Below are 57671 nucleotides of genomic sequence, written 5' to 3' on the forward strand. Positions count from 1 at the left end.
GGCGACGGCCGTGGTGACCTGCGCGATGCTGCGGACCTGGTCGGTGAGGTTGCCCTCCCGCGCCCGGACGCGACGCCGGGACGGTCAGCCGGTGGCGCAGGCCGTTCCGTCGAGGCCGAAGCCCACCGGGGCGGCCAGGGAGCCGCTGTAGGAGGCGACGAACCCGATCTGCGTCGACGAGCCCGCCGGGATGACCCTGTTCCACGACCTGTTCGCGGCGGTGAGCCGCGAGCCGTCCTGGCTCCAGTCCGCCGACCAGCCCGAGGTGAGGCGTACGGCCGATGTCGGGTAGTCCATCGTCAGCGTCCAGCCGTCGATCGCGGTCGTACCGGTGTTGCGCACGGTGATCTGCGCGTGCAGCCCCGACCCCCAGGACGTCACGTCGTACGACACGGCGCACGACGGGCCGGGCGTCGGCGTCGGCGTCGGGCTCGGGGAGGGGAGCCCCTCCCTGGCCAGGGCCGACAGCGGGTCGGAGGGCGCGCTGAGGTTTCCGGCCGCGTCCCTGGCGACCACGACGTAGGTGTAGCGCTGCCCGGTGACCAGGCCGGACTCGGCGAAGTTCAGGAACTGGGGCGGGGTGATCGTGCCGACCTTGACGTAGCCCGACAGACCCTCGCGGTAGACGTCGTACGCCGTCACCGCCACGTTGTCGGTGGACGGCTGCCAGCAGAACGTGGCGCCCGGGTAGTCCTGCAGGCAGGCGTCCCGCAGCCCGGCCGGCTTGGAGGGGGGCACGCGGTCCCCCGGCAGCGGGGTCGGCGAGGCGGTGGGGGTCATCCCGACCGTCGCGGACACCGTGATCAGGGCCGAGGGCCGGCTGACGTTCCCGGACAGGTCCCTGGCCACGACGTACATCGTGTACGAGCGGTTCAGCTCACCCGAGAAGCCCCCGATCGTGCCGGTCGTGGTGGCGGCCAGGACGAAGCCGCCGACGTCCAGGCGGTACAGGTCGTAGCCGACGACCCCGTTCTCGTCCGTCGAGGCGTTCCAGCAGATGGAGGCGTAGCCGGTGGGGTTGCCGGGGGCCATCGGCACCGGGCAGGGCCGCGTCCCCTCCGGACGCGTCGGTGGCGTGGTGTCCGCCCCCGCCCGCGCCCCCGCCGGAACGGCCACGTGCGCGGCGTCCTTCACCGGGACGGCGGCCAGGGCCTCCCCCGCCGCCGGGCCGAACACCGGCACGGCGACGAGTAACGCCAGAACGAAGAGCCCGAGGGTGAGGAGGGCCGTTCCCACGGCCTGCCTGCCGAATCGCATGTTTCCCCTATCGAATCACGTTCACCTATGACCCCCCGCAGTGAGTGTGAATCATTCCCGACATTCCGTAAAGCGGCATTCCACGGGGCGAGAAGGCCAAAACCCGCACCGCCCGGCACCGGCCGGCCGCCTCCCCGGGGATTTCCCGCGTTTCCGGAATTCGCGGAATCGAAGAAGACCCCGGGGCCGGACCCGGAGAAGGGGCCCCGGGCTCACGAGAAGAAGGGCCGGACGACCCGTCGTCGTCCGGCCCGTGCCCTTCACGTCGCGAGAATCCGGCCCGTCACCTCCGCGCCGCGGGAAACGGCCCCGGCCGGGACTACAGGACCGGCAGGTAGCGGCCCAGCTCGAATTCGGTGACCTGGCGGCGGTAGTCGTTCCACTCGGCGCGCTTGTTGCGCAGGAAGTAGTCGAAGACGTGCTCGCCGAGGGTCTCGGCGACGAGCTCGCTGCGCTCCATGACCCCGATGGCCTCGTCCAGCGACTGGGGCAGCGGCTGGATGCCCAGCGCCCTGCGCTCGGCCGAGGTCAGCGCCCAGACGTCGTCCTCGGCGCCGGGGGGCATCTCGTACCCCTCCTCGATGCCCTTCAGCCCGGCCGCGAGGATCACGGCGAAGGCCAGGTAGGGGTTGCAGGCCGAGTCGAGCGAGCGGAACTCGATGCGGGTCGAGCCGCTCTTGTGCGGCTTGTACATCGGCACCCGGACCAGGGCCGAGCGGTTGTTGTGCCCCCAGGAGATGTAGCTCGGGGCCTCGCCCCCGGCCCCGGCGATCGCCTCGGCGCCGCCCCAGAGCCGCTTGTAGGAGTTGACCCACTGGTTGCAGACCGCGGTGATCTCGGCGGCGTGCGTGAGCAGGCCCCCGATGAAGGAGCGGCCGATCTTCGAGAGCTGGTAGTCGGCGCCGGGCTCGTAGAAGGCGTTGCGGTCGCCCTCGAACAGCGACATGTGGGTGTGCATGCCCGAGCCGGGGTGCTCGGTGAAGGGCTTGGGCATGAAGCTCGCCCAGATGCCCTGCTCCAGCGCGACCTCCTTCATGACCAGGCGGAAGGTCATGATGTTGTCGGCGGTGGTGAGCGCGTCGGCGTAGCGCAGGTCGATCTCCTGCTGGCCCGGGCCGCCCTCGTGGTGGCTGAACTCGACGGAGATGCCCATGGACTCCAGCATCATGATCGCGTTACGCCGGAAGTCGTGGCCGGAGCTGTGCGGGGTGTGGTCGAAGTAGCCGCCGCCGTCGATCGGCTCGGGCCGGCCGGTCCCCTCGGGCCGGTTCTTCAGCAGGAAGAACTCGATCTCGGGGTGGGTGTAGAAGCTGAAGCCCATCTCGGAGGCCTTGGCCAGGGTCCGCTTGAGCACCCAGCGCGGGTCGGCGTGCGAGGGCGAGCCGTCGGGCATGAGGATGTCGCAGAACATCCGGGCCGCCCCGGGCGTCTCGCTGCGCCAGGGAAGGATCTGGAAGGTCGACGGGTCCGGCTTGGCGAGCATGTCGGACTCGTAGACGCGGGCGAAGCCCTCGATCGCCGAGCCGTCGAAGCCGATGCCCTCGGCGAAGGCCCCCTCCAGCTCGGCCGGGGCGATGGCCACCGACTTCAGGAACCCGAGCACGTCGGTGAACCACAGCCGGATGAACCGGATGTCGCGCTCCTCGAGGGTGCGGAGAACGAACTCCTGCTGGCGGTCCAAGGCTTCTCCTTCATTGCCGACGTGCCACGACACGCCTGATGGTCTCTCAGTCTGCCCTCTCAGTGTTTCGCACACGTTACGAGGAAGAACGGTGAGATATGGCATCGGGCCCGTCGCGCCTCCGCCCGGTGGGCCCCGTCTCCTCCTACAGTGTGCGACCGGAACCGCTGGGAACTCGATCCGGGGGAACGATGACGAGCACCGAGATCCACAGATCACCGCGTACGACCGGCCGGGGAGGGGCGTCGGCCAGGCTGACCGAACGGCTCGCGGCACTGACGATGCCATGCCCCGTACACCCGTCGTCACACCTGGTGGAGGCGGCCACCACCGAGTGGGCGCGCGCCGTGGGCCTGGAGCCCGACCCCGCCGCCCCCTGGCTGGCCGCGCGGGCGTTCGCCCGTTGCGAGACGCGCGCGGTCACGCTCTTCGCCCGCTGGCTGACCCTGGCCGCGCGGCTGCGCGAGGACCCCGGGGCGATCGGCGGGGCGCTCGCCGTGGCCGGCGGCGCCGAGCCCGGTCCGGCGCCGCCGGAACGTGCGTTCACGGGCCTGTGGCGGTCGTGCGCGCCGGGGATGAGCGAGGCGTGGCGCGAGCGGTTCACCGGCGCCCTCGCCGCCCAGCGCGAGGCGCTGCTCGCGACCGGGGCGCCCACGGCCGAGGACTACCCCTCCACGGGCAGGGACGCCTTCGGCCGCTACCTGTTCGACCTGGTGGAGCCGTGCCGCGAGACGGAGGTGCCGGAGGCGGTGGCGCTGAGCCGGCAGTGGCGGGCCCTGGCCGAGGCGGGCGCCGACGTGGCCGCCTGGTGCCTGGACGTGGCCTCCGGACGCGGGTACGTGAGCGTCGCCGAGGCCCTCGTGGAACGTTCCACGATCGACGGGGAGGCGGCCGAGGAATGGGTGATCGACCGCCTGGCCGTCCGGATGGAGGAGCTGTGGGCCGCCGCCCGGGCCGTGCCGGCCCTCACCGAACGGTACGGCCTGGGCTTCGGCGTCTCCCGCGAGGTGACCGGGGTGGCATGCGCTTTCTTGACCGTTCCCAGGGCTTACCTGGAGTGGCTGATGCAAAAACCCCGCTATCGTCACTGCGGGTAGCGGAACGAGTCCTACGAGTGACATTGGAGTAAACGGTGAGCACCACGCTCCTCAACCGCAAGCTGGACCGTGCCTTCGCGCACGTGGACGCGGACGGCAGCGGATCGATCGGGCGCGACGACCTCCTGGGCCTGGGTGCCCGGATCCTCGTCGGTTTCGGCGAGTCGCCGACCTCTCCGGCGGGCAGCAGGCTCGCCGGAGGCATCGAGGAGATCTGGCGGACGCTGGCCGCGGAGATCGGCACCCGCGGTGACTCGATCTCTCCCGAGGAGTTCCGGGCCGGCATGACCTCCGCGTTCGTCGAGGGCGACCGGTTCGACGAGGTCTTCGAGCCCGCCGCGGCGGCGCTCGCCCGGCTCTGCGACACCGACGGCGACGGCGCCGTGGGGCCGGACGGGTTCTGGGTGATGATGGACGCGTTCGGCACCCCGCGCGAGGACGCGACGGCCGCCTTCACCCGCCTCGACGGCGACGGCGACGGCGCCCTGTCCGTACGGGAGCTCGTGGAGGCCACCCGGCAGTTCTACACGAGCGCCGATCCGGACGCGGCGGGCAACTGGCTGTTCGGTCCGCTGTAGTGGCCCGCACCCCGGCCTTCGGCCAGTCCCCGCCCTGTCCCCGGCCCCTTCCCACGCCCCCGCCCCGTCTCCCTGCCTCCCCCCACCCCGCGCCGCCGGCCCCCGCCGACCCCGCCGACCCCGCCGACCCCGCCGGGGCACTCCCGCGCCCCTCCCGCGGGGTGGCTGCGGACGCGCTGCTCCCCCTGGTGGAGCTGGTGCCCGCGATGTCGGCGCCCTGCCGGATGCACCCCTCGGTGGATCGCGTCGGAGCCGAGCTGGCCGCCTGGGCCCGCGACACGGGGCTGGAGACACCCCCGGGCGCCGGTTTCGAGCGGATGGCGGGGCGGGCGTTCGCCGCCTTCGACACCCGGGCGGCGCTGCTCTTCGCCAAGTGGCTGACCTGGCTGTTCCACTTCGACGACGAGTGGGACGAGAAACCCGCCGGACGGGCCGCCGAGATCATGGAGACCGCCTTCGGCAGGCTCGACCGCCTCGCGCGGGCCCGCGCCCACGCGCGCTCGCCCGTCGAGGTGGCCTTCGCCGACCTGTGGGAGACCACCTGCGGGCCGATGAGCACCCGGTGGCGGCACCGGTTCCTGGCCGGACTGGCCGCGCAGGGCGTGGCCTGCCGCACCGAGGCGGAGAACCGGTGCGCCGGCCGGGTGCCCTCCCCCGCGGAGTACCCGCGGCTGCGGCGCGGCACCGCGGGCCCGTACCTGTTCGACCTGGTGGAGCCCTGCCTGGGGGTGGAGGTGCCGGCGGGGCTGCGCGAGAGCGTGACCTGGCGGACGCTCGTGGACGCCTGCAACGACGTCACCGCGTGGTGCAACGACATCGCCTCGCACCACAAGGAACGGGCCAACGGCGACGTGCACAACTACGTGACGGTCGCCGCCGACGCGTTCGGGCTGCCCGACGGCGCCGCGGTCGGCTGGGTCAACGACCGGATCGCGGCCCGTGCCGAGGACCTGCGCACCTCGGCGCGCCGCCTGCCGGCGCTGTTCGACCGCTTCGGTCTCTCCACCTCACAGGCCAGGGACGTCAGCAAGGTCGCGTGCGCCTTCCTGTCGGCCCCCCGCGCCCAGCTCGAGTGGCTGCTGGAGTCCAGCCGGTACGACGTGCCCTGACCTGCCGTCCCGCATGCCGGGGAACCGCTCGCGTCCACCCGCGAGCGGTTCCCCCAGGGGACGACGTCATGTCCCCGGCCGGGCCGGGCCCGCACTCACCGGGCCGTTCGACGGCGGATCACGGCGGTCCGTGGCGGGCGGACCGAAACCACCGGACCGCGGGCCCCCGCCCGTCCCCGGTCTGACCGGAGATCCGGGCAGTTCCAGGGCATACACGGAGATCCATCGATCTTTAAACGCTTATTGATTGGATTGCGGCTTAAGCCGGTTAAGGTCCCTCCAGGTACACGATGAAGGGCCGGGACCATGCGCGGGCTGAACCGGGTGTCGCCCTGGGTGACGCCCGTGCGGGCGCGGATCACGGCGGTGCTGGTCACCGCGGCGTCCGTGACGATGGAGTGTGTCGGCACCCGGGTGACCGCGCGGCTCCCGCAGCCCCCCCGCACGCCGCTGCCGTTCTCGCCGGAGGACGTGACCGGCCCCGCGTTCCCCGCGTTCCCCGCGTTCCCCGCGCTGGACGAGCCCGGCCGGGGCGGTGGCGGAGACGGCCGGCCCCGGCGCCGTCCTGGAGACCAGGGGCGAGCTGTCGGGACTCCCGGTGAACGTGAATGTGGAGATCTGACCACCGATGATTCACTTACGGCCTCGAACGATGGTGAGTGTTGCCCTATGACATTGGCCCAGGTACTCCTACCCTTGCGCCTGCGATGCTGACCTTTCGTGCCCTCGGACCGTTCCAGGCCTGTCACGGCGACACCGTGCTCGACCTCGGCGGCCAGCGCCAGATGGCGGTGCTGGCCCGTCTCCTCGTGGCGGGCGGCCGCGCCGTGCCGGTGACCGTGCTGATCGACGAGCTCTGGCCCGGCGAGCCGCCCGCCCAGGCCCTGTCGACCATCCAGGGGTACGTGTCGCGGCTGCGGCGCGCCCTGGAACCGGGCCGCGCGCCACGGGAGGAGGCGGAGGTCCTGGTCTCCGCCCCGCCCGGGTACGCGCTGCGCGCCTCCTCGGAGCAGGTGGACACCTGGCGGTTCGAGAGGGCGGTCAAGACCGGCGGCGAGCCGGACGTGGTCTGGGAACGGCTGGACGCCGCGCTCGCCCTGTGGCGCGGCCCCGCCCTGGCCGAGTTCTCCGACCTGTCGTGGGCGGTGGCCGAGGCGGGACGGCTGGAGGAGCTGCGGTTGATCGCGGTCGAGCGCCGCGCCGACGCCGGGCTCCTGCTGGGGCACTCCGGCGCGCTGGTCCCCGACCTGGAGGCGCACGCCTCGGCCCATCCGCTGCGCGAGGAGGCCTGGCGGCTGCTCGCGCTGGCCCTGTACCGCAACGGCAGGCAGGGGGACGCGCTGGGCGCCCTCCGGCGGGCCAGGATGCTGCTCCGCGACGAGCTCGGCCTCGACCTGGGCGCCACCCTGCAGCGCCTGGAGTCGGACATGCTGACGCAGGCCGTTCACCTCGATCCTCCGGCGAGGCCGGCCGCGGGATCCCCGCCGGAGCTGCGGGTCGTGGTCGCCGACGACCAGGCACTGGTCCGCACCGGGCTGCGCGTGGTGCTGGACAGCGAGCCGGGTTTCCGGATCGTCGGGGAGGCCGAGAACGGTGAGCAGGCGATCGCGGTCGTCCGCGGGACCCGCCCCGACGTGGTGCTGATGGACATCCAGATGCCCAGGCTGGACGGGCTGACCGCCGCGCGGCGGATCCTGGCCGACGAGGCGCCGCCGAAGGTCGTCATGATGACCACGTTCGGCACGGACGACAACCTCTACGCGGCGCTGCGCGCGGGGGTGAGCGGTTTCGTGCTCAAGACCTCGGCGCCCGAGCAGCTCATCACCGCGATGCGGGCCGCGCAGGCCGGTGACGCGCTGATCGACCCCGCCGTGACGACCCGCCTGATCGCGGCCTTCGCCGGGCGTACCGACCCGGCCGCCCCGCCCGGCCTGGCCGGTCTCGGCGACACCGAGCTCGACCTGCTGAAGCTGGTCGCCCGCGGGCTGACCAACCGGCAGATCGCGGTGACCCTGGCGGTGCCCGAACGGGCGATCTCGGAGTCGGTGGTCAAGCTCCTGGACCACCTGGGCCTGTTCGACCGGGCGCAGCTCGTCGTCGCCGCCTACGAGTCCGGACTGGTCAACCCGGGCGACGTGGTCGGACGGCGATGAGCCCGCGGGTGCGCGGCCACGGCCGGACCCTGCCCGGCGTCGGCGACGTGTCCAGGCGGGCCGTCGACGGCGTCGTCACGGCCGGGTCCCGCTCCGCCGAGGCCGCCCCGCTCGCGCGCGGGCCGCTCGGCTCGTGGTGGCGGGTCGCGGCGTTCTCGACGGCCGCGCTGTCGGCGGTGCTCGCGGTGACCTCGGTGGTGCTGTACCTGGCCGCGCCGCCGGAGTGGCGGCCCGGCCGGCCCGCCTCGCCGAACCTGTCGGCGGGGCTGATGTTCCCGCTGGTGGGCGCCTTCCTGCTGGCGCACCGCGCGCGCCAGATCACGGCGTGGCTGATGTGCGTCGGCGGGCTGATGTGCTCGGTCATGGTGTTCTCGGAGGTGGCGGTGTTCGCGTTCGCCGCCTCGGGCGACATGGACACCGCCGGCTACCTGCGCTGGCTCACGAGCCCGGGAAAGGTGATCGGCGGCATCCTGCTCGGCGTCATGCTCCCGCTGTACTCCCCCGACGGCCGGCTGCCCTCCCGGCGCTGGCGGCCGGTGGTGGTGGCCGTCACGGTGGTGGGGGCGGTGGACATCGTGGTCAGCACGATCCGCCCGGCGCCGGACCCGGCGTACTACCCCTGGCCGAGGGTCGTGCCGAACGTGCTCGCCGTGGAGGCGCTGGCCCCCTACGACATGGCGATACGCCAGGTGACCGGCGTCACGATCATCGGTTTCGTGGCCCTGGCGATGGTCTCCCTGCTGCTGCGTTTCCGGCGGGCGGATCCGGCGGCGCGCCGCCAGATCGCCTGGCCGCTGTTCGCGTTCGCCGTCTACGTGCTCCTCCTGTTCCTCGGGACCCTGCGCGCCGAGTGGGACTGGTGGCCGGTCACCACGCTCTGGGCCGGCCTGATCCCGGTCGCCATCGCCTTCTCCGTGCTGAGGTACCGGCTGTACGGGATCGACACGGTGGTCAGCCGCGCCTTCGTGGCCGCCGGGCTGATCGCCGTGATCAGCGTCCTCTACGCGGGCGGCACGGTCGTCGGGCTGGCGCTGTCGGGCTACGACCGCGTCGGCGGCCTGATCGCCGCCCTGCTGGCCGGGGTGGTCTTCCATCCGATCCGGCACCGGCTGCGGCGCCTGATCGACCGGCTCATGTACGGCACGCACGGCGACCCCGAGGCTCTCGCCGCCCGGCTGGCCGGTGAGGTCCGCGACAGCGAGCCCGGCAACGCCCTCGCCGCCGTCGCCGCGGTGATCAAGGACGGGCTGAGCGTCACCGGCGTCGCCGTCGAGGTCCACGATCCCGGCGCCCGGCAGGTGCGGGTCGGCCTGCTGGGACCCGCGCCGCGCGGGGTGCCGCTCGTCTGGCACGGCGAGCCGGTGGGGCGGCTGCTGCTGGGGATGCCGGGCCAGCGCAGGTTCGCGGCCGCGCACAACGACCGCCTGGTGGCGGCGGCGACCCCGTACGTCGCCGACGTGGTGCACGCCGTCCGGATGACCGCCGACCTGCAGCGGTCCCGGGAGCGCATCCTGACCGCCCGCGAGGAGGAGCGCCGGCGGCTGCGCAGGGACCTGCACGACGGGCTCGGCCACGCGCTGACCGACATGGCGATGTCGATCAACATGGCCAGGATCAGCCTGCGGTCCGCCCCCGCCTCGGCCGACCGGCTCCTGATGGAGCTGCGCGGCGGCATGGACGCCGTCAGCCAGGAGATCAGGGACCTGGTGTACGGCCTGCGCCCGCCCACGCTGGACGAGCTGGGCCTGGCCGGGGCGGTGCGGGCACTGGCGCAGGAGGGGGCACCGCGGATCACCGTGGAGACCGAGGGCGACCTGTCGGACCTGCCGGCCGCGGCCGAGGTGGCCGCCTACCGCATCGCGCAGGAGGCGCTCACCAACGTCCGCAAGCACGCCGGGGCCGCCCGCGCGGTCGTCTCCCTGCGGCGCGCGGAGTCGCTGACGGTACGCGTCCAGGACGACGGGGCGGGACTTCCCGCCGGGCCGCGCTCGGGGGTCGGGATGCTGTCCATGCGCGAGCGCGCCGCCGAGCTGGGCGGGACCTGTGTGATCGAGGCGGCCCCCGGCGGCGGCACGGTCGTGGAGGCCGTCCTGCCGCTGCCCGCCGTTCCGGCCGTCACCGGCCGGCGCTGAGGCGCCCCGACCGGCGGTGGGACACCCCGGCCACCGGTTAACCTCACGGTCACAGGCGAAACCTAGGATGGCCGGGTGGCTCAACTCCGCATCGCCCTGGCCCAGACCAATCCCGCCGTCGGTGACCTCGCCGCCAACACGGACCGGCTCGTCGAGTGGACCCGGCGCGCCGCCGACCGTGGCGCGCACCTGGTGGTCTTCCCCGAGATGTTCCTGACCGGCTACCCCGTCGAGGACCTGGTGCTGCGCACCTCGTTCGTGGAGGCGTCCGTCGCCGCGGTCGAGGAGGCCGCGCGGCGGCTCCAGGGGGCCGGGCTCGGCGAGATCCCCGTGGTCGCCGGATACGTCGACCGCGCGCGGCTCGCCCCCCGGGTCGGCCAGCCCAAGGGCGCCCCTTTGGACGCCGCCGCGCTGCTGCACCGGGGCCGGGTGGTGACCAGGACCGCCAAGCACCACCTGCCCAACTACGGCGTCTTCGACGAGTACCGCTACTTCGTCCGCGGCGACCGGATGCCGATCTTCCGGCTGCACGGCGTGGACGTGGCGATCGCGGTCTGCGAGGACCTCTGGCAGGAGGGCGGCCCGGTCGCGGTGGTGGCCGGGGCCGGGGCCGGGCTGCTGGTGGTGCCGAACGCCTCGCCGTACGAGAAGGAGAAGGACGACGTGCGGCTGGCCCTGGTGGCCAGGCGCGCCCGCGAGGCGGGCTGCGCGCTCGCCTACGTCAACCAGGTCGGCGGCCAGGACGAGCTGGTCTTCGACGGCGACTCGCTGGTCGTCTCCGCCTCCGGTGAGCCGATCGCGCGCGCGGCGCGCTTCCGGGAGGAGCTGCTGGTGGTGGACCTGGAGCTGCCCGAGGGCGACGGCGAGCCCGGCACGTTCCGGATGGACGCCGCCGACGGCACGGAGATCACGGTGGAGCGGCTGGAGCTGTCGGGGCGCGCCCTGGACGCCTACGAGCCGGAGCCGCCCTCGGTCGCCGGGCAGCTCGACGACACCGCCGAGGTCTACTCGGCGCTGGTCCTGGCGGTCCGCGACTACGTCGCCAAGAACGGTTTCCGCTCGGTCGTCCTCGGCCTGTCCGGCGGGATCGACTCGGCGCTGACCGCCACGATCGCCTCCGACGCCCTCGGGCCCGACCGGGTGCACGCGGTGCTGATGCCCTCCCGCTACTCCTCCGACCACTCGCTGAGCGACGCGCGGGAGCTGGTCGACCGGCAGGGGATCAACGCCCGCACGGTGCCGATCGCCGACATCGTCAGCGGCTTCGAGAAAGAGGTCGAGCTCACCGGGATCGCCGCGGAGAACCTCCAGGCGCGGGTGCGCGGAATGATCCTGATGGGCCTGTCCAACGAGCACGGCCACCTCGTGCTGACCACCGGCAACAAGAGCGAGCTGGCCACCGGGTACTCCACCCTCTACGGCGACTCCGCGGGCGGTTTCGCGCCCGTCAAGGACGTGCTCAAGACCCTGGTGTGGGAGCTGTCGCGCTGGCGCAACGCCCAGGCGGGCCGCTCGGACGAGCTCCTGCACGGGTTCGCGGTGCCGCCGATCCCGGAGAACTCCATCGAGAAGGAGCCCAGCGCGGAGCTGCGGCCCGGCCAGCGCGACACCGACTCGCTGCCCGACTACGCGGTCCTGGACCGGCTGCTCGGCGACTACGTCGAGAAGGACATGGGCTCCGCCGAGCTGATCGCGGCCGGGCACGACCCCGAGCTGGTCACCCGGGTGATCCGACTGGTCGACCTGGCCGAGTACAAGCGCCGCCAGTACCCCCCGGGCCCGAAGATCACTCCCAAGAACTTCGGCCGCGACCGGCGCCTGCCCATCACCAACCGCTGGCGCGAGAGGGACTGAGGATCAGGCGGGCCGGGCCGTGCGACGCGGCTCCACCCGGCCGGACCGGCCGGCGATCCGGCCCGTCGCGTCCTCGGACGCGACGGGCCGGGCGTCGAGGTCCACGCCGTGGCTCGCGGCCACCGCGTGATCCTCGGTCGTCCTCACGGACCCCGGACGATCACGCGGTGGCCGTCCTCACGCGTCCTCGGCCGGAAGGTCCCGGAACGTCACCGGAGCACTAGTCGAGGACGAGGAAGCGGAAGGAGCTGAACGCGTTGTCGTAGCCTGCGTTCTCGGGCCTGTTGTGCCCGAAGGGCTGGAACCGGTGCGCGTTGCCGCGCCAGTAGGAGTCGGTGTAGAACATCGCGGCGTTGCGGCTGGTGTGCACGCTGACGGAGGTGATGCGGTCGTTGACGTTGGTGCCGTTGGTGAACTTGTTGTTGGAGAAGTTGTTGTCGGCGGTGGTGAAGCCGGCGACCGCACCGGTCCCGTCCTTGCCCTCGTACGCGCAGACGGCGTCGGTGCAGGCGGCGGCCGAGGCCGGTGTGACGGTCGTGACCGTGACGGCCGTGCCCAGCAGGACCATGGTCATGAGAGAACGTGTGACGCGATTCATTCGGCGTGATGCCTTTCTTTTCCTTTGTCGGACTGAGCCGGGAAATCCCGGTCCAGGAGCAATGTGGGAGGGGCGGGTCATCTCCCCCGCACGATCGTCCGGGCGGCGGTCACCAGAGCCGCGAGAGTGTTCCTCGCCTCCCGCAGTTCCGTGCGCCGCTCGGCTATCGCCTGTTTCTGGTAGGCCGCTTCGACCGCAGCCCAGATGGGGACGACCTTCGTCTGCCGTTTGCACCGGACGTCCGCGACGGCGGTCGCGATCTCCCGGGGGGTCGGCTCGTCGGTCCTGAACGCGGCGTCGTTGTTCGCTGCCCTCGGGGTGGGATAGTCGTGGCCGAGCCGGGCCATGCAGGACGACCATGCCGCGAAGACGGCCGTGACCCGGCTGTCGCGCAGCGAACGTTCCCAGCTCCGGCTCCGCAGGTCGTCGACCCGCCGCATGGCGTCGGTGGCGCTCGCGGGGATCAGCTTGTCGTGGGCCTCCCTCTCGCAGCCTCCCGGCGGGGCGGGGACGTTCCCGTCCCCGCCCGTACGCCCGGCGCCGTTGGCCGCGGCGAGGTACCGCGTGTTGAGGGGACCCTCCGGCTTGCCGGGGGTCTGCCGTGTCCCGGCTCGCAGCGCCTCCGACAGGTGGTAGCCACGGGTCCGGGCGGCTTGTTCGTCCTCGAGCAGGTAGCGCTCATGGTCGACGACCACGGGGGCCCGCTTTTCGAGGTTCCGCGGAGGAACGGTGAAACCGAGTCTCGCCATACAGCCGCGGAAGAGTTCGGTCTGCGCCTGTACGACGACGCCCCGATCCTCCGGGGAGATCTGATAGGCGTCGACCGGCAGGACCAGCGGTCGCCGGTCGAGACGCAGGCTCGTGTCCAGGGGCGGCTCCTGCTCGGCCGCACACGCGGTCAGGGACAGCAGGCACGCCGCCGCCACGAGCGGCACCTGCGACATGAGGCGCCCACGGATCACCCTCATTCTCGAAACCCCCCGACAGCATGGTTCAGCCTCTGTTGCTCGAGCTCCGCACGGCGGAGACGTCTTGCCGCGACAGCCGTCCCGCCGATCAAGACACGCGGGCGAAGGCCGTCATGAGAACGAATTTCCCGGGACCCGTTGATTTCCTGTCGCGGAATCACGACGGCAGGCACAGGGGAACATTCATGCCCCAAAGCAGGAACAATTGATTATCTGCATTGATTCGGACAGCCGTCAACCGCGATAGAGGACGGAGGAAATGGCGCGGACAGGCAAGGAGGTGGCACGCAAAGACAAGAGTCAGCGAGAAATTGGCGCACAGAGGCAAGGAACCGTGGAGGAATGGCGCACAGAGGCAAGGAACCGTGGAGGAATGGCGCGCAAAGGCAAGAAGGGACGCAGGAATGGCACGCAAAGGCAAGAAGTGGCCGGGAAGACCGGCACGCGAAGGGAGAAGAATCCGAAAAGACGGCGCGCAGGGGCAAGAACGGACGGGAAGGCGTGCGGAGGACACGGGTGGCCGGCCGACCTCTTCGCCCGCCTAGGGAGCGCCCGCGACGAGTGGGACGTCTTCGTCGCGGACGCGGAGCCGGGCGCGTTCGGCCGTCTCGGCGCCTGACGTCCCGGCGGCCCGAGGACCCACGGCCGCGCGGGAAGGCGTGTCAGGGGGCGAGGCCCGCCAGGAGCTGGTCGACGATCCGTTCGGCCAGGTCCGGGCGGGAGTGGTCGCCCTCGGTGCGGATGTACCACATGACGGTTCCCACCAGGGTCGCCATCGCGATCCCGAGGTCGAGGTCGGCCCGGAGCTCCCCGGTGGCGATACCGCGCCGCAGCAGGGCGTCCACGGCCGCCTTGCGCGGCTCGATGGCCTCCTGGTGGATGCGCCCCACCAGGCGCGGGTGCCGCTCCGCCTCGTTCATCGCGATGCTCATCACACACCGGCTGCGCGCGTCGTTCGCGTCGCGCTGGAAGACCCGCATGCAGGCGATCAGATCGTCGCGGACCGAGCCGCCCCCGGGCGGGGGGAACGGCGACTTGAGGGTGGCCACCGCGTCGACGAACAGGTCCTCCTTGCTGGACCAGCGCCGGTAGATGGTGGTCTTGCCGACCCCCGCCCGAGCCGCGATCGCCTCGATCGACAACTCGAAGAGACCGATGCCCTCCCCGATCATGTCGAGGGTGGCGTCGATGATGGCCTTCTCCGCCTTCGCGCTGCGAGGGCGACCCGCGGGGCGGGCGGCGGGAGAGGCGGTCGTCTGGGTCTCGCCGGTGGTCGTCATCGCGATCCTTACACTACTGCCGGTTCCTTGTCATGGTCGATGGTCTGCGGGGCGGGGGCGGGGGAAGACTTACCGGGCAGCCACTTGAGTACTACCAGCGCTCCGGCCAGTGCGATCGCGGCGGATACCAGGGCGGTGACGTGCATCCCCTCGACGAAGGCGAGCTTCGCCGGATCGATCAGCGCCGCGCCACGGGCGCCGAGTTGCTGGGCCACGGTGAGCGTGCCGGTCAGCGACTCCCCCGCGACGTGCCTGGCCTGCTCGGACAGCCCGCTCAGCGCCGGGGCGATCTGGTCGCGGTAGGTGGCCGAGAGCAGCGAGCCGAGCAGCGCCACGCCCAGGGCGCCGGCCACCTGGCGGACCGTGTTGCTCATCGCCGAGCCCACACCGGCCTTCTCCCGGGGAAGCGCCTCCATGATCGCGGTGGTCGCGGGGGGCATGATGTTGGCCATCGCCGCGCCCTGGACGAAGAACACGATCTCCAGCACGAGAATCGGGGTGTTCTGGTCCATCAGCGCGTAGGAGGCCAGCGCGCAGGCCACGATGACCATGCTGACGGTGGCGGACAGCTTGCCGCCGAAGCGCCTGGCGATCTGCTGGCTGAGCGGGGCGAAGATGAGCTGCGCCGCGGCGAAGGGGATCATCAGGGCACCCGCCTGGAGCGCGCTGAAGCCCAGCACGATCTGCAGGTAGAAGACCAGGAAGAACATCGCGCCCATCATCGCGAAGAACACGATGCCGATCATGCCGATCGCGGTGGCGAAGCGGGGGTCGCGGAAGTAGCGGACGTCGAAGGCCGGGTGGTCGATGCGGCGCTCGTACCAGACGAAGGCGGCCAGCACGGCGACACCCAGGAGGGTAGGGACCAGCACCTCGGCGCTGGCGATCGTGGCCAGCTCGCCGCCCCGGATGATGCCGTACGTGACGGCGACCAGGCCGATGATCGACAGGATCACCCCGACGGGGTCGAGCCTGGAGGGCTTGGGGTCACGCGACTCGGGCACCACCAGGCCGATGAGCACCATGCTGACCGCGACGATCGGCAGGTTGATCAGGAAGACCGAGCCCCACCAGAAGTGCTCGATGAGCAGGCCGCCGGTGATCGGCCCGATCGCCACGGCCAGGCCCACCCCGGCGGCCCAGACACCGATCGCCTTGCCGCGCTCCTGCGGGGGGAAGACGTTGGAGATGATGGCCAGCGTGGCCGGCATGATGGCGGCGCCGCCGATGCCCATGAACGCGCGGGCGACGATCAGCTGCGTCGGGTCCTGGGCGTACGCGCTGGCCAGCGAGGCCAGGCCGAAGAGCACCATCCCGACCAGGAGCATGCGCTTGCGGCCGGTCCGGTCGCCGATCACGCCGAAGGTGAACAGCAGGCCGGCGAAGACGAGCGTGTAGGAGTTGATCGCCCATTCGAGCTGACTCTGGGTGGCGCCCAGGCCCACCGGGAAGGGAGAGGCGATCGTCTTGAGCGCCACGTTGAGGATGGTGTTGTCCAGCACGACCGCCAGGAGGCTGAATACCAGCACTCCCAGGATCTGCCACCGTCTGGGATGGCCGAGTTGTTGTTCCACGATTGCCCCGTGTTCCGATACACCTTAGTTTCGAAACACCACCGTATCGCTCACCTTTTCGATACGCAACTGTACCGTTTCGAATGTGCCGGGGCGTCGTGCCGGCGCGGCGTGAGAGCGCGCGCCGGAGAGGGCGGACCGGCGGACCGACGTGTCGGCGGGCCGCATCGGCCCAGGTGGAACCGGGCCGGTCAGGGGGAACCGGGCCGGTCAGGTCGTGACCGGCACCGACCGCTCCACCGAGCCCGGGTCGGAACCCGAAGCCGGGTCGGGGTCGGAAACCCGGTCGGGGTCGGAAACCGGGTCGGAGCCGGGGTCCGGATCCCGGTCGGAGCCGGGCTCGGAGACCGGGTCCACGACGGAGGAGTCCGAGCCTCGCCGCCAGAACGGCAGGGCGATGAGCACCATCACCACGCTCACCAGCCCGGCGGCGGCGAAGGCCCAGTCGGGGCCGGGGCCGTCGATGATCGCTCCCGCGACGGGCGACGCGACGCCGACCCCGACGAGCAGGGCCGTACCGTGCAGGCCCATCGCCTCGCCCCGGGCCCCGGCCGGGACCCAGCGGGTCATCGTCTCGATCGTGGACGACAGCGCGGGGGCGCAGAGCACGCCGGCCGGCAGCATGGCCAGGAGCAGCCAGAGCCAGTGCCCGTCGACCAGCCCGATCGGGATGGTGAGCACTCCCATGGCACCGATCAGGACCAGGGGCGACAGCCCCCGGGGCATCATGCCGTACACGAAGCCGCCCACCAGCGAGTAGAAGCACCACAGGGCGATCGCCAGCCCGAGCCACTCGCTGGCGTGCCCCTGCTTCATCGTCGCCACCAGCGAGAGCTCGGTGGCGGACAGGATGAACGTCGCCGCCATGACCGTGCCGAGCAGGCCGAGCAGGCGAGGGGTGAGCCACTGGCGCCGCGGGATGCGGCCGGCGGGCTCCTTGAGCTCCTCGGCCGAGCGGACGGGCGGGTTCAGCACCAGCAGCGTCGTTCCCGAGGCGACCAGGCCCGCGGCGACGATGCCCATGGTGGGGGCGCTGCCCAGAAGGCTTACCCCCGCGACGGCCAGGGCCGGGCCCACCATGTAGGAGAGCTCCACGAGGATGGAGTCGAGGGAGAACCCCACCCGTTGCTGCTCCACCGGGACCAGCGCCGCCAGGCACTGCCTGATCACGCTGAAGACGGGCAGGCTGAGCAGGCCCGCCGGGATCGCGGCGGCGAGCAGCAGCGGGAACGGCATCATCCAGGCGGTGGACCAGAAGGCGAGCTGGGCGAGCGTGGTCACCGCCAGCACCGGGCGCAGGCCGTGGCTGTCGACGAACCTCCCGGCCAGGGGCGAGCCGATGGCCGTCCCCACCGTGCTCGCCGTGGCCAGCAGGCCGGCCAGGACGAAGTCGTCCAGGTTCAGCCCGCTCCGGTCGACGACGTGCAGGGTCAGCGTGATGGAGACCGCGGTCGTGGGCACCCGGGCGAGCAGCCCGACCAGCAACAACGACCGCACGCCCGGGAGTGCCAGCAGGCGGCGGTAAGGTTCGACAGCCATGGTGATTACTTACCTCCACAGGCATTGTGCCGTACGTCCCGGGGGTCCCCGCCACCGGATTACCGCGTGGCCCCACCCCGGGGGGTCCTGGCCGGGAGGGGTGCGAGGGACGGGCCGGGCCCCCGGGGAGCGGGCCGAAAGCTTCCGCGAGGAGCGGGCCGGGCCCCTGTGAGAAGCGGACCGAGGGCCGGACCACCGGCCGGACGACCGGGGGACGGCCCCGCGCCGGGGTCCGGATTACCTGGAGGATCGGGTCTGTTGAACCTGCCGGGCGCGTGCAATCATCGAACCGTCCGGGGACGCCACTGGGGCGCCTCGAGACTTCACTGGAGGTCCCACATGTCCTCTTCCGTCACCAACCGGCCGACCTCTCTCTACGGCGGCCAGGCTGGACGCAGGGTGACCGTACGTGACATCGCCACCGCCAAGGAGCGCGGCGAGCGGTGGCCGATGGTCACCGCGTACGACGCGATGACCGCCAGGGTCTTCGACGAGGCCGGCATCCCCGTGCTGCTCGTCGGCGACTCCGCCGCCATGGTCGTGTACGGGTACGACTCGACGCTCCCGGTGTCGGTGGACGATCTCATGCCGCTGACGGCCGCCGTGGTGCGCGGTTCCTCGCGCGCCATGGTCGTGGCGGACCTGCCGTTCGGCTCCTACCAGGCCTCCCCCCAGCAGGCCCTGGAGACGGCGGCCCGGTTCATGAAGGAGGCCGGGGCGCACGCGGTCAAACTGGAGGGCGGCCGGCGGGTGCTCCCCCAGGTCGAGGCCCTGGTCTCGGCGGGAATCCCGGTGATGGCCCACCTGGGCCTGACCCCCCAGTCGGTCAACGCCCTGGGCGGCTACCGGGTGCAGGGCCGCGGCCAGTCGGGGGACGAGCTGATGGCCGACGCCAAGGACCTGGAGTACGCCGGGGCGTTCTCGGTCGTGCTGGAGTGCGTTCCGGTGGACCTGGCCGAGCGGGTCACCGCCTCCCTGTCGATCCCGACGATCGGCATCGGCGCCGGCCCCGGCACGGACGCGCAGGTGCTCGTCTGGCAGGACCTGATGGGCCTGACCGCGAGCCCGGCGAAGTTCGTCAAGAAGTACTTCGACCTGGCCGGGGAGATGGACAGGGCGGTGCGCGCCTTCGCCGACGAGGTGACGACCGGCGCCTTCCCCGCGCCCGAGCACAGCTACCGCTGACAGACCCCGCCGCCCCTCACCCCGGACGCCCCCTCGGGCGGGACGACCGGCGCCCGGGGGACGGCGCGGAGGCGGCCCGGCGACCGATGACGGCGGTGGAGGCGTGGCCTTCGCCGCCGTCACGCGCGGTGGGCCGCGCCACCGGGGTGAGGTGGGCCGCGCCACCGGGGTGAATCCGCACACCCTCTCAGGCGAGGGTGGCGGGATCGGTGTTGGCGCCGCACACCACGACGGCCACCCGCTCCCCGGGAGCCGGGCGGTAGGCGCCCGACAACAGGGCCGCGTAGGCGGCGGCTCCGGCGTGCTCGACGGCGATCCGGAGATCGCGCCACATCCGGCGCCGCGCCGCGACGATGGCCTCGTCCGGGACGAGGACGCTCTCCACCCCGGCCGCCGCGGTGATCTCGTAGGCGAGCGCACCGGCACGGCTCGCGCCCAGCGCGTCGGCACCGACCCCCGAGACCTGGACGGGAACGGGGCCACCGGCCTCCAGGGCCCGGTTCAGGGTGGGGATGAGCTCGGGCTCGACGGCGACCACCCGGGCCCGGCCGGCGAGGGCGACGGTGATCCCGGCGACGAGCCCGCCCCCGCCGACCGCGACCAGGACCGTGTCGACCCCCCCGGTCTGCTCCATCAGCTCCAGGCCGGTCGTGCCCTGCCCGGCGATCACCTCGGCCTGGTCGTAGGCGTGCACGTCCAGCGCCCCGGTCTCGGCCGCGCGCTTGACCGACGCCTCGTACGCCTCCGCGTAGAAGGCGCCGGTCTGCGTCACCTCGGCGCCCAGCGCGCGCAGCCCGGCCACCTTCACCGGGCTGGACACCGTCGGGACGAAGATCTCGGCCCGGACGCCGAGGTCGCGGGCCACGTGCGCCACGGCCAGGCCGTGGTTGCCGCCGCTCGCCGCGATCAGTCCCGCCTCCGGGAGCTCCGGTGCCGACAGCGCCCTGTTGAAGCCTCCCCTGGCCTTGAACGACCCCGAGTGCTGGAGCGACTCCAGCTTCATGAACAGCCCCGGTGACACCTCGATCACCGGTGTGCGCCGGACGTGCCCCGCGATGCGTCCGGCCGCCTGTTCCACGTCCTCGATCGACACGCTCACGCGCGTCCCCCCTCCGGCGGGCGACTCCGAGGCGCCGGGGCTCCGGCGGCCTCCGTGCCGCAGTCTAGGAGACGCCCGGACGCCGCCCGCGGGCTCTGCCGCGCCGGACGGGCGGCGGGCGGACCCGTCAGGCGAGCGCCTGCTCGATGTCGGCCCACAGGTCCTCGATGTGCTCGATGCCCACGGCCACCCGTACGGTGCCCTCGCCGATCCCGTGCCGGGCCAGCTCCTCGGCGGTCAGCGTGCGGTGCGAGGTGGTCGCGGGGTGCATGACGAGCGTCTCGACGCCGCCGAGGGACGGGGCCAGCAGGGCCAGGCGCACCGCGCCCATGAACCGCTCCCCCGCCTCCCGCCCGCCGACCAGGTCGAAGGAGAAGACCCCGCCGAAGTCGGGCAGGAGCTTGGCCGCCAGCTCATGCGAGGAGTGCGAGGGCAGGCCCGGCCAGTACACGGTCGAGACCGCGGGATGGGCGTCCAGGCGGGTGGCCAGCTCGCGGGTGTTGAAGCAGTGGCGCTCCATCCGCAGCGACAGCGTCTGCATGCCGCGCAGCGTGAGCCAGGCGGCGAACGGGTCCGGGGTCGCGCCCAGCTTGCTCGCGAAGGACCACACCTTGCGGTACAGCTCGTCGGAGGCGAACACGGCGATCCCGCCGAGCACGTCGGTGTGGCCGCTGAGGTACTTGGTGGTGGAGTGCACCACGATGTCGGCGCCGTGCTCGATCGGACGGCACAGGATCGGGGAGGCGAAGGTGTTGTCGACCACGGAGACCAGGCCGGCCTCGCGGGCCACGGCGCACATGCCGGGCAGGTCGGCGACCTGGGTCACCGGGTTGGCGATGGTCTCCAGGTAGACCAGCCTCGTCTCGGGCCGGACGGCCGCGCGCAGCTCCGCCGGGTCGTCCTCGGCGACGTAGCTGACCGCGATCCCGAACCGGCCCGCCATGTCGTTGATCATCGCTGCGGTGCCGCCGTAGAGCGGCTTCTGCGCGATCAGGTGGTCGCCGGGGGCCAGCAGCCCGAACAGCACGGCGTTGATGGCTCCCATGCCGGAGCCGGTGGCCACGGCGCCGACGCCGCCCTCCAGCCCGGCGACGGCCTCCTCCAGGGAGCGCACCGTCGGGTTCGACATGCGCCCGTAGACGAACGCCCCGTCGGGGCGTCCCATGCCGTCGGCGAAGACGGCCGGGTCGTCGAAGGCGAAGCCGGAGGTCTGGTAGAGCGGCACCGTGATGGGACGGCTGCCGTTCAGCGGCGGCTGGGGAAGATGGACGGTGCGGGTCTCCGGACGAAAATCAGTCATGGACCAAGGATGGACGCAAAATAGGTCCGTTGTCAGATCCAATCCGGCAAGATTGGTCCATCATGGGAGCCAATAACGACGAACTGATCGCCAGGCTCGGCCGCTGGTCGTCCGGCAGGGGCCCGCTCTACGTGCTGCTCGCGGCGCGGCTGCGCGCCCTCATCGACGACGGCGAGCTGCGACCGGACACGCCGCTGCCGCCCGACCGGGAGCTCGCGCGGTCGCTGGCGGTCGGGCGGGGCACCGTGGTCGCCGCCTACGACCTGCTCCAGCAGGAGGGGCGGGTCGTGCGGCGCCAGGGCAGCGGCACCCGGGTCTGCGCCGCCCAGCACCCGCCGCCGGGCACCGCCGACGCGAACGACGGGGGCGGCGCGGGCGGTGCGGGTGGCGCGGGTGGCGCGGGTGGCGGCACGACGGCCAACCCGCTGCTGCTGCACCTGCTGGACCCGCCCGAGAGCGTCATCCTGCTGAGCTGCGCCGCCCCGGAGGAGCCCCCGCCGATCCTGGCGGAGGCGTACCTGGAGGCGGTGGCACGGCTGGGCCGGATCCGGCACGACATCGGCTACCACCCGGCCGGACACCCCGAGCTGCGCGAGGAGATCGCCTCCTACTACCGGGCGCGCGGCGTCCCCACCTCCCCCGGGCAGATCCTGGTCACCAACGGCGCCCAGCAGGCCCTGACCCTGCTGGCGAACCTGCTGCTGTCCCCCGGCGACACCGTGCTGACCGAGGCCCCGACCTACCCAGGCGCGCTGGAGTCCTTCCGGGAGGCCGCCGCCCTGTTCCGCACGGCCGCGGGCGCCGAGGAGTTCGGTGCCGCGCTGACCGACCGCCCCGCCCTGGGGTACCTCATCCCGACCTGCCACAACCCGACCGGCACGATCATGCCTCCGCTGGTACGGCGTCGCCTGGCCGCCCTGGCCGGCGAGCACGACGTGCCGCTCGTGGAGGACGAGGTCCCGGCCGAGCTCTGCTTCTCCGGCGAGACCCCGCCCCCGCTGGCGCACTACGGGGACGGCCGGCGGATCATCACGGTCGGCTCGCTCAGCAAGCTCGTCTGGGGCGGGCTGCGGGTCGGCTGGATCCGCGCGGCGGCACCGGTGATCTCCCGGCTGGTACGGCTGCGCGCCGTCCACGACCTGGGCGGCGAGATCGTCGGCCAGCTCGCGGCGACGCGGCTGATCTCGCAGGTGGACCGGCTCCGCCGGGACCGGATCGCCGTCCTGAGGCGCCGCCACGACCACCTCCTCGGCGAGCTCGCCGCGCGGTTGCCCTCGTGGCGCGCGGAGCCCGCGCTCGGCGGGCAGACGATCTGGGTGCGTCTCCCCGGCGGCGACGCCGGGGCCTTCGCCCAGGTGGCGCTCAGGCACGGGGTGGCGGTGCCGCAGGGGCGTTCCTTCGACCCCTCGGGCGGCCACGGCGACCACCTGCGGCTGCCGTTCCTGTCCGGCGAGGAGACGCTCACCGAATCCGTCTCGGCGCTGGCCGCGGCCTGGCGCGACTACGACGGCACCCGCCGTCCCGGCACCCTGCAGGCCCTCGTCGTCTGAGCCGTGCCGGCCGTCCGAGCCGTCCGCGCCGCGTGGGCCGCGCCCGCCCCGCGCCCCATCCCCTCCGGGGCGGGGCGGTCAGATGTCGGTGAGGCGCAGCCCGGCGTGGGCCTTGTAGCGGCGGTTGATCGAGATGAGGTTGGCGGTCAGCGCCTCGACCTGGTGGGCGTTGCGCAGCCGGCCGCCGTACACGCCGCGCACGCCCGGGATGCGGCCCGCGAGCCCCCGGACGATGTCGGTGGCCTCCCGGTCCTCGCCCAGGACGAGCACGTCCAGGTCGATCTCGGCGACCTCGGGGTCCAGCAGCAGGACGGCCGAGACGTGGTGGAAGGCGGCGACCACCCGGCTGTCGGGCAGGACCGCGGCGGCCTGCTGGGCGGCGCTCCCCTCCTCGACCGGGAGGGCGTAGGCGCCCTGCTTGTCGAAGCCGAGCGGGTTGACGCAGTCGATGACGATCTTGCCGGAGAGCTCGGCGCGGAGGGACTCCAGCGTGGAGCGGTGCCCGTCCCAGGGGATGGCCACGATCACCACGTCGGCCTCGGCCGCCACGGACGCGTTGTCCGCTCCGCGTACCGGCCCGCCGAGGGCCGCCGCCGCCTCCTGGGCGCGCTCGGCGCTCCGCGAGCCGATCAGCACGGTGTGTCCCGCGAGGGCGAACCGCCGGGCCAGCCCCTTGCCCTGGTCGCCGGTGCCGCCCAGGATGCCGATCGAGATGCCGCTCACGTCCGGAACATCGGTCGGAATGTCAGTGCTCACTCGCCGCTCCTCGTCGTCCCCGGTCACTCGGAGCCGGACCCCGGCGACCGTATCGCCTGTTCCGATCATCTCAGGGTCGCGTTCCCGGGATCGCCGCGGGGTCCATGCGGCACGATAGGCCGTATGGACGCCGGTTCGGTGACACTGCTGCGCGAGATGCTGGCCTCCACCGGCTGGGTGGAGCGGACCCGCGAGCTGGGCCTCGCCCTGCGCGCGACGCGCTCCCCCGGCGGGCTGATGGTGGTGGGCACGCCCGAGGAGGAACCCTGGCACCTGACCGCGCACCTGAGCGACGAGGCCAGGCTGTCCGGGCTGCCGCAGCTCGCCCCCACGCTGGTCCGCTGGGCCCCCGCCCCGGACGCGCCGGCGCACCTGCGGGTCGGGCTGGAGAGGATCGGGCGGGCGCGACGGGGTGAGACCCTGTTCGTGGTCGCCGAGGAGGCGGCCCCCGAGACGCTGCTGGAGCGGGTGAGCGACGCCCGCAGGACCGGCACGACGATCCTGGCCCTGGACGGCGGCGACGCCGAGCTGGCCGGTCTGGCCCACGACGCGCTGACGATCCCAGAGCGGGCGCCGTTCTCCTTCGACGGGGCCCAGCACCTGGTCAGCATGGCCGCGGGCGAGGTCGGCCGCCGCCCCGGGCTGCGCGACCGGCTGGCCAGGCTGCTGGAACGGGTCAGCGGCCCCCAGGTCCCCGACTAGCCCCCGGCCCCGTACGGCCCGGTACGGCCCGGTTCCACCGGCCGGGCCTTCGAGACCGTCCGGAGGACCCCCGGGGCCCCGCTACGGCCCCCGGCCTCACCGGCCGGGCGCCGACGGTGCGGTCAGGAGGCCTTCCAGCGCGCCCCGAGCCGTCCGGCCAGCTCCTCGGCCGCCTCCCTGAGCGCCGCGATGACCACGGCCTGCACCGGGTCGGGCTCACCCGAGCGGGTACGGCTGACACGGGTGACCGCCTCCAGCTTCCTGGCGCCCACGCCGGTGATGCCGGTGACGACGACCTCGCCCTCGGGGAGGTCGAGCAGGGCCAGCGACGGCACGATCGCCACCCCGTGCCCCGCCGCGACCAGGGCGAGCGTGGGCGGGAACTCCTGGATCAGGTGCACCCGGCTCGGGGTGAACCCGTGCAGGGTGGCGAGCCGCTCCAGGGCCTGGCCGCAGGCGTGGCCGGGCGGTCCGGCGATCCAGGGCAGCCCGGCCAGGTCCGCCACCTCCGCCGGGACCTCCGCCCACCCCGGCGGGGCCACGATCCGGTACTCGTCGACGTGCAGGGGGTGGGAGGCGATGGCCTGCCGTACCACGACGGTCTCGTCCGCGTCCTGCTCGGTGATGGCGAGGTCGACCCCGCCGAGGCGGAGCTCCTGCAGCGCGGGCGGGCCGTACAGCTCCCGGATGCGCGGCGTGATCCGGGGGTGGCGCTCGGCCAGGATGCCGAGCGCGGGCACCAGCAGGTGCCGGATGACGGTGGGGAACGCGGCGATCGCCACCGGCCCGGCCAGCCGCTCGGTGAAGCGGATCAGCTCCCGCCTGGCCTCGCCCAGTTCCTCCTCGACACGCTCGGCGTACCCGGCGAGGACCCTGCCCGCGGGGGTGAGGGCGACCCGGCGCTGCGACCTGTCGATGAGGGAGAGCCCGACCTCCCGTTCCAGGAGCGCGAGCTGCTGCGAGACGGCCGAGGCCGTCAGGTGGAGCGCCTCGGCCGCGCGCACGACGCCGCCGCGACGGGCGACCTCGTGGAGCACCCGCAGTCGCCGGGGATCGATGTCCATGTAGCCAAGCTTACGTGGAAGGTAAGAGAACTTTATTTGCCCTTCAGCGACTGCTGCGGAGAGCATGGAGGCATGAACTTCTTCCGATCGGGAGCGTGATCTCGTGTCCCTCTTCGTCGACCTGCTCGGCTGGGCCGGCGCCGCCGCCCTGCTGTACGGGTACGCCATGGTCTCGACGTCCAGGACGTCCGGCGACGGCAGGCCCTACCAGGTGATCAACCTCGCCGGGGCGGTCGCCCTGACGGTCAACTCGGCCTGGCACGCGGCCTGGCCGTCGGCGATCCTCAACGTCGTCTGGGGCGTGATCGGCCTCGTCGCGATCGGCCGGACGGTCGGGGCCCGCGCGGGGCACGGGGGGGGTGAGCGTCCCGTGAGCCGGCTGGTCGAGCTGAGCCACCGCATCACCGAGGGCATGGTCACCTACCCCGGCGTCCCCGGCCCGCGTCTGGGCGTGCACCTGAGCCGGGAGGCCTCGCGGGAGGTCTACGCGCCGGGCACCGAGTTCCACATCGGCAGCGTCGAACTGGTCGCCAACACCGGCACCTACCTCGACACCCCCTACCACCGCTACCCGCAGGGACCCGACCTGTCACAGACGCCGCTGGAGTCGCTCGCCGATCTGCCGGGCCTGGTCGTCCGGGCCGAGGGGGCACCCTCGGTGGGCCTCGACCGGCTCGCGGAACTGGACGTGCGCGGCAGGGCCGTACTGCTGCACACCGGCTGGGACCGGCACTTCGGCACCGAGGCCTACTTCCACGGTCACCCCTACCTCGAACCGGAGGCGGCTCGCTGGCTCGCGGAGCGGGGGCCGGCGCTCGTCGGCATCGACAGCCTCAACATCGACGACACCCCGCCCCGCGGTGAGCGTCCCGCGCACACGCTGCTGCTCGGAGCGGGCATCCCGATCGTGGAGCACATGACGGGGCTGGCCGCGCTGCCCGGCAGCGGGTTCCGCCTCCACGCCGCGCCACCGCTGCTGGCCGGCATGGGGACCTTCCCCGTGCGCGCGTACGCCGTCGTGGACGGCTAGCGGGCCGGCCGTCCGGGCCGCGGTCTCAGTCGTCGTCCCCGTCCCAGCCCTTGTCGTTCTTCTTCCAGTCCTCGTTCCGCCGGGCCGCGGTCTGCAGCGCGGCGGCCGCGGCCTCGCGGGTCGGGTACGGCCCCATCCGGTCCTTGTTCGGGCACCCCTTGTCGGGTTCGACGGCCTGATGCGTGAGACAGAACCACCATTGATCACTCATGCCGCAATCCTGCCCAGTGACGAGACAACTAGACTGGCGGACCATGACGACACTGCTCCAGCCCGGGCGGATCTCTCCCCTCCGCAAGGTCCCCTCCCACATCCAGCGGCCGGAGTACGTCGGGAAGAAATCCCCGAAGACCGGAGAGCCCGACGTCAAGACCCCCGAGATCATCGAGCGGATGCGGATCGCGGGCAGGCTGGCCGCCCAGGCCCTGGAGGAGGTCGGCAGGCACGTGGCCCCCGGCGTCACCACCGACGAGCTCGACCGGATCGGCCACGAGTTCCTCTGCGACCACGGCGCCTACCCCAGCACGCTCGGCTACCGGGGCTACCCCAAGTCGCTGTGCACCTCGATCAACGAGGTGATCTGCCACGGCATCCCGGACGACACCGTGCTGCGCGACGGTGACATCGTCAACGTCGACATCACCGCCTTCATCGGCGGCGTGCACGGCGACACCGACGCCACCTTCCTGGTCGGGGACGTCGACGAGGAGTCGCGCCTGCTGGTCGAGCGCACCCGGGAGGCCACCGAGCGGGCCATCAAGGCCATCGCGCCGGGCCGCCAGCTCAACGTGGCCGGCCGGGTGATCGAGGCGTACGCCAAGCGCTTCGGCTACGGCGTGGTCCGCGACTTCACCGGGCACGGCATCGGCACCACGTTCCACTCGGGCCTGATCGTCCCGCACTACGACGACCCGTCGCTGGCGGTCACCCTGGAGCCGGGGATGACGTTCACGATCGAGCCCATGCTGACGCTCGGCACCATCGACTACGACGTCTGGCCCGACGGCTGGACCGCCGTCACCAAGGACCGCAGGCGCACCGCCCAGTTCGAGCACACCATCCTGGTGACCGAGACCGGCCGCGAGATCCTGACCCTTCCCTGAGCCGTCACCCGGGACGGGCCCGCGCCCGGCCGGCCCGGACGAGCCGGTGCGTGCGGGCGGCGGACCGCGGCGCTCCCCGCCCCGGCTCCCGGTCTACCCTCGGCGGGGCAGCACCCCGGTGACGGTGGTCCCCTCTCCGGGGCTGCCGTTGACGCCCAGCGACCCGCCGAGCCGGTGGAAGTGGGCGCGCATGGCGGTGACGCCCCGCCCCCGGGCCTCGCCGAAGAAGCCGACGCCGTCGTCACTGACCGTCATGCGCAGACCGCCGTGCCCGTGCGTGACGGCGACGGAGACGACCCGGGCGCGGCTGTGGCGCTCGACGTTGGAGAGCGCCTCCGCCAGCACGGCCAGCACGACCTCACCGAAGGCCGCCGGGACGTCACGGCCGGGCAGCGCCCAGATCTCGACGGCGATCCCGGTGCGCTCGGACCATTCGGTGAGGTGCTCCTCAAGGGCCTGGGCCAGGGTCCGGCTCCTGTCATCCCGTACACGCACTTCCTCGGACACCGCTCAACCTTCCCTGATGCACATGTCAGTCACCGGCCCCCCGACCGGATGTGACTCGGCGTGGCGCGCGATGACGATGCGCTGCGCCCGCTGCGGTGAGCACGAGCCCCCTGTGAGATACCAGGCTACCCGGGAGGGACCTCCGAGAAGGGGGAGGGTAGAAGGGCGTAGCCGTACGGCTACCGACCGCCGTCTCGCCTGTTGAGTTTGGCCAGGTAGTCGTTGTAGTCGTCGAGCCTGCTGTCGCCGCTCCCGCCCGTGCGGGCCGCGGCCGCCTCGGCGCGGCGGTCGGCGTGGCGGGCCCCGCGGTCGTCGGCACGCCACCACTGGAAGGCCAGCGCGAGCAGCACGATCAGCGTCGGGATCTCCCCGAAGCCCCAGGCGATGGCACCGCCGGCCTGCTGGTCGGCCACACCGGAGGGCCCCCAGGTCCGGCCGAGCTGGTCGTACCACTCCGAGGCCAGCACGGTGGTCATGCTCATCAGCGCGATGCCGAAGAACGCGTGGAACGGCATGGTCACGAACAGCAGGATGAGCCGGGCCACGTGCGGCAGCCGGTGGGGGGCCGGGTCGATGCCGATGATCACCCAGAAGAACAGGGAGCCGCTGAGCAGGAAGTGCACCGTCATCGCGATGTGGCCGAGGTGCTCCTCCATGGCGGCGGCGAACAGCGGCGTGAAGTACAGCGCGTAGGTGGAGACGATGAAGATCGTCGTGGCGATCGCCGGATGCGAGACGAACCGGACGAACCTGCTGTGCAGGATCGTGGTCAGCCACTCCCTGGGCCCCCGGTCGCCCCGGCGGGCCGCGGGGGCCAGGGCGCGCAGCGCCAGGGTCACGGGCGCGCCGAGCACCAGGAAGATCGGCACCATCATGGAGAGCGTCATGTGCTCGGCCATGTGCGCGCTGAAGAGCACCTTGGCGTAGCGGGCGACGCCGCTCTGGGTGGCGATCAGCAGGATCAGGACGCCGACGAACCAGGCGGCCGTCCGGCCCTTGGGCCAGGAGTCGCCGCGCCGGTGGAGCCGGACGAGACCGGCGATGTAGAGACCGGCCAGCAGGGCGATGATCGTGCCGGAGAACAGGTCGAACCACCACAGCGACGCCAGGTTGGCGAGCGAGATCTCCGGGGGCATGGTGTAGCCGAGCAGTTCGAAGGCCCTGTCCACCGGCAGGACGGCGGGCGGCGGCGCGGTGCGGGACAGGGCGACGCCCAGCCCGACGGCCGCGAACATGACGACGATCTCACCGGTGGCGAACCGGACGAACGGCCCCGACCCCTGCGTGGCCAGCAGCGGCAGCGTCCGCCTGCGGTGCCACCAGCCGATGACCCCGAGCAGCGCGAACGCGGCGGTCTTGGCGAGCAGCAGCAGCCCGTACGCCGAGGTGAACAGCTCCGAGACGGAGGTGAGCCTGGCCATGACGCTGAACACGCCGGACAGCCCCACCCCGATGAAGCACCAGAGCGCCAGGGTCGAGAAGCGGGTGGCGGCGATCTCCAGGTGCGGCCGCCGGCGCAGCGCGTGCGCGCAGAGCACACCGAGACCGCCCACCCAGAGCGCGAGGACGATCAGGTGCACGGCCACGGCGGTGGTGGCCAGGTCGTGGTTGGGCGAGGAGGAGGAGTGACCGGTCAGCGCGGGCGGGAGCATCGTGGCCAGGGCCAGCACCAGCAGGCCGCCGGCCGCGCCCACGGTGATCGCACCACGCGCGAAGAGCGCGATGGCGACCGAGAACAGCACCACCAGCGTCAGCGCGATGCCCTGGGAGACCTGGCTGGCGAAGCTGGTGAGCTCGTCACCGCCGAGCACCTCGGTCACGGGCAGCCCGAACACGTCCGAGAGGCTGAACACCATGGTGGCCGCGGCGGCCCCGGCCCAGACGAGGGCGGCCCAGGAGGCGGCCCTGACGTAGGCGAGGGCGGGCCCGCCCAGCAGGCCCTTGTCGCTGGGGAGCAGGATCGCGGCCGCCAGGAGCGCGCCGACGGTGAGCACGCCTGCCCCGTCCATCGTCAGCTTCGCCAGCGGCAGCCCCCACCGGGTGAAGGCCCCCTGGTCCGGCAGGCCGGGGATGATCCGGGGGAACGCCGCGCCTCCGGCGATCATGGCGACCACCAGGGCGACGACGGCCGCGCCGGTTCCGGCCAGGACGAGCCGTACGGTCCCGCCCTTCGCCGCCGGGGTCGTCTCGGCCTTCTGCGCGGCCCGCGCGGGGCCGCTCACGGCTGCTTCTTGCCGCGCATGCTGAAGAACAGGCCGATGCCGACGCCGGTCAGGGCGCCGACGACGATCCACACCCAGCCCGGTACGCCTCCCGAGGAGCCGGAGTCCCCGGTCGCGGCGGCCGGGGCGAGCGAGTCCGTGGCAGGGGCGGCCGAGGCGCTCGCGGCCGGGGCGCTCGCGGCGGCGGAGCCGGACCCGGCGTCCGCCGGCGGCGACCCGGAGGAGCCCGGGGACCCAGGGGACTCAGGGGACGCCGAGGACGCCGAGGACTCAGGCGGGGAGGAGGCCGTGCCGAGGAGGGTGAAGGGGATCTCTCCCTCGATCGGGTGACCGTCGGAGGAGACGACGCGGTAGGCGATGACGTACCTGCCGGGGGGCAGGTTCTCCTTGACCTTCTGGGTCACCACGGGGCCGTCGACGGAGGACTTGCCCTCCTGGTGGTTCTCGTCGCCGGAGCGGACGACGACGTTCGGGAAGCGCACCGAGGCGCTGAACGTCAGCTTCACCTCTTTCAGGCTCTCGACCTCCGCGCCCTTGGCCGGGTCGCTGCTCTTGAGCCGGTCATGGGCGAGTACGGGCGAGGCGAGGGCCGTGCCGAGAACGAGGACGGCGAGGAGCGCGAGGAGGGCCGCGACAGGGGAAGTCTTCATGGCAACCACAAGGCTACCGACGCGGTACCGCGGTCTCGACCCCCCACCCGATCCACGGCTGCGTGTCCTTTCCCGTCCGGTCCTGTCCGGTCCTCCCGGGACGGGTGCGCCCCGTCCCGGGAGGACCGGCGAGGCCCGCGGTCCGGCGCCGACCGGTGCCGCCCGGGGAGAACCCGGCGCCGCTCCGAATCCAACGACATCAGGAACATCGCAGGCATCGAAAACATCACAGACATCGGGGACATCGGGGACATCGAGAGCCTCGAAGGTATCGGGTGGCCTACAACCCGACGCTGGCCAGTGCCCGCTTGTAGGCGTCGACGCTCCGGGCGGGCTCGTCGATGCGCTCCAGGACCTGCGCGGCGGTCAGCCACGCGTGTGCGGTGTCCCTGGTGGTGGGCGAGCGCTCCAGGCACTCGGCCCCCGCCCCCAGCTCCCGTGAGGCCTCGTCCTGCCTGCCCAGCTCGGCGAGGGTCTGGCCGTACAGCAGCCGCGCCTCCGCCTGCATGATCTGCGGCAGGCCGTCGAGCATGCCGCAGACGACGCTCATGCGCTCCGCGGCCGGCTCGGGCCGGGCCAGCAGCAGCTCCACCCGGGCGAGGTTCATGGCGCAGCGCATCTTGTCCATCGGGTTGGCGGCGCTCTCGGAGAGCTCGCTCTCCACCTTCAGCAGCACGTCGCGCCAGGCCTCCGCCTCCATCGGCCGGGCGGTCAGCAGCACCTGGGCGTAGTCGCCGCGCAGGCGGGCCAGCCGGCGCGGGTCGCCGTACTCGGACTGGATCGCCAGGGCCCGCTCGACGTGGGCGACCGCCTCCTGGGCCTGCCCGCTCTCGACGGCGACGATCGCGGAGCCCCAGTACGCCAGGGTCAGCGCCTGCGGGGTGCCGAGGACCTCGGCGGCGGCCAGCAGCTCGGTGGAGAACTGACGTGCCCGGAGCAGGTCTCCGCGGCTGATGTAGGCCACGAGGAGCTGGCCCCCCAGCCTCATCAGGTCGTCGTTCCAGGCGGGACGGACCGCGCCGCCGAGGATCTGCTCGGGAACCTGCACCGCCCGCGCCAGGTCGCCCTTCTCGCGGTGGCACCGCGAGAGCGCGACGGCGACCGCGATGTGGCGCTCGGGGTTCATGACCACCAGGTCGTTCTCGCGCAGCCCCTCGAGCAGGGCGATCGCCTGGTCGAGCTCGCCGCACGCCTCGGTCGCCAGGGCCAGGCCGTACTCGGCGTCCTGCCGTAGCTGCGGCAGGCCCGCCAGGCCGCCGTCCGCCAGGAGCTCGGTGTAGCGGGTGCGGGCCTCGACGACCTCGCCGTTCTCCATGGCGAGCTTCGCGTAACCCAGCGCGAGTTCGATCTCCTGCATCTGCTCGGCCGTGACCCCGTTCACCAGATACGTGAGCGAGCAGTCGAGTTTTTCGGCGAGAAGCTCCAACACTGCGGGGGTCGGAGTGCGCTTGCCGCTCTCGATGAGGGACACGTAGCTGTCCGACAGTTCCGGATGGGCGAGCTGCGCCTGGGAAAGACCTCGTTGCCGACGAACGGTCTTGATGCGTTGCCCCACTAAGTCTTGACCGGTCACGTTGCCCCTTGAAAGATAGTGTTGAGAAGCAGAACCCACGACAGGAGTCTCCCCGTGCGCCGACGCCTTACCTTGTCCCTGTCTGCCCTCGCCATGCTATTTGCGGCTGCTTTTGCCGCCTCTGGCAATGTTACGACCGCGAGTGCTGATTCGTCTGCCCCTCAGAACGCCGCCGTTGACTATTCTTTGCCGGTGAACGCCATGGGCGAGCTGGGCTGGAATGGTCCCGACTAAGTCGTGACTCAGTTCGCCGGGTGAAATCGGAAGTGGATCAGAACCGGATCCTCTTCCGCGAAGGGCTTCCAGACCTTGGGCCACCGATCCCGGTGACCTCGGTGTCGTGTCGTCGACTTCCTCCCCCGGGTCCGGCGTGAGCGTCCCTTGAGGCCAGGTCCATCACGGATCTGGCCTTTCGCTTGTCGCGAACACGCCCGCCCGCCATGGCCTCGTCCGTGCCCCTCCCGGGACCCCTTCGGTCCCCCGGGCGCTCCTCTTCCGGTCCGTCCCCAACCCTCCCGGGATCGCGCCGGTCACGCCTGCCGCCCCGGCCCGGGGCGGTCTCGGGTCATGTGCCCGACTCGCAGGCCACACCGTCCCCGTCCCCGTCGACGTACCACTTGTACTCCTCGTGGGAGTCCCGGAAGTAGGGGCCGTACCCGTTGGCGGCCACCTGCTTGCAGTCGGCGTACTTGGGGTCGAGGCCTCCCGCCGACGTGTCGTTCCGGGTAGCGGGGTTCGTCGCGGCGGGACCGTTCGTGGTCGAGCCGTTCGTGGCCGAGCCGTTCGTGGCCGAGGTGGTCGCGGCGGGACCGGTCGCGGCCGGGCCTGTCGCGGCGGGACCGGCAGGGGCCGAGGTGGTCGCGGCGGGGTCGGTCGCGGCGGGGTCGGTCGCGGCGGGGTCGCCGACGGGCGGGGTGAAGACCGACTCGCCCGTCTGGGGGGCGGACGTCGACTGCGGTACGGGGGCGCCGGAGCCGCGCAGCCGGACGACCATCGCGTCCGCCTGCTCCTTGGTGAGGGCTCCGGCGATGCTCAGGCTGTCGTCGGTGATCGCCTGGACCACCCGGGGGGCGGCCACCACCTTCTCCCCCACCACGATCGCGATCTGCTGCCTGACCGGGCTCTCCGCGTTGACCGCCTCCTCGGTCAGGGCGTTGATCTGCTCACGGAAGGCGGGGGCGAAAGCGATCCTCACCGAGTAGACGCCGCTCTTCTCCTGGACGGCCTCGATCTTCCGCACCGCGTTCACGCTGATTCCCGCGGCGACCGTGTAGCAGTTCTGCCCGAGGTCGTCGGGGTAGGTCTCCGGAACCGTGCAGGCACCGGCCTTCACCTCGGTCACCGGCGCGAAGTGGATGGGGGCCGCCAGCTTGCTGGGCGGCGGGGCGCCGAGCGGCATGTCGGGGTTGCGGGTCATGAGCACCGCGATGGTGCCGAGGATGCCGGTGACCAGCACGACCACCACGAGGGCCGCCACCAGGATCGCGGTGGTGGCCCGGCTCGCCCGGGGCACCACCGGCCCGCCTCCGGCCGGTGGCCCGCCGCTTCCGGGCGCCCCCTTCCCGGGAACGCCGGTGTTCCCGGGCGCCCCCAGGGGATCCGCCACACCGGCGATCGCGGGCGCGCCCAGGGGATCCGGCACGCCGACGTTCCCGGGCGCCCCCAGGGGATCCGCCACACCGGCGTTCCCGGGCGCACCGGGACCGGGCATGCCGGTGGCCCCGCCAGGACCGGTACGGGGCACGCCGGGACCGGGCACGCCGGGACCGTGCGCGTCCGGACCCGGTACCCCGGCGGCCCCGGGCGCATCGGCGCCGGGTGCGATCGCCCCGAAGCCGGCCACCCGCGTCGGTTCCTCCCCGGGCTCGTCCGCGCCCCTGCCGTCGCGCTCCTGCCACGCCTCCCCGGCCCCCGGGGCGCCGCGGGTGTGGCGTCCCGGCCGGGCGCCGGGACGCGGCGGCGGCGTGAAGGCGTCATAGGTGTCGGACGTGAAGATCTCGGAGATTCCGGGCCGCTTGAAAACGTCATGGACGTCGGGCACGGGGACGCCGGGGGTGCCGGGCCGCCGGAAAGCGTCGTAGGCGCCGGGTGAGGACTTTCGCCGCGCCCCGGACGGGTCGTCGGAACCGGCTGGAGGCTCCTGCGGTCCGGGCGGCACCCCACCCCGCCCCGCGTGCATCCCCATCGTCACGTCCCCGCGTTCCTCGCAGCCGTTCGCGTCCGTCCGCGGCGAGCCTACCGATCTGCGCGACCAGCCGGTAACCCCGTACGTCAGGACATGTGCCGAAGAAGGATCATGTCCGTGGCCGGGAGGCGCCCCGGACCCGGCGTGGGGCCGCGGCCCGGCGAGCGGCGCAGGCTCCTCGGCACCTCCCGGCCTCGCCTCCGCCCGTGGCGCGCGTGGCCGCCCTCTTTCGGGGAACGCACACAGGGAGAGCACGGTCACGGTGCCGAAGAGCACGGTGCCGCAGAGGACACGCGCCCACCCTGGAGGAGCCGTGAGGATCTCAGTTCCCCGCGAGGTCAAGAACCACGAGTACCGCGTGGCCCTGACCCCCGCCGGAGCGCACGAGCTCGTCCGGCACGGCCACCGGGTCTTCGTGGAGAAGGACGCCGGGCTCGGGTCGTCCCTCCCCGACGACGACTTCCGGAACGTGGGCGCGACCATCCTGGACTCCGCCGACGACGTGTGGGCCGAGGGAGACCTGGTCCTGAAGGTCAAGGAGCCCGTCCCCGAGGAGTACCACCGGATGCGCAAGGGGCAGGTGCTCTTCACCTACCTGCACCTGGCCGCGTCGCGGGCGTGCACCGTGGCGATGCTGGAGTCCGGCGTCACCGGAGTCGCGTACGAGACCGTGCAGAGCCCCGTGGGCTTCCTGCCCCTGCTGGCCCCGATGTCGGAGGTGGCCGGGCGGCTCGCCCCGCAGGTGGGGGCGTACCACCTGATGCGCCAGGGCGGCGGGCGGGGCGTGCTGATGGGCGGGGTCTCGGGGGTGCGCGCGGCCTCCGTGGTCGTGATCGGCGCCGGGGTCTCCGGCATGAACGCCGCGGTCATCGCCCTGGGCATGCAGGCGGAGGTGCTGCTGCTGGACCGCGACATCGACCGGCTGCGCCAGGCGGACGTGATCTACAAGGGCCACTGCAAGACCGTGGCCTCCAACGCGTACGAGATCGAGCGGGCGGTGCTGGAGGCCGACCTGGTGATCGGCGCGGTGCTGGTGCCGGGCGCGAAGGCGCCCAAGCTGGTGAGCAACGAGCTGGTCTCGCGGATGAAGCCGGGCTCGGTGCTGGTGGACATCTCCATCGACCAGGGCGGCTGCTTCGAGGACTCCCACCCCACCACCCATGACGACCCGACCTACCGGGTGCACGGCTCGGTGTTCTACTGCGTGGCCAACATGCCGGGCGCCGTACCGCACACCTCGACCTACGCGCTGACCAACGTGACCGTCCCCTACGCGCTGGCGATCGCGAACCGGGGCTGGCGGGAGGCGCTGCGGGCCGATCCCGCGCTGGCGGCGGGCCTGAACACCTACGAGGGACACCTGACCAGCCGTCCCGTGGCCGAGGCCCACGGCCTGGAGGCGGTGCCGGTGGAGGACGTCCTGCGCGGCTGACGCCGGTCTCCCCGGGGGCCGATGCCGCGAGAGCGGGCCTTGCGGGGGCACCCGTCCGGGGCCGATCCCGGCGAGGGGGCTCGTCACCGGCGGCGGGTCATCGCGGGGTGGCCTCCAGGCCCTCCTCGACGGCCTCGACGACCTCGACGGCCTCGACGACGATCCGGAGGCGGTTGCCCTTGGTCGCCCACCAGCCGCCCGCCGACGCTGGAGGAGCTCTTCATGCGCCCCTGCCGAAGCGAGCCGGCCCACCGGCCCCCTCCGGCTCCCCGGCCCGGAGGGGGCCGGGGGCGGCGGGGTGCCCGGTCGTCAGGGAGCCGGGCTGGCGCTGGGCGCGGGGGTCGCCTCGGGGGTGGCCGCCGGGCTCTGGCCGGGCGTGGCGGTCGGGGCGGACGACGGGGCGGCGTCCGGGATGGGCGCCTGGGCGGTGGTGGTGCCCACGGCCCCGCTGCAGGACGCGCCGAGCTCGGGGGTGTCCGGCCCGTTCTTGTACTTGCTGATGAACTTGGGCAGGCGCGGGTCCTCGGCGCTGTTCAGCGTGAGCTGCTTGTTCCAGGAGCTGGCCACCACCTTGGCGGGCAGGCCCGGGTAGGGGCTGAGCAGCATGTAGTCCTTGGAGGCCAGCTCCTTGAGCCTGTCCAGCTCGGCCTTGGGCAGGTCGGGCCGGTAGGTGATCCACACCGCGCCGTGCTCCATGGAGTGGACGGCGTTCTCGTTGTTGATCGGCTGGTCGTAGATCCCGCAGTTCTGCCAGGCCGAGCTGTGCTCCCCGCCCATCGGCGGCGTCTCCTTGTACGAGACCTTGGTCTCGACGTGGACACTGCCCGGGTACTTGGCGGTCGTGACCGCGTCCAGCGACGTCTGCGAACGCTCGCTGATCAGATAGAAGGCGACGAGCCCGACGAGCAGAACGATGACGAGGCCGCCTCCGCCCCACATCAGGAGCGCGGTCCTGCGTTCCTTGCGCTTCTGCTCCTCACGCATCCTGGTGAGGTGCTCTCGCCTCGCCTGCGCCTTTTCCTTGGTCATCGACCCTCCAGCCGGCAAACAACTTCGGGTCACCTTATGCCCTACTGGCGTATGTGGAGAATAAGCAGTCGACAACGCCTGATACAGCGACGATTCCTGACAGTGGGTACTCTGGGGGGATAATGGAGACCGGGGTTGGAGACGGCGCACGGCCCGGACGCGGGGTCGCGCTCGGCGTGCTGCTCGGCTGCCTGCTGGCGGCGGTCGTGTCACTGCTGGTCGTGGGGAGGACCGCCACCCCGACCGACGCCTCGCCGGAGGCGGGGTTCGCCCGCGACATGTCCGTCCACCACGCCCAGGCCGTCGAGATGTCCTTCATCGCCAGGGACGGGAGCGAGGACGAGGCGCTGCGGCGGCTGGCCTACGACATCATCGTCACCCAGACGGCACAACGCGGGATCTTCACCGGCTGGCTGCAGCAGTGGGGGCTCACCCAGTCGGGTGAGCGGCCCGCCATGGCGTGGATGGCCGGTCACGGCGGTCACGGCGCTCGGAGCGGTCAGGCCGTAACATCGGCCGCCTCGGCCACGATGCCCGGTATGGCCTCGCAGGACGAGCTCACAAGGCTCGGGCGGGCCACCGGCAGGGAGCAGGAGATCCTTTTCCTGCAACTCATGATCCGTCATCACGAGGGCGGCGTGCAGATGGGCCAGGGCCTGCTGAAACTGTCCGACCGCGACGAGGTGGCCACGATGGCACGGCACATCGTCAACGGTCAGACAGGTGAGATCAAGTTGATGACCGACATGTTGCGGCAGCGCGGCGCCCAGCGGCTGCCTTCCATCCTTTAGTGGCGTCGGCGCGTCCCTGTGCGGCCGGTTTCCGGCCAGGGCAGCATGGAGCCAACCTGGCCGGAGGAATGAGAATGGTGAACGACGAACCGGAGAACCGGCTGGAGGTGAGCATCTCCGCCGAGGTGGAAATGGGGCAGTATGCGAATTTTGCCTCTGTGTGGCACACCCAGGATGGCTTCGTCCTGGACTTCGCGGTGATCACCAGGCCGCCCCAGCTCGACAACGACCCCTCCTCCGGGGAGCACTTCGTGAGCGTGCCGACCCGGATCGTCAGCCGGATCCGCATCCCTCCCAGCCAGGTGTTCGAGCTGATGAAGGCGCTCGAGCAGCAGCTCACCGCCTACGAGCACGAGACCGGCCACAAGAACTGACCGCGGGCGCCCCGCCCGCGCGCCCTCACGCTCCCGGGTCCGCCCGTACCCGCCCGCGCCCGGACCCGGGGCGGTCCGCCCCGGGTCCGGGCGCGTTCACGCGGGCGCCCGTTCACGCCGAGGCGCGCGACTCCTCCGCCACGGCGGCGGCGAACGCGTCCACGTCGGCCTCGGTGGTGTCGAACGCGGTCATCCAGCGCACCTCGCCGGTGGCCTCGTTCCAGGTGTAGAAGCGGAAGCGCTTCTGCAGGCGCTCGGTCACGTCCCGGGGCAGGACCGCGAAGACCGCGTTGGCCTGCACCGGGCGCGGGATCCGCACGCCGGGCACGTCCCGCACCGCCTCGGCCAGCCGGTTGGCCATGGCGTTGGCGTTGCGGGCGTTGCGCAGCCACAGGTCGCCCGCGAGCAGCGCCTCGAACTGCACCGAGACGAACCGCATCTTCGACGCGAGCTGCATGGCGGTCTTGCGCAGGTAGCGCAGGCCCCGGACGGCGCCGGGGTCGAGCACCACGACGGCCTCGCCGAACATCAGGCCCGCCTTGGTGCCGCCGAAGGAGAGCACGTCCACCCCCGCGTCGGTGGTGAACGCGCGCAGCGGCACGTCGAGCGCGGCCGCGGCGTTGGTGGCGCGGGCGCCGTCGAGGTGGACGACCATGCCCAGGCCGTGGGCGTGGTCGCAGATCGCCCTGATCTCCTCGGGCGTGTAGAGCGTGCCCAGCTCGGTGGTCTGGCTGATCGAGACGACCTTGGGCTGGGCCCGGTGCTCGTCGCCGAAGCCCCAGGCCTGCCTGTCGATCAGCTCGGGGGTGAGCTTGCCGTCCGGGGTGGCGACCGGCAGCAGCTTGAGCCCGGCCGACCGCTCGGGGGCGCCGCCCTCGTCGGTGTGGATGTGCGCCGACTCCGCGCAGACCACCGCCTCCCAGTGGGCGGTCATCGAGCGGAGCGCGACCACGTTGGCGCCGGTGCCGTTGAACATCGGCCAGACCTCGGCGGCCGGCCCGAAGTGCCGCCGGAAGACGTCCTGCAGCGCGGCGGTGTAGACGTCGTCGCCGTAGGAGGTCTGGTGCCCCCCGTTGGCGAGCGCGATCGCCTGGAGGACCTCCGGGTGCACCCCGGCGTAGTTGTCGCTGGCGAAGCCCTTCGCCAGCGGGTCGTGCCTGCGGACGGCGTCCGTCATGGGCTCTCCTCCCCCCGGCCGGCGCCGCGCCCGGCCGTCAGATCGATCCGGGTGCCGTTGGCGTCGCTCTCCCACAGCCGCTCGACCGCCTCGGCGAGGTCGCCGACGTCGGTGAAGCCGGGAAAGGCCCGCTCCGGGCTCGCCTCGCGCATGCCCTCGTGCACGAGCGCCTTGACGACCAGGATGTTCGCGGTGGCGCCGGTGCCCTCCAGGGCGTCGGCGAAGGCCAGGGTCCACGCCTCCGAGGCGGCCTTGGCCGTGCCGTACGCGGCGTTGCCCTGGGTGGGCCGCTCGGCGGCCTTGGCCGAGACGATGGCGAACCGGCCGCGCTCGGCGGCCTTGAGCAAGGGCTCGAAGGCGAGCGTGACGTGCTGGAGCGTGCGGATGAGCAGGTCATGCAGGAGCGCCCAGTCCTCCAGCGAGGTCTCGGCGAAGGTCTTCGACCCGCGCCAGCCGCCGACCAGGTGCACGATCCCGTCCACGTGGCCGTGCTCGGCCGCCACGTCCCGCGCGAGCCTCCCGACGGCGTCGGCGTCGAGCAGATCCACCGCGAGCAGGCCGTCGGCGCCGCTCCTGTCGACGCCGATCACCGTGTGACCCTGCCCGGTGAACCTGCGCGTGACGGCCCGGCCCGCGGGACCGCCCGCGCCGGTGACAAGGATGATCATGCTCGGATGCCCTTCGTGGAGTCGACGACATCGCCGAGCTTACGGCGCAGGGCCTCGTAGAACATGCTCAGGGGGAACTCGTCGGGCAGTACCGCGTCCACCGCGGTCTTCGGGAATCCCTCGGCGGGCAGGGCGGCCGCGCCGCGGGCCCAGACCGAGGCCGGGTGCGGCTCGACGTAGGCGGCGACGAGCTGGTGGGCGGCCAGCCAGTGGGCGAGCTTGGAGCGGTCGATGCCGTCCCGGTAGAGCTTCTCGACCTCGGCCCGCAGGTCGGCGACGCCCCCGGCGAGCCGGTCCCAGTCGACGCCGAGACGGTTGTCGGTCCAGCGCACCACGTCGTTGCGATGCAGGTACGCGAAGAGCAGCTGCCCGCCCAGGCCGTCGTAGTTGCGGACCCGGCCGCCGGTGATCGGGAAGCGGAACAGCCGGTCGAACAGGATCGCGAGCTGCACGTAGCGGGCGTGCGGCACGTTCTCGCGCTCCAGCATCACGGCCTCGCCGAACGCGGTCAGGTCGCAGCGCAGCTCCTCCAGGGAGTACAGCCAGTACGGCATGCGCTGCTTGATCATGAACGGGTCGAACGGCAGGTCTCCGTGGCTGTGCGTGCGGTCGTGGATCAGGTCCCAGAGCACGAAGGTGTCCTGGGCCAGCTCCTGGGAGGCGATCAGGCGGGCCGCGTCCGGCGGCAGGTCCAGCTTGAGGGTGGCCGCGGCGGCGGCGCTCACCGCGCGGAAGCGGGCGGCCTCGCGGTCGGCGAAGATCCCGCCCCAGGTGAAACGGGGCGGGGTCTCGCGGACGGCGACGGTCTCGGGGAAGAGCACCGCCGAGTTCGTGTCGTAGCCGGAGGTGAAGTCCTCGAAGGCGATCGGCACGAACATCGGGTTGTCGTAGCGGGTCCGCTCCAGCTCGGCCAGCCAGTCCGGCCAGATCGTGCGGATCCACACCGCCTCCAGGTGCCGGAAGACGGTGCCGTTCTGCGTGTACATCGGGAACACCACCAGGTGCTCCAGGCCGTCGGTCCGCTGGGTGTCGGGATGGAACGCCTCCAGCGCGTCGAGGAAGTCGGGCACCCCGAGCCCCTGGCCGGCCCACTTGTTCAGGTCGGCGACGACGGCGGCCAGGTAGGCGGCGTCGTGCGGGAAGCGCGGCGCGAGCCGCTCGACGTGCCCGGCGATCTCGGCGACCAGCCCGGCGGCCCGCTCCCGGTCGCGTTCGACCGAGCCGTCCTTGGCCTGCAGCGGCCGGAGCGCCTCCACCGCCTGCTTCAGCGCCCGGAACTCGGCCCGGCCCGCCGGCTCCGCCGCCTCGTCCGCCCTCCGGCTCGCGTTCGAGGGCAGGCGGGCGGCCCAGGTGACCAGGTTGCCCCAGAGGGCGGCGTGGTCGTACTCGGCGATCGAGTCGTCGCCGAACAGGTCGGAGTCGGCCAGGACCACGACCCGGCCCTCGCCGTGCCGCAGGGCCACCGCCAGCGGGCGGTCCGCCGGGGTCGCGGTGGGAGAGCCGCGGAACAGCACGGTCGCGTCCTCGGGGGCGGTGAGCGCCCCGGCGCGGTAGAAGCAGGCGCGCCGCGCCCCGGCGAGCAGGTCCTGCCCGGCCGCGGTCCCCGGCCCGGGGACGCCCAGGACCCAGGAGGCCACGCCGTTGTGGGCGTTGGCGGGGTCCTGGACGAGGGTGCTCTCGACGCCCACCCCGAAGCGGGCGAGCAGCTCGGTGAGGTTGCTGCCGTACTTCTCCTGCTCGTACTCGGCCGTCACGACCAGGCCGCCGCCCGCGCGCACGTACTCCTCGACGGCGTCCAGCTCTCCGGCCGCCAGGACGGGGTCGCCGCCGGTGGTGCGCTCCCAGGGCTCGGCGGCGGGGTGGGCGATCACGAGCACGTCCTGCCCGGCCAGCAGGTCCGGGGTCAGGGGGCCGCCGGTGTGCGCGGCCACGGTGTGTCCCAGCCCGCGCAGCAGGCCGGCGGCGCGGACGTAGCCGCTGTCGTCGGGGTTGCCGGGATTCATCGCCTCGGCCACGTCCCGCCGGATGGTCCACGACTCGCCGTGTGCCTCGTCGAACAGTACCCGCGGTAGCGCCGTCACGATAAATCCTCCTTCTCATTGAGCGTAATGCCGGAAAATATACACACTACCGTCCTGTTTCAATAGTTCTGTGCTGGCTGAAGGGGCGGAGGGGTACGCCCGCGGACAGGGTCCGCAGCAGGGACCGCCTTCCCGGTGCGGAGTCACTCCGGGCGCGTTCGTCCGCGCCCGTATCGCTCGAAGTCGTGCCGTGACCGCGCCGGGAGGTGGGTTCGGCCGAGGCCCGGTCGCGGCGCGACATCGTCGCCTGAGCCGCTGAGCAGCTGAGCAGCTGAGCCGCTGAGCCGCGGCGCCGCGGCTCAGCGCGAAGGTCGGCTCCCTGGCGAGTACCTACCTGCGAGGGATGAGTGCCAGGAGCTGGATCGCCGCCAGCGCGTACTGGCTGGCGTCGTTGGTGGAGACGTAGGGGGCCTCGTCGACGGGCATGAGGACGCTCACGTCCCGGACGTGGGTGAGCCGCCAGTCGCGCCGGGCCTGGAGGGGGTTGACGTTGAGCTGGTCGCCCTCGCCGACGTCGAAGGCGTGCCAGGCCACGTCGGCCAGACCCCGGTCTCCGGTACGGCCGGCGGCGTAGGCCGCCAGGCGGCTGTGCGCCTGGATCAGCGAGACCCCCCTGAGCTCCGGGTCGGTGAGATAGCGGCGGCAGTACTCCAGCCAGATCTCCTCGAAACCGGCCACCCCCAGGTCGAGGTCGATCAGTTCCGCGCAGATCTCCGGCAACCCGAAGACCGCCGACAGGTGGGAGAGGGTGATCTCGTCCGCCGTCCGGCGGAGACGGCCGTCACGCAGCTCCGCCTCCCCGGCCAGGAAGCCGTGCGGCAGGGCCGCCAGATCGGCCATCGTGCCCAGCAGCCTGTCGCGCGCGCCGACGTCGCGGTGGCGCTCCCACCGGGTGAGCCACATCGCCGCGAGCGCGCCCCAGTCGGTGCCCAGGCCGATCCTCGGTCCGGGGACGTCGCGATACTTCCGCAGGGGGTCGAGCGCGGCGACCGCGTCCTCGGACAGTTCGTCCATGAGGTCGCCGGTGCGCTCGTCGGCGGTCAGGTAGTAGAACATGCGCCGGTAGATCGCGCTGGAGATGCGCAGCTGCTTGCAGGAGCAGCCCCAGTGCTGCACGTTGTGCCTGGAGCCCAGGCCCTTCCAGGGGCCCAGGTGGTAGACGTCCACCTCACCGGTGTGGCGGGTCATCGCCTCGGCGAAGCGGAACACGTCGGCACGGCCGGTGCGCAGGAACTGGTACCACAGCCACAGGTCGGGTGACAGCTCGGAGTTGTCCCACGCGTAGCCGCCGACGTCGTAGCGCCAGGTGTGCCGGTCGGCGTCGTAGGTGTGCATGACGTCGCCGTAGTCCCAGAACCCGTACCAGCGGCGTTGCTCCCGCTGCGCGAGGTAGTGGTCGAAGAGGAAGTCCAGCCGCTCCTCGATCGGCGCGTCGTCGGAGCGCGGGGCCCACGTGCCGAAGACGCCCGCCTCCTTGATCCGCTCGGGGGAGGCGACCAGCAGCCCCGGGGTGAGACCGGCGGCGCGCTCGGCCAGTTCCTCGTTCGGCGGGGTGGCCTCGAACAGGCACAGCGACAGTTCGTGGGTGCGGGCGATGCCGTACGGCGTGCCGTACCCGGGCTCGTGGTCCTCGTAGGTGATCTCCAGGCCCTCCAGCTGCTCAGCGTGGCTCTCCTGACCCAGGCCGTCGTGCCAGAAGCGCAGGTCCATGGGCCGGGCGCCGGGAGAGTGGAGCCAGACGGTCGCGGTCGCCAGGCCGGTGGCGGCGCCGCGGATGTCGAGCCGGGTGGGATGGAGCTTCCAGAAGTCACGCAGTCCGAAGCCGAGACCGCCGCTGACGCCGCCGACGTAGCCGTACCCCTCGGAGCGGGTGCCCGACGGGATCGTCACCCAGCCGTGCCCCGGCTTGGTGCGCTTGCGCAGCAGGAAGCCGTCGGCACTGTTCTGGTCGAGCGTGTAGTCGCTCCAGGTGGGGATCAGGTGCAGGTGGCCGGCCAGCGCCGACGGATCGGCCGCCCGCCCCTCGACCTGCGCCCGCCGTACGGCCTCGCCGGGGTCGCGGCGCAGGCCGGTCAGGCCGCGCACGGCCTCGGCCAGGAACCCGGTAAGGAACCCGGTCGCCGATCCCGCCTCACCGACCTCCCTGGACGGCCCCGCCAGCCGGACGTGCCGGTCGTGCGGCTCGTCGCGCATGATCACGTCGGCGCGCAGGCCGAGGCCGCGCAGGAAGTCGCGCTCCGGATCGCCGTCCCAGACGAAGCTGTGGACCAGGCGGACCTCGGGCGAGCCCGCGTAGAAGTACAGGCGCACGGTGAACGGCAGTCGGCCGGCGTGCCGGTCGCCGTGCCTGCCCTCGACCCTGACCACCGCGCGGATCGGGCCGGCCTGCTCGACGGTGACCCGCTCGACGGTGGCGGTCACCTCGTCGTCGTGGACGCTGACCAGGCGGACGTTCCTGACGATCTCGCGGGAGCCGTGTCGTCGCGAGCCCTCCGGCTCGGTGTACGAGATGGACTCGATGAGCCCGCCGCCGAGCCGCCAGGTGACCGGGCCCGAGCGGACCGTCCGGCCGGTCACGGTGACCGGATGCTCGGGCGGGGAGGTGACGGCCCGAGGGCGGAGCTCGTAGGCGTCGGAGGGGTCGCCCTGCGGGCCGATGGCGTGGGCGGACCACTTGACCGAGCCGTCCGGCCAGGTGGCGGTGACCCAGCTCTGCACCGGAGTGCCGTCGCGCAGGGCGAAACCGGTCCCCGCGGCCACGGTGCCGCGCGGCCAGGGAACCCCCCAGGTGACCCCCTGTCCGCGTGGCCCGTCGAGCCAGCGCACTTCGGTCATTCCTTCACCGAACCGATCATGACGCCCTTGGCGAAGTGTTTCTGCAGGAACGGGTAGACCAGCAGGATCGGCAGGGTCGCGACGACCACGACGGCGAACTTGATGCCCTGCTCGGGGAAGAGCACCGAGTCGAAGGCCGAGACAGAGCTCTCGGCGTCGACGCCGGTGAGCATCCGGACCAGTACCTGGAGCGTCCACTTCTCGTTGTCGTTGATGTAGAGCAGGGGCGACATGTAGTCGTTCCAGATGCCGACCGCGTAGAAGAGCGAGAAGGTGGCGATGATCGGCTTGGACAGGGGCAGCACGATCCGCCAGAAGACCCCCAGCTCGTTGCAGCCGTCGATGCGGGCGGCCTCTTCGAGCGCCTCCGGCAGTTCCTGGAAGAAGCTCTTGACGATGATCAGATAGAAGGGGTTGATCGCCAGGGGCAGGATCAGCGCCCAGTAGCTGTCGAGCATGCCGAGGTCCCGCACCACCAGGTAGGTGGGGATCATGCCACCGCTGAACACGATGGTGAAGATGACCAGGTTCAGCACCAGGGTCCGGCCGGGAAGTACCCGTTTGGACAGCGGGTAGGCCATGGTGAGCGTCAACATGACCTGTATCAGCGTGCCGACCGCCGTCACGCAGATGGTGGTGATCATCGCCCTGAGGAAGACGGGCGTGCTGAAGACGTAGTCGTAGGTGTCGGTGATGAACGTCTCCGGCCACAGGAAGAACGGCCTGGTGGCGATCTCCGCCTCGGTGGCGAAGGACCCGGCCAGCACGTACATCAGCGGCAGGATGGTCACCAGCGCCAGGCCGACGAGGAACGCGATGTTGAACGCGTCGAAGAGCCGGCTGCCCCAGGAGCTGTAGTTGCTCACCGTGGCGGGGGTCTCCGCCAGCTTCTTCGCGGTCAGGTTGTGCGCCATGCACCCTCCTTCAGAACAGGCCCCGCTGGCCGAGGCGCTTGGCCAGCCAGTTGCAGCCGAAGATGAGCACCAGTCCGGCGACGCCCTTGAACAGGCCGACCGCGGTGGCGTAGCTGTAGCCGCCCTGTGTGATGCCGACGTAGTAGACGAAGGTGTCGAAGACGTCGGCGACGTCCGCGTTGAGCGAGTTCCGCAGCAGCCAGAACTGCTCGAAGCTCTGGTCGAGCAGGTTTCCGGAGGTGAGGATGGCCATGATGACGATGGTGGGCCGGATGGCGGGCAGGGTGATGTGCCAGAACTGGCTCCAGCGCCCGGCGCCGTCCATGCGGGCGGCCTCGTACAGGTCGGGGTTGACCCCGGCCAGCGCGGCCAGGTAGATGATCGTGCCCCAGCCGGTGGTCTTCCAGACCGTCTGCAGCATGATGATCGGCCGGAACCACGCCTCCTGGGCGACGTAGTCGATCTTCTGCCCGCCCGTGATCGAATGGATCCATTCGGCGATCACGCCGTAGTCGACGGAGAAGAGCAGGTACGTCAGCGACGCGACGATGGTCCAGGCCAGGAAGTGCGGGATGTAGATGAGCGACTGGACCGCGCGTTTGAGCCAGCGCACCCGCAGTTCGTTGAGCAGGAGCGCGACGATGATCGGCGCCGGGAAGGCGATCAGGATCGTCAGCAGCGCGATGATCATCGTGTTGCGCATCAGGCGGCCGAAGTCGGGCCCGGTGAACAGGTCCTCGAAGTGCTTGAGCCCCACCCATTCGCTGCCCTCGACGCCGAGGAACGGCACGAAGTCCTTGAACGCGATGGACAGGCCGTACATCGGCCAGTACCTGAAGACGGCGAAGTAGGCCAGGCCGGGCAGCAGCATCAGGAGGAGCCAGCGGTGGCGCCCGAACATGGACAGGCGTGAGGACAACCTGCCGCGTGGCCCTGCGGGCTCGCCGGTGGCCACCTCGGCGGGCTCCGGTGCCAGGTCGGTGGCCATGACGGCCTCCTTTCTCGCGTGTTCCGCGAGGGACCCGGGGGGAGTCCCTCGCGGAACACGGCGTGTCAGGGCGTCAGCCCTTGTTGATCAGTTCCAGGAGCTCGGCCATGACCTGGGTGCCGCCGCTGTCGTACCAGCGCTTGATCTCGGCCTTGAACTGCTCCTCGGTGAGCTCACCCGCGAGGAACTTGATCCGCGCGTCGGTGGGGATCGGGTTCAGCGTGGCGCCCTTGTCCACCGCGGTCTTGGAGATGTAGGGCAGGGTCGGGTCGTGCTGCGCCGTCTGCAGGTCGAGTTCGGACAGGGTCTTCTTCTCCTCCTCGATGGCCTGCTCCTCGGGGGTGGCGCGCTTCCACGCGTACGCCTTGTCGCTCGAGAAGCCGACGCTGGCGCTGGTGCCGAGCTGGATGAAGGCCTTCTCGACGTCGTTGTTGATGGTCTGGACGGCCGGGTCCTGGTCGTTGATCTTGACCGCGTACTCGCCGTCGACCTTGAAGTTCTTTCCCTCGATGCCGTTGTTCAGGAGGGTCGCCCCTTCCTTGGAGGCCAGCCTGTCCAGCATCGCGAGCACCTCGTCGAGCTGCTCCTCGGTCCTGACGGTCTGCTTGGAGATGGCGACGACGTCGTTGTAGCCGGTGAAGGGCAGCGAGAACTTCTGGCCGTCGGGGCGCTTGAGGTTGCCCGCCATCGCGACCTTGGTCTGGTAGTCGCTCGCGTCCGCCTGCTTGAACAGCTGGAACAGCTCGTCGGCGCGGACGTTGACGTCGATGATGATGCCGCCCTTGCCCTGGACGAACGGGTCGAGCCACTTGACGGTGTCGAGCGTGGCCCAGTCGGGGTTGGTCAGGCCCTCGTCGATGAACTTCTTGATGTACTTCTGCGCCTCCCAGAACTCGGGGGCGTCGAACTCCGGCACCAGCTTTCCTTCGCGCACCGCGTGGCCGTTCGGGGCGCCGAACCAGACGTCGATCGCGTTGTACGGGCTGGAGGCGCTGAAGTTGGGAGCCGGCCACTTGGGCAGGATCAGGCCGTAGGTGTCCTTCTTGCCGTTGCCGTCGGGGTCCTTCTCGGTGAAGGCCTTGGCGATCTCGTAGAGGTCGTCGGTGGTCTCCGGCTCCTTCAGGTCCAGCTTCTCCAGCCAGTCCTTGCGCAGCATGATCGCCGAGCGGAGCAGCGGACGGATCCGGTAGACGCCGTAGCTCTTGCCGTTGGTGGAGGCGTTGGCCAGGATCCGGGGGTCCTGGGGCAGGTTCGGGTACTTCTTGATCTTGTCCGTCAGATCCCAGAAGGCCCCGGCCTCGGCCGCCTTGGTGAACGCGGCGTCCTTGGGGTTGACGACCAGGAGGTCGGGCAGCTTGTCCGAGGCCAGGGTGACATTGGTCTTCGAGGCGTAGTCCGCGTTCGGCACCCAGGTGATGTTGAGCTTCTTGCCGGCGAGCTTCTCCACGGCCTTGTGCATCTCACCGTTGGGATCCGGTGCGGTACCGAAGAGCTTGACCATGAGGTTCAGCCCGTCGGGCGCGGCCTGGCCCCCTTCGTCCCCGCTGCCGCACGCGGCCACGCCGAACAGAGTAGTTAACGCAAACATGCCGGCCAGCAGCCGGCGGGGGGTGGTGTTCATCAGTTGCCTTTCGCAAGCAGGAGCGCCTCGTTCTCGGCGAAGAAGCGCAGGACCAGCCAGGTGTTCAGCTGGATCCAGCCGCCCACGGCGAGCGTGGGAAGCAGGAGGGGCAGGAGTGACACCGCGTAGGCCGTCGCCGCCAGGGCGAACAGCAGCACGATCGAGGACGCGGGCCGGGCGAGCGCGAACCGCGACGCCTTGGGGAGGTAGTCGCGTGGCCGCAGGTCGAAATGGACGTACATGGGCAGCAGGTACGCCGCGATCATCGCCAGGAGCAGCAGGGCGATCAGGGAGGCCGCGCCGTACAGGGTCGTGGTGGACAGTACGGCCGCCGCCAGGAGGATCGGAAGTACCAGCAGCGAGCCCCGCGCGAACTCCCGCCGGTAGGTGGTGGCGAACGCTCGCAGGGGCGGGAAACTCTCGCCCATCGCGTGTCTGCGGGCGAGGGCGTAGGCGGCCACCGTCGCCGGGCCGACGCCCAGGACGACGCCGCCGGCCAGGGTGAACAGCAGCCACAGCGCGTTGAGGCGGATGGCCCACCACACCTCGTCGAAGGCCGGGTAGAGGCGCATCATGGCGAGGTCGCCCTCGGACCGGCGTGCTCGCCGATCGGCGGAGCCGTCCGGCGAGAGCCGGTCTTCCCACCGGGCGGCGGGTGCTCGTCGCGCCGGCGGAAGCCCTCCAGGCCGTCGACGGAGAAGGCGACCCCGGCCCCGGCCACGGTCAGGCGCATCTCGTACGGCTCCTGGGCGTCGAGCGCCGTGGGCGGCGGGTCCGGCCCCTGGGCGACGAGGTGGGAGCCGTGGCCCTTGCGCGGGCCGCGGGCGTGCCACCGGCGTTCCGGCGGCCACATCCGGCGGAAGCAGGAGACGCGGTCCAGGCTCGTCCCGGCCACCGCTCCGGGTTCCGGGCGCCGCCGTAGACGATCACATGTTCTCCTGGCTCTTGTCAGCTCTGCGTTACGGGGGATTAAAACGTTCTTCTTGTGGCAGCACAAGACCCCAATTCAGGAAACGGTGTTCGGGGACCCTCCTCCGATGGGTGGACACCTCGAGTGCCGGATCACGGAGATCTGGGGAACACGGAGTTCCGCATGGCCACGAAGGCCCCCTGAGCCGGTTCACGGCCGACGCGGTCGCTTCGGCACCCGCCGGACCCGACCCGGACGTACGCGTCGGCGACCGGGGACCGACGCCTCCCGCGGGGTCACAGCTCGCGTACGGCGATACCGGGATAGTCGAGCACGAGGCCGGACTCGTCGTAGACCAGGCGGCACGCGAAGCCGAAGGCGGGCGAGGCGTAGTCGTAGCACCGGCGGGAGCCCTCGTCGCCGACGCGGAGGTAGTCCTGCTCCAGCCGTTCGACGGCGAGGTCGGCGGCGCGCACGTAGGCGGCGGGGGCCTTCGCCGCGGCTCCGGGTTCGAGACCCAGCCGGTGCACGGGAAAGGCGTTGGTCATCGCCGAGGACTCCAGGTCGACGTCCAGGCAGCCGTCCAGACGGGGGGCCGGTTCGCCGTCGACGCGCCAGCGGCCCGTGCCGTCGGCCTCCAGCATGGTGCTGCGGGACCCCTCGGCCGAGTGCCCGCCGATCCCGGCGCTTCGCGTGACCCAGGCGGCGTCCACCTCGATGACGTAGCCGACGGCCCAGGTCACGCCGTCCTCGACCGCGGTCGTCCACCCCTCGACGCGGTGGCCGTCGTCCAGGGGGTGGAAGTGGACCACCTCGAAGCCGGTGCGCGCGTCGCGATGCCGCCAGGCCGCCGCCCGCGGCGGTGTCGCGAAGGTCATGTCCGCTCCTTCCGTGATCCCGTACGTCACCTGCCCCGATCGTCGTGTTCGTATCGGTGGTACGGGCGCGGCGGCGCGCGGGACATGATCGTCCCGCGCGCCGCCGGGGCCGGGGCGCTCCGGACGGGAGGGGCTCAGTGGTAGGAGTAGATGTTGGGCGCCGGGTGGTTGTCCTGGATCTCCCGGTGGTTGCTCTCCGCGCCCCAGAGCGACCTGTAGGCCTGGACGTCGTGCTGACGGGCCCTCGCGTGCTGGCCGAACACGACCCAGGTCACCGGCTGGAAGTAGACGTCGCTCTCGTCGGGCGTGGTGAGCGAGCCGGTGTAGCGGTAGGTCGTGTGGTTCGCCGGCAGCAGGTCCCTCAGGTGGACGCCGCGCAGGGGCCTGGAGGCGCCGAGGGCCGGGGGTGAGGCGATCAGGTGGTCGTGCTCGGACAGGCCGTGGAAGTCCTTGGAGTCCACGAGGACCGAGAAGACCACGTAGCCCTTCGTGCCGGTCGCCTTCTCGTGGACCAGGTGGGCCTCGAGGGGGGCGAAGGGCTGGCCGGCGAACCTGTGCTCGGCGTGCCCGTGGAAGTGCACGTTGATCAGGTTGTACCGCCGTCCGCCGTAGGTGATGTACGGCTGGGCGCCTCCGGTGCCGATGACGAACCGGACGTCGTCGTGCTCACCGGCCTCGCCGACCGGAGCGCGGTCCTGGAACAGGAGCGTTCCGTCGACGCTGCTCGGATAGTGGACCTCGAGCGGGGCCTGGGCACCCGGGCACGCCGCCGAGCGGTCGATCGTGATGGGACTCTGCACCGCGGCGTCGGTGCCGGTGCCGTGGCACGGCCGTTCGGCGCGCGCCTGCACGGGGGCGGGGAGGGTGATGAACGGGAGGAGGAAAGCGGCAGCCACCGCGAGGGGAGCCAGACGATACCGCACCAGAATGCCTTTCATACGAAGTATGTCCGCTATGTCACCTGAAGACACGCAAGAGCCCTATGCCAGAATTAAAGGTGACATAAAGCATTGGTGAGACTAGTGGGAGAAAGTGAATTCTCAACCTGGTTTTCAGCGCCCCGCGCGATCACAAGTAAACATCTGATTACAAGCGGGGGCGGACCTCGGTGACGGCGGTCACGGGGTCGTCGTACCGGACGGCGCCGGGTCGTCGCCGCACTCCCCCGCGGGCAGCTCGCGCAGCGAGCGCAGGGGTGAGGCGAGGGCGACGGCGACGCCGGCGAGCATCACGCCGCCGCCGACGACGAGGGTGGCCCGCAGGCCGAGCACCGATCCGAGCAACCCGCCGAGAAGCGCGCCGAGGGGCTGCGTCCCGTAGACCAGGAATCTCCACGTGGCGTTGACCCGGGAGAGCAGGGCGGGGGCGATCAGCGCCTGCCGGAGCGTCTGCTGGTTGACGCCGTAGAGCGACGGCCCCGTCCCTCGCAGCACCTGGGCCACGACCAGGATCGCGAGCGTGAGCGTCAGGGGGCCGCCCGCCGTCGCGAGGACCGGGCCGGCGACGGCCGCGAGGGACATCCCCGCGACGAAGGACGGGCCCGGACCGATGCGCTCGGTGACCCGGGTCACGACCAGGGCGCCGAGGACGCCCGCCACACCTCCGGTCGCGACGACCACGCCGATCAGCGCCGGGGAGAGCGTGAGGTCCTCGACCAGGTAGAGCATCAGGACGACGTTCTGGACCTGGCCGCCGAGCGCGCCGAGGGTGGCCGCCAGCGTCGTGGCGCGGACGATCCGGTGGGCGAGGACCGCGCGGACCCCTTCGAGGACGTCGGCCCACAGGTGCCGCCGGTGCCCCGCGGCGGGGACCGCGGCCGGTCCGGGGGTGCGGATGCGCGCCTTGCACAGCGCGGCGAGCAGGAACGAGACGGCGTCGACGGCGATGGCGACCGGCGCGGTGAGCAGCGACACCAGCAGGCCGCCCACGGCCGAGCCGGTCGTGGCGACGGTCGCGTTGCTCAGCACGAGCGCGCTGTTGGCCGGCAGCAACCGCTCGCGCGGCACCAGGAGGGGGGTGAACGACTGGGCGGCCACGCTCTCGAAGAGGCCGCAGACGCCGACGAGGACCACCACGGCGTACAGGTGCCACATCCGCAGCGACCCGAGCACGGCCATGACCGGGACCGCGCCCAGGAGCGCGGCCTGCGCCAGGTCCGCCAGGACGAGCGTCCGCCGGTAGGACATGCGGTCCACCCACACCCCGGCGGGCAGGCCCAGGACGAGGTGCGGGAGCAGCCCCGCCGCACCGAGGAGGCCCATCTGGGCGGGCGAGGCGTCCAGGTGGACGACCGCCGTCAGCGGCAGCGCCACCGTGGTGACGCTCGACCCGAGCAGCGACGTGGCGTTGCCGGCGAAGAGGCGGCGGAAGTCGGGATGCCGCCGCAGGACCGGCCGGAGCCGCGACGGGGGGCGGTGACCGTCGCCGGCCTTCTCCGGTGGTGCCGGGGCCTCCCCTTCGTCAGCGGCCATGGCCGGACACTACCGAGCTTTCCGGGCAGACGGGGCGGGGATGACACGAGGCGGGGACCCGCTCACCGGCGGGCCGGGCGAGGCGTCGGACGCGCCGCGCGCCGCCGTCTCCCGGCTCCCGGCTCCCGGCCCGAGGAGGCGCCCCCTTCCGTGAGGACGCCCGCCGCCGTCTCCCGGCCCGAGGAGGCACCCTCTCCCCGGGGACGTCCGGCCACGGGCGCGCACGGGCCGAACCGGTGGGCTCCGCGGCCCGGCCGTGTGATCGGTAGGGTCGCGTCATGGAGAGCAGGACCAGGGACGAGGACCACGACGGTTCCGCGCGGGCCCGCGGGACCGAGGCGCACGAGGCGGGGACCCCCGGGACACGCGTCCCCGGCACCTCCGGGACCCGCGTCCCCGAGGCCGACGAGGCGCGGATCCGCGAGGTCCTGGCCGCGCGGCTGCCCGGCCACCGGGCCGGCACGGTCACGCCCCTCGGTGAGGGCGAGGACAACAGCGCGTACGAGGTCGGCGGGGAGCTGGTCGTGCGCTTCGCCAAGGAGCCCGATCCGGTGCTCCGGGCGGCGCTGGTGGAGCGTGAGGCCCGGCTCCTGGCCGTGGTCGCGGACGTCTCCCCGCTGCCCGTTCCCGAGCCGAGGTTCACCGACCCCGAGCGGGGCTGCCTGGCCTACCCCACGCTCGCGGGCGTGCCGCTGCTCGGCCTGCCGGGGTCGCGGCGGGCGGCGTACGCCGGAGCGGTGGGCACCGTGCTCGGCGGGCTGCTCGGTGCCCTGCACGCCGTCCCGGCCGAGCGGGTGGACGGTCTGGTGGAGGAGGACGGCACGGCCCCGTCGGAGTGGCTGGACGAGGCGGCGGAGCTCTACCCGGCGCTCGCCGGGGAGCTGCCGGCCGCCTGCCACGAGGCCGTACGGGCGTTCCTGGGAACCCCTCCCCCGGACGGCGGGCACCGGCCGGTCCTGTCCCACAACGACCTGGGCATCGAGCACGTCCTCGTCGATCCCGGCACCGGGGCGGTGACCGGTGTCGTCGACTGGAGCGACGCCGCGCTCGTCGATCCGGCCTACGACTTCGGCCTGCTGTACCGCGACCTCGGCCCCGACGCGCTGGAGGCCGCCCTGTCCGCCTACGGACCCTCCGGTGCCCGTCTGCGCGAGCGCGCCGTCTTCTACGGCAGCTGCCGCGTGTTCGAGGACCTGGCGTACGGGATCGAGACGGGCCGGGAGGTCTACGTCGGCAAGTGCCTGGTCGCGACGGAGTGGCTCTTCCCGGGGTAGGCGCCGCGCTCCGGTGACGGCACCTCGCGCCATGCGACGGCGCGCTCCGCGGACGGGACCTCTCACCGGGCGACGGCGCGCTCCGCGGACGGGACCTCTCGCCCGGTACGCCGATGACCGGCGCCTTCGGCGGTCATCGGCGGACGCCTCAGATCAGGCCGAGGGAGAGCATCGCGTCGGCGACGCCCTTGAAGCCGGCGATGTTGGCACCGGCCACGTAGTTGCCCGGCATGCCGTACTCGTCGGCGGTGCGCAGGCAGCGGCCGTGGATGTCCTTCATGATCTCGTGAAGGCGGCCCTCGGAGAACTCGAAGGTCCACGAGTCGCGGCTGGCGTTCTGCTGCATCTCCAGCGCGCTGGTGGCCACGCCGCCCGCGTTGGCGGCCTTGCCGGGACCGAAGGCGACGCCCGCCTCCTGGAAGATCCGGACGCCCTCCGGCGTGGTGGGCATGTTGGCGCCCTCACCGACCGCGACGCACCCGCCGCGCACCAGGGCTTCGGCGTCCCTGCCGGTGATCTCGTTCTGGGTGGCCGACGGCAGCGCGACCTCGCACGGCACCTCCCAGATGCTCCGCCCCTCCACGAAGGACGCGGTGCCGCCGCGACGCGTGGCGTAGGCGTCCATCCTGAGGCGCTCGGCCTGCTTGACCTGCTTGAGCAGGTCGAGGTCGATGCCCTTCTCGTCGACGACGTAGCCCGAGGAGTCGGAGCAGGCGACCACGGTGCCGCCGAGCTGCTGCACCTTCTCGACGGCGTAGACGGCGACGTTGCCCGAGCCGGAGACGACGACGCGCTTGCCGTCGAAGGAGGTGCCGCGCGCCTTCAGCATCTCGTCGACGAAGAACACGCAGCCGTACCCGGTCGCCTCGGTGCGGACCTGGGCGCCGCCGTAGCCGATCCCCTTGCCGGTGATCACGCCGGACTCGTACCGGTTGGTGATGCGCTTGTACTGGCCGAACAGGTAGCCGACCTCGCGTCCGCCGACGCCGATGTCACCGGCGGGGACGTCGGTGTACTCGCCGATGTGCCGGTAGAGCTCGGTCATGAAGCTCTGGCAGAAGCGCATGACCTCGCGCTGGGAACGGCCCTTGGGGTCGAAGTCCGAACCGCCCTTGCCGCCGCCGATCGGCAGGCCGGTCAGGCTGTTCTTGAATATCTGCTCGAAACCGAGGAACTTGACGATGCCCAGGTAGACCGAGGGGTGGAAGCGCAGCCCGCCCTTGTAGGGGCCGAGCGCGCTGTTGAACTCGACCCGGAAGCCGCGGTTGATGTGCACCTCGCCCTGGTCGTCCTCCCAGGGCACACGGAAGATGATCTGCCGTTCCGGCTCGCAGATCCGCTCGATGATCTTGGATTCGGCGTACTCGGGGTGCTTGCCGAGGACCGGTCCGATGCTCTCCAGCACCTCGCGGACGGCTTGGTGGAACTCGATCTCCCCAGGGTTGCGGCGCAGGACACTGTCGTAGATCGAGTCCAGTTTCTCGTGCAACATCACTCGTCTTTCCGGTCGTCGGTTCACACACGGTGCTCCAGACCTTATGAGGCGCACATCTCACACCTTCAACCGGTCCGTAGTGAGATCTTCCTACCCCGCCGGACGGCCACCGGATCAGTCCCGCGACGGACGACCCTGCGCGGGGGCCTTCCCTACGGTGCCGGGTGGCAGGCCGTCGCGACCCCGCGCGGACAGGGAAGGTCCCGTGTTCGCCCACTCCCCCAGGTCCCCCGGCCTCCCGGACCCCTCCGGTCCCGGCCGGTCGTCTCCGGCGCCCCCTACCCGACCTGCCCGACCTGCCCGACCTGCCCGGTCGATCCGCCCGGCCGGACCACGCCCGACTCGTACGCGAACACCACCGCCTGAGCCCGGTCGCGCAGGTGGAGCTTCATCAGCACCCGCGCCACATGGGTCTTGACCGTGGCCTCGCCGACGAAGAGCTCGGCGGCGATCTCGGCATTGGTCAGGCCCCGGGCCAGCGAGCGCAGCACCTCCAGCTCACGCGGGGTGAGCTCGGCGAGCCGCGGCGGGGGCGCGGGGTCGTGACGTCCGGCGAAGGAGGCGATGACGCGGGTGGTGACGGCCGGGTCGAGCAGGGCGTCGCCCGCGACGACCACGCGGATCGCCTCCACCAGTTGCTCGGGCGGTGACACCTTGAGCAGGAACCCGCTGGTCCCGACGCGCAGGGCGGAGTAGAGGTTCTCGTCGGTGTCGAAGGTGGTCAGCATGACCACCTTCGGCGGGTCGGGCGCGCCCAGGAGCTCCCTGGCGGCGGTGAGTCCGTCCATGCGGGGCATCGAGATGTCCATCAGCACGACGTCCGGCCTGGTCCGGCGGGCCACGGCGACCGCCTCGATCCCGTCGGGGGCCTCGCCGACCACCTCCAGGCCCGGCTCGCTCTCCACCACGAGCCTCAGCCCGGCGCGGACCATGGCCTGGTCGTCGGCGATGACGACGCGGATGTTCACTTCTTCTCCTGGACCGGTGACCGGCCGCCTCGTTCCCGGGACGCGCGTTCAACGGCCCGGGCGGCCGCGCGCGGATGCCGAACGGGAGAGAAGAACCGCCGTTCGGGGAGACTAAGGGCTGGTGACCGTCTTGCCCATAGGACAAAACGCCCGGACAAGCCGATCACAAGTGGGGCACAAGTCGCTTTCTCGAAGGGCCGCGAAGGAGACGCCCGCACGAGCCCGGAAAGCCGGAGGGCACCGGCGCCGCAGGGCCGACAGGGCGGGCCGTACGCCCCCGGAAGGGCGTGAAGAGTCGTACGGCCCCGCGGGTCCGGGAGGCCTTACGGCCTCAGAAGGCGGGGAAGGAGACGCTCCGCTCGAACCGGTAGGCGACCGCGGCGTCACAGGTGCCGGGCGCGCAGAAGTAGATCAGCAGTGCCGCCTCGTCCGGCCGGTCGACCACCCAGCCGGTGAAGTCGAGCCGGCCGCCGCGCTGCGGGTCGGCGATCGTGCCCTGGAGCCGCGATGCCGTCCTGCCGCCCACGTTCGTCTGGACGACCTGGGAGAAGACGCTGACGGTGCCGGGGAGGGAGGACTGCAGGGCCTCCTGCAGCCGCTCGGCGCCGCTGCGCGGGTCGAGGGTGTCGAGCGTCTGCGCGTACAGGCCGGTGGCCTCCTGGGGAGCGTCCTTGATGGTCTCGTTCGCGGCGGCCCAGTCCGCGGTGACGGGCGTGGCGAACAGCGTCCGGAACCGGTCGGCCCGGGGCGCGGCCATCACGAACACGTCCGCGTGCGGCTCCAGGGACCAGCCCTCGGGGTGCTCGAACGCGATCGGCACCGCGGCCGAGCCGCGGTACTCCGTCCAGGCGTCGCCGCCGCGCAGGAACGTGGCGAGCAGCGCCACCAGCACGACGATCGCGGTGATCGCCACGCTCGCGCCGATGAGGATGCCCTTCCGGCCGGAGGCCGCGCCCGGCTTGTGCCCGGGAGCGGTCGGCGCCGTCGAGGGGGGCGCCTGGGTGAGCTGGTAGGGACGG

The 57671-nt window shown here is 72.1% G+C and carries 48 protein-coding genes (1 of these 48 running past the window's edge); 15 read left to right on the forward strand and 33 right to left on the reverse strand.

Annotation, left to right across the window (positions count from 1 at the left end; genetic code table 11):
* Positions 1–84 precede the first annotated feature (84 nt).
* Both AB0G16_RS12815 and AB0G16_RS12820 read right to left on the reverse strand, forming a co-directional pair.
* Positions 85–1257: a cellulose-binding domain-containing protein gene (locus AB0G16_RS12815; RefSeq protein WP_362803184.1), complete on the reverse strand. Its 1173-nt coding sequence runs from the start codon at positions 1255–1257 to the stop codon at positions 85–87.
* A gap of 319 nt (positions 1258–1576) precedes the next feature.
* Positions 1577–2938, reverse strand: a complete 1362-nt coding sequence (locus AB0G16_RS12820; protein WP_362803187.1) for a glutamine synthetase family protein — start codon at positions 2936–2938, stop codon at positions 1577–1579.
* 191 nt (positions 2939–3129) lie between these two features.
* On the opposite strand from AB0G16_RS12820, the gene AB0G16_RS12825 reads away from it, so the two are divergent.
* The 6 genes from AB0G16_RS12825 (at position 3130) to AB0G16_RS12850 (ending at position 11861) form a co-directional block, all read left to right on the forward strand.
* Positions 3130–4035 (forward strand): terpene synthase family protein, encoded by a 906-nt coding sequence (locus tag AB0G16_RS12825; protein WP_362803189.1) that lies wholly within the window; start codon positions 3130–3132, stop codon positions 4033–4035.
* A 35-nt stretch (positions 4036–4070) separates the two neighbouring features.
* Positions 4071–4613 (forward strand): hypothetical protein, encoded by a 543-nt coding sequence (locus AB0G16_RS12830; protein ID WP_362803192.1) that lies wholly within the window; start codon positions 4071–4073, stop codon positions 4611–4613.
* Between the two features lie 161 nt (positions 4614–4774).
* Complete coding sequence (locus tag AB0G16_RS12835) at positions 4775–5722, forward strand: terpene synthase family protein (RefSeq protein ID WP_362803195.1); 948 nt, start codon at positions 4775–4777, stop codon at positions 5720–5722.
* Positions 5723–6429: 707 nt separating this feature from the next.
* On the forward strand, positions 6430–7875 hold the full coding sequence (locus tag AB0G16_RS12840; RefSeq protein ID WP_362803198.1) for a BTAD domain-containing putative transcriptional regulator: 1446 nt from the start codon (positions 6430–6432) through the stop codon (positions 7873–7875).
* 8 nt (positions 7876–7883) lie between these two features.
* Positions 7884–10007: a sensor histidine kinase gene (locus AB0G16_RS12845; RefSeq protein ID WP_362803201.1), complete on the forward strand. Its 2124-nt coding sequence runs from the start codon at positions 7884–7886 to the stop codon at positions 10005–10007.
* 75 nt (positions 10008–10082) lie between these two features.
* The gene (locus AB0G16_RS12850) at positions 10083–11861 is read left to right on the forward strand and encodes an NAD+ synthase (protein ID WP_362803204.1); all 1779 of its coding nucleotides are present in this window, start codon (positions 10083–10085) and stop codon (positions 11859–11861) included.
* Positions 11862–12081: 220 nt separating this feature from the next.
* Here the strand turns inward: AB0G16_RS12850 and AB0G16_RS12855 are convergent, their stop codons facing one another.
* The 5 genes from AB0G16_RS12855 to AB0G16_RS12875 form a co-directional block, all read right to left on the reverse strand.
* Positions 12082–12435: a peptidase inhibitor family I36 protein gene (locus tag AB0G16_RS12855; RefSeq protein WP_362803207.1), complete on the reverse strand. Its 354-nt coding sequence runs from the start codon at positions 12433–12435 to the stop codon at positions 12082–12084.
* A gap of 101 nt (positions 12436–12536) precedes the next feature.
* On the reverse strand, positions 12537–13427 hold the full coding sequence (locus AB0G16_RS12860; protein WP_362803211.1) for a hypothetical protein: 891 nt from the start codon (positions 13425–13427) through the stop codon (positions 12537–12539).
* 662 nt (positions 13428–14089) lie between these two features.
* Positions 14090–14707: a TetR/AcrR family transcriptional regulator gene (locus AB0G16_RS12865; RefSeq protein WP_362803214.1), complete on the reverse strand. Its 618-nt coding sequence runs from the start codon at positions 14705–14707 to the stop codon at positions 14090–14092.
* Positions 14708–14715: 8 nt separating this feature from the next.
* Positions 14716–16281, reverse strand: coding sequence for an MFS transporter (locus AB0G16_RS12870; RefSeq protein ID WP_362803217.1), 1566 nt, complete (start codon positions 16279–16281; stop codon positions 14716–14718).
* Positions 16282–16491: 210 nt separating this feature from the next.
* Positions 16492–17820 (reverse strand): MFS transporter, encoded by a 1329-nt coding sequence (locus AB0G16_RS12875; RefSeq protein ID WP_362803220.1) that lies wholly within the window; start codon positions 17818–17820, stop codon positions 16492–16494.
* 339 nt (positions 17821–18159) lie between these two features.
* On the opposite strand from AB0G16_RS12875, the gene panB reads away from it, so the two are divergent.
* Entirely contained in the window at positions 18160–19005 is an 846-nt protein-coding gene (gene panB, locus AB0G16_RS12880) for a 3-methyl-2-oxobutanoate hydroxymethyltransferase (RefSeq protein ID WP_362803223.1), read from the forward strand.
* 187 nt (positions 19006–19192) lie between these two features.
* Here the strand turns inward: panB and AB0G16_RS12885 are convergent, their stop codons facing one another.
* Together AB0G16_RS12885 and AB0G16_RS12890 are read right to left on the reverse strand one after the other, a co-directional pair.
* Positions 19193–20104, reverse strand: coding sequence for a threonine/serine dehydratase (locus tag AB0G16_RS12885; RefSeq protein ID WP_362803226.1), 912 nt, complete (start codon positions 20102–20104; stop codon positions 19193–19195).
* Between the two features lie 127 nt (positions 20105–20231).
* Positions 20232–21404: an aminotransferase class I/II-fold pyridoxal phosphate-dependent enzyme gene (locus AB0G16_RS12890; protein ID WP_362803229.1), complete on the reverse strand. Its 1173-nt coding sequence runs from the start codon at positions 21402–21404 to the stop codon at positions 20232–20234.
* A 62-nt stretch (positions 21405–21466) separates the two neighbouring features.
* Here AB0G16_RS12890 and AB0G16_RS12895 point away from each other — a divergent pair, with 62 nt between their 5' ends.
* Positions 21467–22954, forward strand: coding sequence for a PLP-dependent aminotransferase family protein (locus AB0G16_RS12895; protein WP_362803232.1), 1488 nt, complete (start codon positions 21467–21469; stop codon positions 22952–22954).
* Positions 22955–23032: 78 nt separating this feature from the next.
* Here the strand turns inward: AB0G16_RS12895 and npdG are convergent, their stop codons facing one another.
* On the reverse strand, positions 23033–23698 hold the full coding sequence (npdG, locus tag AB0G16_RS12900) for an NADPH-dependent F420 reductase (protein WP_362803535.1): 666 nt from the start codon (positions 23696–23698) through the stop codon (positions 23033–23035).
* 135 nt (positions 23699–23833) lie between these two features.
* Between npdG and AB0G16_RS12905 the strand changes: the two genes are divergently transcribed.
* Positions 23834–24412 carry a hypothetical protein gene (locus AB0G16_RS12905; RefSeq protein ID WP_362803235.1) on the forward strand — a complete coding sequence of 193 codons (579 nt, stop codon included), beginning with the start codon at positions 23834–23836 and terminating at the stop codon, positions 24410–24412.
* 122 nt (positions 24413–24534) lie between these two features.
* On the opposite strand, the gene AB0G16_RS12910 is transcribed toward AB0G16_RS12905, so the two are convergent.
* A complete protein-coding gene (locus AB0G16_RS12910) occupies positions 24535–25476 on the reverse strand; it encodes a LysR family transcriptional regulator (protein WP_362803238.1) in 942 nt (313 codons plus the stop codon).
* Positions 25477–25579: 103 nt separating this feature from the next.
* Between AB0G16_RS12910 and AB0G16_RS12915 the strand changes: the two genes are divergently transcribed.
* Entirely contained in the window at positions 25580–26506 is a 927-nt protein-coding gene (locus AB0G16_RS12915) for a cyclase family protein (protein WP_362803241.1), read from the forward strand.
* A 25-nt stretch (positions 26507–26531) separates the two neighbouring features.
* Here the strand turns inward: AB0G16_RS12915 and AB0G16_RS12920 are convergent, their stop codons facing one another.
* A complete protein-coding gene (locus tag AB0G16_RS12920; RefSeq protein WP_362803245.1) occupies positions 26532–26717 on the reverse strand; it encodes a hypothetical protein in 186 nt (61 codons plus the stop codon).
* Between the two features lie 43 nt (positions 26718–26760).
* On the opposite strand from AB0G16_RS12920, the gene map reads away from it, so the two are divergent.
* The gene (gene map, locus AB0G16_RS12925) at positions 26761–27609 is read left to right on the forward strand and encodes a type I methionyl aminopeptidase (protein WP_362803248.1); all 849 of its coding nucleotides are present in this window, start codon (positions 26761–26763) and stop codon (positions 27607–27609) included.
* A 93-nt stretch (positions 27610–27702) separates the two neighbouring features.
* On the opposite strand, the gene AB0G16_RS12930 is transcribed toward map, so the two are convergent.
* The 5 genes from AB0G16_RS12930 to AB0G16_RS12950 all read right to left on the reverse strand — a co-directional run bounded on the left by AB0G16_RS12930 (position 27703) and on the right by AB0G16_RS12950 (position 34602).
* Positions 27703–28116, reverse strand: a complete 414-nt coding sequence (locus AB0G16_RS12930; RefSeq protein WP_362803251.1) for an ATP-binding protein — start codon at positions 28114–28116, stop codon at positions 27703–27705.
* Between the two features lie 179 nt (positions 28117–28295).
* Positions 28296–30338: a cytochrome c oxidase assembly protein gene (locus tag AB0G16_RS12935; protein WP_362803254.1), complete on the reverse strand. Its 2043-nt coding sequence runs from the start codon at positions 30336–30338 to the stop codon at positions 28296–28298.
* Positions 30335–30988, reverse strand: coding sequence for a copper resistance CopC family protein (locus AB0G16_RS12940; RefSeq protein ID WP_362803256.1), 654 nt, complete (start codon positions 30986–30988; stop codon positions 30335–30337). The genes AB0G16_RS12935 and AB0G16_RS12940 overlap by 4 nt, the downstream gene beginning before the upstream one ends.
* A 280-nt stretch (positions 30989–31268) precedes the next feature.
* Complete coding sequence (locus tag AB0G16_RS12945; protein ID WP_362803259.1) at positions 31269–32600, reverse strand: helix-turn-helix transcriptional regulator; 1332 nt, start codon at positions 32598–32600, stop codon at positions 31269–31271.
* Between the two features lie 526 nt (positions 32601–33126).
* Positions 33127–34602: an excalibur calcium-binding domain-containing protein gene (locus tag AB0G16_RS12950; protein WP_362803262.1), complete on the reverse strand. Its 1476-nt coding sequence runs from the start codon at positions 34600–34602 to the stop codon at positions 33127–33129.
* A gap of 457 nt (positions 34603–35059) precedes the next feature.
* On the opposite strand from AB0G16_RS12950, the gene ald reads away from it, so the two are divergent.
* On the forward strand, positions 35060–36178 hold the full coding sequence (ald, locus tag AB0G16_RS12955; protein WP_362803265.1) for an alanine dehydrogenase: 1119 nt from the start codon (positions 35060–35062) through the stop codon (positions 36176–36178).
* Positions 36179–36487: 309 nt separating this feature from the next.
* Here ald and AB0G16_RS12960 read toward each other — a convergent pair whose 3' ends face one another.
* Positions 36488–37207 (reverse strand): DUF3105 domain-containing protein, encoded by a 720-nt coding sequence (locus AB0G16_RS12960; RefSeq protein ID WP_362803268.1) that lies wholly within the window; start codon positions 37205–37207, stop codon positions 36488–36490.
* A 122-nt stretch (positions 37208–37329) separates the two neighbouring features.
* Between AB0G16_RS12960 and AB0G16_RS12965 the strand changes: the two genes are divergently transcribed.
* Both AB0G16_RS12965 and AB0G16_RS12970 read left to right on the forward strand, forming a co-directional pair.
* The gene (locus AB0G16_RS12965) at positions 37330–37998 is read left to right on the forward strand and encodes a DUF305 domain-containing protein (protein ID WP_362803271.1); all 669 of its coding nucleotides are present in this window, start codon (positions 37330–37332) and stop codon (positions 37996–37998) included.
* 74 nt (positions 37999–38072) lie between these two features.
* Positions 38073–38372 carry a DUF3467 domain-containing protein gene (locus tag AB0G16_RS12970; RefSeq protein WP_362803274.1) on the forward strand — a complete coding sequence of 100 codons (300 nt, stop codon included), beginning with the start codon at positions 38073–38075 and terminating at the stop codon, positions 38370–38372.
* Between the two features lie 112 nt (positions 38373–38484).
* Here the strand turns inward: AB0G16_RS12970 and AB0G16_RS12975 are convergent, their stop codons facing one another.
* The 12 genes from AB0G16_RS12975 to AB0G16_RS13030 form a co-directional block, all read right to left on the reverse strand.
* Positions 38485–39549, reverse strand: a complete 1065-nt coding sequence (locus AB0G16_RS12975) for a beta-eliminating lyase-related protein (RefSeq protein WP_362803277.1) — start codon at positions 39547–39549, stop codon at positions 38485–38487.
* Entirely contained in the window at positions 39546–40217 is a 672-nt protein-coding gene (locus AB0G16_RS12980) for an SDR family oxidoreductase (RefSeq protein WP_362803279.1), read from the reverse strand. Before AB0G16_RS12980 ends, AB0G16_RS12975 begins: the two co-directional genes overlap by 4 nt.
* A complete protein-coding gene (locus AB0G16_RS12985) occupies positions 40214–42298 on the reverse strand; it encodes a DUF6421 family protein (protein ID WP_362803281.1) in 2085 nt (694 codons plus the stop codon). The genes AB0G16_RS12980 and AB0G16_RS12985 overlap by 4 nt, the downstream gene beginning before the upstream one ends.
* Before the next feature lie 330 nt (positions 42299–42628).
* Entirely contained in the window at positions 42629–45133 is a 2505-nt protein-coding gene (locus AB0G16_RS12990; protein WP_362803283.1) for a Tat pathway signal sequence domain protein, read from the reverse strand.
* Positions 45130–46047 (reverse strand): carbohydrate ABC transporter permease, encoded by a 918-nt coding sequence (locus tag AB0G16_RS12995; RefSeq protein ID WP_362803285.1) that lies wholly within the window; start codon positions 46045–46047, stop codon positions 45130–45132. The genes AB0G16_RS12990 and AB0G16_RS12995 overlap by 4 nt, the downstream gene beginning before the upstream one ends.
* Before the next feature lie 10 nt (positions 46048–46057).
* Positions 46058–47035: an ABC transporter permease subunit gene (locus AB0G16_RS13000; RefSeq protein ID WP_362803287.1), complete on the reverse strand. Its 978-nt coding sequence runs from the start codon at positions 47033–47035 to the stop codon at positions 46058–46060.
* A 73-nt stretch (positions 47036–47108) separates the two neighbouring features.
* Positions 47109–48656: an extracellular solute-binding protein gene (locus AB0G16_RS13005; RefSeq protein WP_362803290.1), complete on the reverse strand. Its 1548-nt coding sequence runs from the start codon at positions 48654–48656 to the stop codon at positions 47109–47111.
* Positions 48656–49231 carry a DUF624 domain-containing protein gene (locus tag AB0G16_RS13010; protein ID WP_362803293.1) on the reverse strand — a complete coding sequence of 192 codons (576 nt, stop codon included), beginning with the start codon at positions 49229–49231 and terminating at the stop codon, positions 48656–48658. Before AB0G16_RS13010 ends, AB0G16_RS13005 begins: the two co-directional genes overlap by 1 nt.
* Positions 49228–49551: a DUF1961 family protein gene (locus AB0G16_RS13015; RefSeq protein ID WP_362803296.1), complete on the reverse strand. Its 324-nt coding sequence runs from the start codon at positions 49549–49551 to the stop codon at positions 49228–49230. Before AB0G16_RS13015 ends, AB0G16_RS13010 begins: the two co-directional genes overlap by 4 nt.
* A 311-nt stretch (positions 49552–49862) precedes the next feature.
* Positions 49863–50444, reverse strand: coding sequence for a putative glycolipid-binding domain-containing protein (locus tag AB0G16_RS13020; RefSeq protein ID WP_362803299.1), 582 nt, complete (start codon positions 50442–50444; stop codon positions 49863–49865).
* 134 nt (positions 50445–50578) lie between these two features.
* Positions 50579–51340, reverse strand: coding sequence for a carbonic anhydrase family protein (locus AB0G16_RS13025; protein WP_362803302.1), 762 nt, complete (start codon positions 51338–51340; stop codon positions 50579–50581).
* 222 nt (positions 51341–51562) lie between these two features.
* Positions 51563–52915 carry an MFS transporter gene (locus AB0G16_RS13030; RefSeq protein ID WP_362803305.1) on the reverse strand — a complete coding sequence of 451 codons (1353 nt, stop codon included), beginning with the start codon at positions 52913–52915 and terminating at the stop codon, positions 51563–51565.
* Between the two features lie 278 nt (positions 52916–53193).
* Between AB0G16_RS13030 and AB0G16_RS13035 the strand changes: the two genes are divergently transcribed.
* On the forward strand, positions 53194–54189 hold the full coding sequence (locus AB0G16_RS13035; protein ID WP_362803308.1) for a phosphotransferase: 996 nt from the start codon (positions 53194–53196) through the stop codon (positions 54187–54189).
* Between the two features lie 148 nt (positions 54190–54337).
* On the opposite strand, the gene gdhA is transcribed toward AB0G16_RS13035, so the two are convergent.
* From gdhA to AB0G16_RS13050, 3 genes are all read right to left on the reverse strand, one after another.
* Entirely contained in the window at positions 54338–55681 is a 1344-nt protein-coding gene (gdhA, locus tag AB0G16_RS13040; protein ID WP_362803311.1) for an NADP-specific glutamate dehydrogenase, read from the reverse strand.
* A 281-nt stretch (positions 55682–55962) separates the two neighbouring features.
* Positions 55963–56652 (reverse strand): response regulator transcription factor, encoded by a 690-nt coding sequence (locus tag AB0G16_RS13045; RefSeq protein WP_362803314.1) that lies wholly within the window; start codon positions 56650–56652, stop codon positions 55963–55965.
* Between the two features lie 331 nt (positions 56653–56983).
* Positions 56984–57671, reverse strand: partial view of a serine/threonine-protein kinase gene (locus AB0G16_RS13050; protein ID WP_362803317.1) — the 3' end only. 848 nt of this gene lie beyond the right edge of the window; only the last 688 of its 1536 coding nucleotides appear in the window; its start codon lies off the right edge, out of view; its stop codon occupies positions 56984–56986.

Source organism: Streptosporangium sp. NPDC023615, from assembly GCF_040640155.1.
Classification (GTDB): Bacteria; Actinomycetota; Actinomycetes; order Streptosporangiales; family Streptosporangiaceae; genus Streptosporangium.

Excerpts from the sequence above, each read along its gene's own strand:
- AB0G16_RS12860 (WP_362803211.1), bottom strand. The coding sequence starts at position 13,427 with ATGAGGGTGATCCGTGGGCGCCTCATGTCGCAGGTGCCGCTCGTGGCG.
- AB0G16_RS13005 (WP_362803290.1), bottom strand. The coding sequence starts at position 48,656 with ATGAACACCACCCCCCGCCGGCTGCTGGCCGGCATGTTTGCGTTAACT.
- AB0G16_RS12865 (WP_362803214.1), bottom strand. The coding sequence starts at position 14,707 with ATGACGACCACCGGCGAGACCCAGACGACCGCCTCTCCCGCCGCCCGC.
- AB0G16_RS13020 (WP_362803299.1), bottom strand. The coding sequence starts at position 50,444 with ATGACCTTCGCGACACCGCCGCGGGCGGCGGCCTGGCGGCATCGCGAC.
- AB0G16_RS12815 (WP_362803184.1), bottom strand. The coding sequence starts at position 1,257 with ATGCGATTCGGCAGGCAGGCCGTGGGAACGGCCCTCCTCACCCTCGGG.
- AB0G16_RS12990 (WP_362803283.1), bottom strand. The coding sequence starts at position 45,133 with ATGACCGAAGTGCGCTGGCTCGACGGGCCACGCGGACAGGGGGTCACC.
- AB0G16_RS12970 (WP_362803274.1), top strand. The coding sequence starts at position 38,073 with ATGGTGAACGACGAACCGGAGAACCGGCTGGAGGTGAGCATCTCCGCC.
- AB0G16_RS12960 (WP_362803268.1), bottom strand. The coding sequence starts at position 37,207 with ATGACCAAGGAAAAGGCGCAGGCGAGGCGAGAGCACCTCACCAGGATG.
- panB (WP_362803223.1), top strand. The coding sequence starts at position 18,160 with ATGTCCTCTTCCGTCACCAACCGGCCGACCTCTCTCTACGGCGGCCAG.
- AB0G16_RS12940 (WP_362803256.1), bottom strand. The coding sequence starts at position 30,988 with ATGAAGACTTCCCCTGTCGCGGCCCTCCTCGCGCTCCTCGCCGTCCTC.
- AB0G16_RS12855 (WP_362803207.1), bottom strand. The coding sequence starts at position 12,435 with ATGACCATGGTCCTGCTGGGCACGGCCGTCACGGTCACGACCGTCACA.
- AB0G16_RS13010 (WP_362803293.1), bottom strand. The coding sequence starts at position 49,231 with ATGATGCGCCTCTACCCGGCCTTCGACGAGGTGTGGTGGGCCATCCGC.
- AB0G16_RS13035 (WP_362803308.1), top strand. The coding sequence starts at position 53,194 with ATGGAGAGCAGGACCAGGGACGAGGACCACGACGGTTCCGCGCGGGCC.
- gdhA (WP_362803311.1), bottom strand. The coding sequence starts at position 55,681 with ATGTTGCACGAGAAACTGGACTCGATCTACGACAGTGTCCTGCGCCGC.
- AB0G16_RS12905 (WP_362803235.1), top strand. The coding sequence starts at position 23,834 with ATGGACGCCGGTTCGGTGACACTGCTGCGCGAGATGCTGGCCTCCACC.
- AB0G16_RS12840 (WP_362803198.1), top strand. The coding sequence starts at position 6,430 with ATGCTGACCTTTCGTGCCCTCGGACCGTTCCAGGCCTGTCACGGCGAC.
- AB0G16_RS12910 (WP_362803238.1), bottom strand. The coding sequence starts at position 25,476 with ATGGACATCGATCCCCGGCGACTGCGGGTGCTCCACGAGGTCGCCCGT.
- AB0G16_RS12920 (WP_362803245.1), bottom strand. The coding sequence starts at position 26,717 with ATGAGTGATCAATGGTGGTTCTGTCTCACGCATCAGGCCGTCGAACCC.
- AB0G16_RS12825 (WP_362803189.1), top strand. The coding sequence starts at position 3,130 with ATGACGAGCACCGAGATCCACAGATCACCGCGTACGACCGGCCGGGGA.
- AB0G16_RS12890 (WP_362803229.1), bottom strand. The coding sequence starts at position 21,404 with ATGACTGATTTTCGTCCGGAGACCCGCACCGTCCATCTTCCCCAGCCG.
- AB0G16_RS12975 (WP_362803277.1), bottom strand. The coding sequence starts at position 39,549 with ATGACGGACGCCGTCCGCAGGCACGACCCGCTGGCGAAGGGCTTCGCC.
- AB0G16_RS13000 (WP_362803287.1), bottom strand. The coding sequence starts at position 47,035 with ATGGCCACCGACCTGGCACCGGAGCCCGCCGAGGTGGCCACCGGCGAG.
- AB0G16_RS12895 (WP_362803232.1), top strand. The coding sequence starts at position 21,467 with ATGGGAGCCAATAACGACGAACTGATCGCCAGGCTCGGCCGCTGGTCG.
- AB0G16_RS12995 (WP_362803285.1), bottom strand. The coding sequence starts at position 46,047 with ATGGCGCACAACCTGACCGCGAAGAAGCTGGCGGAGACCCCCGCCACG.
- AB0G16_RS12875 (WP_362803220.1), bottom strand. The coding sequence starts at position 17,820 with ATGGCTGTCGAACCTTACCGCCGCCTGCTGGCACTCCCGGGCGTGCGG.
- AB0G16_RS12965 (WP_362803271.1), top strand. The coding sequence starts at position 37,330 with ATGGAGACCGGGGTTGGAGACGGCGCACGGCCCGGACGCGGGGTCGCG.
- map (WP_362803248.1), top strand. The coding sequence starts at position 26,761 with ATGACGACACTGCTCCAGCCCGGGCGGATCTCTCCCCTCCGCAAGGTC.
- AB0G16_RS12980 (WP_362803279.1), bottom strand. The coding sequence starts at position 40,217 with ATGATCATCCTTGTCACCGGCGCGGGCGGTCCCGCGGGCCGGGCCGTC.
- AB0G16_RS13030 (WP_362803305.1), bottom strand. The coding sequence starts at position 52,915 with ATGGCCGCTGACGAAGGGGAGGCCCCGGCACCACCGGAGAAGGCCGGC.